General features: G+C 71.5%; 27 protein-coding genes (2 of these 27 cut by a window edge). 12 read left to right on the forward strand and 15 right to left on the reverse strand.

The window, feature by feature from the left end; all coding sequences use genetic code 11:
- Positions 1-1,175, reverse strand: the 5' portion of a protein-coding gene (locus tag LV75_RS05950) for a nucleotide sugar dehydrogenase (RefSeq protein WP_253885635.1). Its footprint begins 70 nt before the window's first position; only the first 1,175 of its 1,245 coding nucleotides appear in the window; the start codon lies at positions 1,173-1,175; its stop codon lies off the left edge, out of view.
- Positions 1,176-1,209: 34 nt separating this feature from the next.
- Positions 1,210-1,536 (reverse strand): hypothetical protein, encoded by a 327-nt coding sequence (locus tag LV75_RS05955; RefSeq protein WP_253885636.1) that lies wholly within the window; start codon positions 1,534-1,536, stop codon positions 1,210-1,212.
- A 173-nt stretch (positions 1,537-1,709) separates the two neighbouring features.
- Here LV75_RS05955 and LV75_RS05960 point away from each other — a divergent pair, with 173 nt between their 5' ends.
- Both LV75_RS05960 and LV75_RS05965 read left to right on the forward strand, forming a co-directional pair.
- Positions 1,710-2,501: a DUF3050 domain-containing protein gene (locus LV75_RS05960; protein ID WP_253885637.1), complete on the forward strand. Its 792-nt coding sequence runs from the start codon at positions 1,710-1,712 to the stop codon at positions 2,499-2,501.
- 205 nt (positions 2,502-2,706) lie between these two features.
- On the forward strand, positions 2,707-3,249 hold the full coding sequence (locus LV75_RS05965; RefSeq protein ID WP_253885638.1) for an EF-hand domain-containing protein: 543 nt from the start codon (positions 2,707-2,709) through the stop codon (positions 3,247-3,249).
- Between the two features lie 146 nt (positions 3,250-3,395).
- On the opposite strand, the gene LV75_RS05970 is transcribed toward LV75_RS05965, so the two are convergent.
- Both LV75_RS05970 and LV75_RS05975 read right to left on the reverse strand, forming a co-directional pair.
- Positions 3,396-4,844: an AlkA N-terminal domain-containing protein gene (locus LV75_RS05970; protein ID WP_253885639.1), complete on the reverse strand. Its 1,449-nt coding sequence runs from the start codon at positions 4,842-4,844 to the stop codon at positions 3,396-3,398.
- Positions 4,845-5,140: 296 nt separating this feature from the next.
- Entirely contained in the window at positions 5,141-5,734 is a 594-nt protein-coding gene (locus LV75_RS05975) for a TetR/AcrR family transcriptional regulator (RefSeq protein ID WP_253885640.1), read from the reverse strand.
- 103 nt (positions 5,735-5,837) lie between these two features.
- Between LV75_RS05975 and LV75_RS05980 the strand changes: the two genes are divergently transcribed.
- Positions 5,838-6,041, forward strand: coding sequence for an antitoxin (locus LV75_RS05980; protein ID WP_253885641.1), 204 nt, complete (start codon positions 5,838-5,840; stop codon positions 6,039-6,041).
- 39 nt (positions 6,042-6,080) lie between these two features.
- Here LV75_RS05980 and LV75_RS05985 read toward each other — a convergent pair whose 3' ends face one another.
- From LV75_RS05985 to LV75_RS05995, 3 genes are all read right to left on the reverse strand, one after another.
- Entirely contained in the window at positions 6,081-7,712 is a 1,632-nt protein-coding gene (locus LV75_RS05985; RefSeq protein WP_253885642.1) for an ABC-F family ATP-binding cassette domain-containing protein, read from the reverse strand.
- Between the two features lie 79 nt (positions 7,713-7,791).
- Positions 7,792-8,682 (reverse strand): alpha/beta hydrolase, encoded by an 891-nt coding sequence (locus LV75_RS05990; protein WP_253885643.1) that lies wholly within the window; start codon positions 8,680-8,682, stop codon positions 7,792-7,794.
- A gap of 25 nt (positions 8,683-8,707) precedes the next feature.
- Complete coding sequence (locus LV75_RS05995; RefSeq protein ID WP_253885644.1) at positions 8,708-8,935, reverse strand: hypothetical protein; 228 nt, start codon at positions 8,933-8,935, stop codon at positions 8,708-8,710.
- Between the two features lie 320 nt (positions 8,936-9,255).
- On the opposite strand from LV75_RS05995, the gene LV75_RS06000 reads away from it, so the two are divergent.
- The gene (locus tag LV75_RS06000; protein WP_253885645.1) at positions 9,256-10,389 is read left to right on the forward strand and encodes a S1 family peptidase; all 1,134 of its coding nucleotides are present in this window, start codon (positions 9,256-9,258) and stop codon (positions 10,387-10,389) included.
- Positions 10,390-10,455: 66 nt separating this feature from the next.
- Here the strand turns inward: LV75_RS06000 and LV75_RS06005 are convergent, their stop codons facing one another.
- Positions 10,456-11,658 (reverse strand): cysteine desulfurase-like protein, encoded by a 1,203-nt coding sequence (locus LV75_RS06005; RefSeq protein WP_253885646.1) that lies wholly within the window; start codon positions 11,656-11,658, stop codon positions 10,456-10,458.
- A gap of 124 nt (positions 11,659-11,782) precedes the next feature.
- On the opposite strand from LV75_RS06005, the gene LV75_RS06010 reads away from it, so the two are divergent.
- Together LV75_RS06010 and LV75_RS06015 are read left to right on the forward strand one after the other, a co-directional pair.
- A complete protein-coding gene (locus LV75_RS06010; RefSeq protein ID WP_253885647.1) occupies positions 11,783-12,343 on the forward strand; it encodes a YceI family protein in 561 nt (186 codons plus the stop codon).
- Between the two features lie 21 nt (positions 12,344-12,364).
- Positions 12,365-12,769 carry a DUF1707 SHOCT-like domain-containing protein gene (locus tag LV75_RS06015; protein ID WP_253885648.1) on the forward strand — a complete coding sequence of 135 codons (405 nt, stop codon included), beginning with the start codon at positions 12,365-12,367 and terminating at the stop codon, positions 12,767-12,769.
- A 1,460-nt stretch (positions 12,770-14,229) separates the two neighbouring features.
- Here the strand turns inward: LV75_RS06015 and LV75_RS06020 are convergent.
- The 5 genes from LV75_RS06020 to LV75_RS06040 form a co-directional block, all read right to left on the reverse strand.
- On the reverse strand, positions 14,230-17,052 hold the full coding sequence (locus LV75_RS06020; RefSeq protein WP_253885649.1) for a helix-turn-helix transcriptional regulator: 2,823 nt from the start codon (positions 17,050-17,052) through the stop codon (positions 14,230-14,232).
- A gap of 550 nt (positions 17,053-17,602) precedes the next feature.
- Positions 17,603-18,007 (reverse strand): hypothetical protein, encoded by a 405-nt coding sequence (locus LV75_RS06025; protein ID WP_253885650.1) that lies wholly within the window; start codon positions 18,005-18,007, stop codon positions 17,603-17,605.
- Complete coding sequence (locus tag LV75_RS06030) at positions 18,000-18,377, reverse strand: hypothetical protein (RefSeq protein ID WP_253885651.1); 378 nt, start codon at positions 18,375-18,377, stop codon at positions 18,000-18,002. The genes LV75_RS06025 and LV75_RS06030 overlap by 8 nt, the downstream gene beginning before the upstream one ends.
- Before the next feature lie 80 nt (positions 18,378-18,457).
- Entirely contained in the window at positions 18,458-19,225 is a 768-nt protein-coding gene (locus tag LV75_RS06035; protein ID WP_253885652.1) for a thioesterase II family protein, read from the reverse strand.
- 27 nt (positions 19,226-19,252) lie between these two features.
- Positions 19,253-20,683 (reverse strand): acyl-CoA carboxylase subunit beta, encoded by a 1,431-nt coding sequence (locus tag LV75_RS06040; RefSeq protein WP_253885653.1) that lies wholly within the window; start codon positions 20,681-20,683, stop codon positions 19,253-19,255.
- Between the two features lie 345 nt (positions 20,684-21,028).
- Here LV75_RS06040 and LV75_RS06045 point away from each other — a divergent pair, with 345 nt between their 5' ends.
- Positions 21,029-23,524 (forward strand): helix-turn-helix transcriptional regulator, encoded by a 2,496-nt coding sequence (locus LV75_RS06045; protein WP_253885654.1) that lies wholly within the window; start codon positions 21,029-21,031, stop codon positions 23,522-23,524.
- A gap of 451 nt (positions 23,525-23,975) precedes the next feature.
- On the opposite strand, the gene LV75_RS06050 is transcribed toward LV75_RS06045, so the two are convergent.
- Complete coding sequence (locus LV75_RS06050) at positions 23,976-24,689, reverse strand: thioesterase II family protein (protein ID WP_253885655.1); 714 nt, start codon at positions 24,687-24,689, stop codon at positions 23,976-23,978.
- 255 nt (positions 24,690-24,944) lie between these two features.
- Here LV75_RS06050 and LV75_RS06055 point away from each other — a divergent pair, with 255 nt between their 5' ends.
- The 4 genes from LV75_RS06055 (at position 24,945) to LV75_RS06070 (ending at position 55,866) form a co-directional block, all read left to right on the forward strand.
- Positions 24,945-26,186 (forward strand): cytochrome P450, encoded by a 1,242-nt coding sequence (locus LV75_RS06055; RefSeq protein WP_253885656.1) that lies wholly within the window; start codon positions 24,945-24,947, stop codon positions 26,184-26,186.
- Positions 26,187-26,316: 130 nt separating this feature from the next.
- Positions 26,317-41,460 carry a type I polyketide synthase gene (locus LV75_RS06060; RefSeq protein ID WP_253885657.1) on the forward strand — a complete coding sequence of 5,048 codons (15,144 nt, stop codon included), beginning with the start codon at positions 26,317-26,319 and terminating at the stop codon, positions 41,458-41,460.
- 10 nt (positions 41,461-41,470) lie between these two features.
- Complete coding sequence (locus LV75_RS06065; protein ID WP_253885658.1) at positions 41,471-45,694, forward strand: type I polyketide synthase; 4,224 nt, start codon at positions 41,471-41,473, stop codon at positions 45,692-45,694.
- Positions 45,695-45,696: 2 nt separating this feature from the next.
- Positions 45,697-55,866, forward strand: a complete 10,170-nt coding sequence (locus LV75_RS06070) for a type I polyketide synthase (protein ID WP_253885659.1) — start codon at positions 45,697-45,699, stop codon at positions 55,864-55,866.
- On the opposite strand, the gene LV75_RS06075 is transcribed toward LV75_RS06070, so the two are convergent.
- Positions 55,855-57,030, reverse strand: a complete 1,176-nt coding sequence (locus LV75_RS06075; RefSeq protein ID WP_253885660.1) for an MFS transporter — start codon at positions 57,028-57,030, stop codon at positions 55,855-55,857. The two genes, LV75_RS06070 and LV75_RS06075, sit on opposite strands and share 12 nt — an antisense overlap.
- Positions 57,031-57,126: 96 nt before the next feature.
- On the opposite strand from LV75_RS06075, the gene LV75_RS06080 reads away from it, so the two are divergent.
- Positions 57,127-57,671: the start of an acyl-CoA carboxylase subunit beta gene (locus LV75_RS06080; protein ID WP_253885661.1), read on the forward strand. 1,021 nt of this gene lie beyond the right edge of the window; only the first 545 of its 1,566 coding nucleotides appear in the window; it begins with the start codon at positions 57,127-57,129; its stop codon lies beyond the right edge, outside the window.

A 57,671-nucleotide genomic window follows, 5' to 3' on the forward strand; every position in this document is an offset into this window, starting at 1 on the left:
ATGTGGGCGAGGTCGTAGTCGCGGTGGGCCTGGAGGAGGACGACCAGGTCGGTGCCGGGGTCCACACCGGACGACGCGGGGACCGGGTCGCCGTCGACGGTGAAGGTGGGGGCGTGCGGGTCGTGGTAGCTGACCTCGGCGCCGAGGGCGCGCAGTTGGCGGACGACCCCGGTGGCCGGGGACTGGCGCAGGTCGGCGACGTCGGCCTTGTAGGTGACGCCGAGCAGCAGGACGCGGGCGCCGAAGACGCGGCCGCCGTCGCGGGCGAGGATGTCGCGGGCGCGGCGCACGACGTAGCCGGGCATGCCGGTGTTGACCTCGTGCGCGGTGGTGACCACCGAGCAGGGCAGGCCCTCGGCGCGCGCCCGGTTGGCCAGGTACCTCGGGTCGACCGGGATGCAGTGCCCGCCGACGCCGGGGCCGGGGGAGAAGGGCTGGAAGCCGAAGGGTTTGGTGGCCGAGCAGCGCAGCACGTCCCACACGTCGATGCCGAGCCGGTCGCAGAACACCGCGAGTTCGTTGACCAGGGCGATGTTCACCAGGCGGTAGCTGTTCTCCAGCAGCTTCGAGGTCTCCGCCTCGCGCAGCCCGGCCGCCACCACCACCGAGTCCACCAGCAGCTCGTAGAACGCCGCGCACCGCTTGGCGCACACCGGGGTCAGCCCGGCCACGACCTTGGGCGTGTTCTCCAGCACGTACTCGCCGTTGCCCGGGTCGATCCGCTCGGGCGAGTAGCCCAGGTTGAAGTCCACCCCGGCCACCAGGCCGCCGGATTCCAGCAGCGGCAGCAGGACCTCCTCGGTGGTGCCCGGGTAGCTGGTCGACTCCAGCACCACCAGGCTCCCCGGCCGCAGCCGCGCCCCCACCGCGCGCCCGGCCGCGAGCACCGCGCGCAGGTCCGGTTCGCCGTCGACCAGCCCGGTCGGCACGCAGATCACCACGGTGTCCGCTGTGGACACCGCGGCGAAGTCCGCGGTCGCGGTGAACCCGGCGGCGAGCATCCCGGCGATGGCCGCGGCGCCGATGTCCTGCACGTGCGAGCGCCCCGCGGCCAACCCGGCGACCACCTCGGCGTCGGTGTCGACACCGACCACCGCGAGTCCCGCCGCCGCGGCCCGCCTGGCCAGCGGCAGTCCGACGTAGCCGAGTCCGACCACCACGAGATCCGCAGACACGGGATCGGTGTTCCTTCCTCCGGGGGCCGGTCGCTCAGACGCTGAAGCTGCCGACCGGGCTGACGTGCGTGCCGTTGCCCGGGGCGAGCTCGTGCACCGGGAAGATCGGGAAGACGCACAGCGGGTCGTGGTAGATGGTCACCACCCGGTCGGTCTGGTTGATCATCACGTGCGAGGCGAGCGGCAGCGTGTAGCACCCGCTCGGCGCGCGGAAGACGGTGACCGGCTTGAACTCGAACTGGAACACCACGATCTGGTTCGGCTGGGGCGGCGGCTCGGCCGCGGCGGCGGTGGGCGCGAGCGCGAGTGCGGCCAGCGCCGCGCAGGACAGGGTGGCCAGAGCCGAGCGGGCGAACCGCATCGCGGGGTCCTTCCTCGGTGATCGGGTGCGTGCTGCCCATGCTGGTCATTTCCCCACCCACCCGCAGTCGCCGATTCGGGTACGGGTTTTCACCTCATTGATAAGTGGCGCGTGACGGCCGGTGTCCTTAGCGTCCGCTAGAACAGGCTGGACCGGCGAAGGGCAAGGTGGAGATGACCCGCTACGACTGGGTGCGGTCACACCCCGGTGTCGACTGCGTCGTGGCGGGCGCCGAACCCGTGCTCGCCGAGGCCGCCGCGCACCCGCTCTACCGGCGGATCAGCACCCCGGCCGAGGTCGCGGTGTTCATGTCGCACCACGTGTTCGCGGTGTGGGACCACATGTCCCTGCTCAAGAGCCTGCAGAACGAGCTGACCTGCGTGCGCGTCCCGTGGGTGCCGACCGGGGCGCCGCTGTGCCGCAGGCTCGTCAACGACATCGTGCTGGTCGAGGAGAGCGACCAGTTCGGCGAGGGGTTCGTCAGCCACTACGAGCTGTACCGGCACGCGATGACCGAGGCGGGCGCGGACACCCTCGCCATCGACACCTTCCTCGACCTGCTGCGCGCCGGGTCACCGGTCTCCGACGCGCTCGTCGACGCCGCGGTGCCCGGCCCGGCCGCGGACTACTTGCGGTCCACTTGGGAACTGGTGGGCGGAGCGCCGGTGCACTGCCGGGCCGCCGCGTACGCGTTCGGCCGCGACGACCTGCTGCCGGGGATGTTCCACCGGGTGCCGCGCGAGCACGAGCCGCTGCCCCTGTTGCGCGCCTACATGCGCAGGCACCTGGAGATCGACGCGCAGCAGCACCTCCCGATGCCGATGCAGATGGTGGCCGACCTCTGTGGACCGAACGAGGCGAAGTGGGCCGAGTGCGTCAGCACCGTGGTGGGGGTGCTGCGCGCGCGGATCCGGTTGTGGGACGGCATCACCGCGGCGATGGACCGGGAACTGGCGACGACGTGACCGGGTGGCGGGACCCGGCGTGATCGGTAATGGCATGGCGGCCATGACTACCGGTGTCCCGATCGGAGGATGCCGAATACGCCCGATTTGGGGACGCTTGAACCGGGCCCAGTCCTGCCAGCGTTGCTAGTGTCGCTGTCGTGGGGCCCGGGAAGTCCACTGTGGCTTGGCCCCGCGTTCAGACAGCCTAGGCACACGAAGGAGCATGGTCGTGACCGCTAGCGTCCAGGACAGCAGGCTGAAGCGTCGTTTCGAACTCTGGGACAGCAACGGGGACGGGACGATCGACAGGTCCGACTACGAGAGCGAGGCGCGTCGGATCCTGCAGGGCTTCGGCGAGCAGGAGAACTCCCCCAAGGGGCGGGCGCTGCTCTCGGCGTACACCTCGATGTGGGAGACGCTGGCCGACAAGGCAGGCTCGAGCCCGCAGGGCGAGGTCACGCTGCAGCAGTTCATCCAGATCACCGAGCGCGAGATCGTGCAGGCGGGTGACGCGGGCTTCGACCGCAACCTGCGCCCCTCGATCGAGGCCATCGTGGACATCGCCGACACCGACGGCGACGGCGAGGTCAGCTCGGCGGAGTTCAAGCGCTGGATGCGCGCCGCTGGCGTCGACGAGCGCCAGGCCGAGCAGTCCTTCCAGCAGCTCGACACCAACCACAGCGGCACGTTGTCGGTCGAGGAACTCGTCGACGCGGTCCGCGACTACCACCAGGGCAAGCACGACATCAACCTGCTCGGCAAGTAGTGGCGTAGCACGCACCCCGCATCGCCCCGGAACCCACGAGGTCTTCCGGGGCGATGTCGCGTCCAGGGACGCCGAAGTCCTCTGTGGAGTGCCGTGCGCGGCGCGGGGTGCGCGGTCCGAGCCGAGTCGACCTCCACAGTGGACTCCTAGAGGCGCTGCTCGCCCAGGGCCCACAGGTACTGCACGGCGTAGGCGCGCCACGGCCGCCACGCCGAGGCGTGCGCGGTCAGCGCGGTCGGGGTGTGCGGTAAGCCGAGCGACCGGGCGGCCGCGCGGACGGTCAGGTCACCGGGCAGGAACGCGTCCGGGTCGCCGAGGGCGCGCATCGCGATGGTCTCCACCGTCCACGGCCCGAAGCCGGGCAGGGTGCCCAGCCGCGCCCGCGCCCGCTCCCGGTCCGCCCCGACCCCGAGGTCCAGCGCGCCGTTGGCCAGCGCGGTCACCAGGGCCACGATGGTGTCGCGGCGGGCGCGGGGCAGCGCGAAGCGCTCCGGGTCGAGCTCGGCGAGCGTCGCGGGCGTCGGGAACAGGTGGGTCAGCCCGCCGCCCGGGTCGTGCACGGGGTCGCCGTGGTCCTGTACCAGGCGCGCCAGGTGCGCCTTGGCCGCGGCCATGGACACCTGCTGCCCGAGCACGGCGCGCACGGCCAGTTCCGCCCCGTCGACGGTGCGCGGCACCCGGCGGCCGGGGTCGCGGCGGACCATGGGGGTCAGCACCGGGTCGGCGGCGAGCAGGTCGTCCACCGCGATCGGGTCGGCGTCGAGGTCGAGCAGCCTGCGGCAGCGGCTGATCGCCCGCGCCAGGTCGCGCAGGTCGGTCAGCGCGAGCTGGCAGGCGATGTGGTCGACGGTCGGGCGCAGCGTGGCGATCCCGGTGCCGTGCGGCAACCGCAGGGTGCGCCGGTAGGCCCCGTCGCGCAGCTCCTCGACACCGGGGATGGCGGTGGCGGCGAGGAAGCCGAACAGGTTGTCCGGGCACAGCGGCTGGCGGAACGGCAGGCGCAGTGAGATCACCCCGGGGCTGGCGACCTGTCGGCCCGCGCGCAGCCGCAGCTCCGTCGGCGGCAGCGCGAACACCTCGCGCACGGTGTCGTTGAACGTGCGGATGCTGCCGAACCCGGCCGCCGCGGCGACCTCGCTCATCGGCAGCGCCGTCGTCTCGATCAGCAACCGGGCGGTCTGCGCGCGCTGCGCCCTGGCCAGCGCGAGCGGTCCGGCGCCGAACTCGGCGAGCAGCTGGCGCTCGACCTGGCGGACGCTGTAGCCGAGCCGGGCGGCCAGGCCGGGCACCCCGGCGCGGTCGACCACCCCGTCGGCGATCAGCCGCATGGCCCGGGCGGCCAGATCGGCCCGCTCGTTCCACTGCGGCGATCCGGGGCTCGCGTCCGGGCGGCAGCGTTTGCACGCCCGGTACCCCGCTTGCTGCGCCGCGGCGGCACTGGGAAAGAAAGTCATGTTCTCGGCTTTGGGCGGCATCCCGGGACAGCTTGGCCTGCAGTAGATGCGGGTGGTCCTGACGGCGGTGTAGAACCACCCGTCGAAGCGCGCGTCCCTGGACCGCACCGCACGTACGCAGCGGTCGAAATCCTCATGCACCCGGACAGGATGATGGTCGGCCGTACAGCGTCATTGGCGGTAAAACGACTTGACAGTCCAGAAAGCAGTGGCGTCGGATTTCGGCCAGCCGCCGTGCGCGCCCGGCCCGCCCGCTCGCCCGCCGACTTCCCAACAGGACCGAGCGCCCGCCCGCGCCGCCGCGCACACCGGTGGCGCGCCGTTGTTGCAGGCCAACGCCCGGCACGCGGTAGGCGCCCGGGGCGTCAGTGGCATCGGGGATCTCGGCTCCGATGACCACTCGCGCGGCCGGAGTGGCCCGACCGGGGTGGTCGGGATCAGCCCGGGACCGGCGTGACGCCGTCGAGGAGGCAGGCGAGGCCGTAGGTGTAGATGTCGACCGCGGCCGCCGCGCTGTCCGAATCGGACCCTCCGGGGTCCTGGTCGAGCTTGGCCCGGTCGTCCTCGGTGGCGATGCACTGCCAGGCGTGGGTGACCAGCAGGGTGTAGACCACCGCGGCGCGCTCGCCGAAGCCCGCGCGCTCCAGCACCGCGCGGCCGGTGTCGATCACGCCGTGCAGCGCGGGCACCCGCTCGCCGCGCACGGCCAGTCTGCGCGCGACACCGGGGTAGCGGCGCAGCACCGGGCGGGCGTCGGTCAGCAGTCGCTCGAACCACCCGCGCCAGGGCAGCTCGTCCGGCGGCAGGGGTAACTCGGCCACGACCCGCTCGAGCACGGCGGCGACGACGGCCTCGCGGTCGCCGACGTGGTGGTAGATGACCGCCGGGTAGGCGCCGATCTCACCCGCGAGCTGCCGCAGCGTCCAGTCCTCCAGGCCGTGCCGCGCGGTCAGGCCCAACGCCGCGGCCACGACCCGCGCCGGGGTGACGGCGCCCTGCCGCTTGCCGCTGACTGATGCATACGTGGCCATACGTGCACAGTAATGGGTCGGTCATCACGCGTGGTCAGGAACCAATCGGGGTACTTGACCCGTTGAGACGGGTAAGGCACCTGGAGATGGGAAGGAGCCCGAGATGCCACTGCTGAAGAAGCTCACGGCGTTGGCGGGGGCCGCCGCGGCGGCGACCAAGTACGCCAAGAAGAACCCCGAGAAGGTCAACCGGATGGCCGCCAAGGCGGGCCATTTCGTGAACCAGAAGACCAAGGGCAAGTACAGTCGCCAGATCGATGGCGCGGTCCGCCGCGTGCACACGGCGACCGGCAAGCCGCCCCGCTGAGCCAAGGCTGGGCCGCCCGCCACGGGCGGCCCAGCGCGCTCAGTCCTCGGTCACCTTGCCCGCCTCGACGCGCAGCCGCCGGGTCGTGGCCACCGCGTCGAGCATGCGGCGGTCGTGGGTGACCAGCAGCAGGGTGCCCGGGTACTCGGCGATCGCCGACTCCAACTGCTCGATCGCGGGCAGGTCGAGGTGGTTCGTCGGCTCATCGAGCACGAGCAGGTTGACCCCGCGGGCCTGGAGCAGGGCCAGGGCCGCGCGGGTCCGCTCGCCGGGCGAGAGCGTCACCGCGGGCCGCATGACGTGCGCGGCGCGCAGGCCGAACTTGGCCAGCAGGGTGCGCACCTCGGCGGTCGGCAGGTCCGGGACCTGGCGGCCGAAGGCGTCGAACAGCTCCTCCTCGCCCAGGAACAGGCCGCGCGCCTGGTCGACCTCGCCGACGACCACGCCGGGACCCAGGTACGCGGTGCCCGAGGTCAGCTCGGCGCGACCGAGCAGGGCCGCCAGCAGGGTCGACTTGCCCGCCCCGTTCGCGCCGGTGATGGCGACCTTGTCGGCCCAGCCGATCTCCAGGCTGACCGGGCCGAGGACGAACTCGCCCCGGCTGAGCACGGCGTCGGTCAGCGCGGCGACGACCGCGCCACCGCGCGGGGCGGCGGCGATCTCCATCCGCAGCTCCCACTCCTTGCGCGGCTCCTCGACCACCTCCAGCCGCTCGATCATCCGCTCGGTCTGCCGCGCCTTGGCCGCCTGCTTCTCGGTCGACTCCGCGCGCAGCTTGCGGCCGATCTTGTCGTTGTCGGTCGACTTGCGCCGGGCGTTGCGCACGCCCTTCTCCATCCAGTTGCGCTGCAACCGGGCCCTGGCCTCCAGCGACGCCTTGGTGTCGGCGAAGTCCTCGAACGCCTCGCGGGCGTGCCTGCGGGCGAGCTCGCGCTCCTCCAGGTAGGCGTCGTACCCGCCGCCGTACTCGTGGATCTGCTGCTGGTGCAGGTCGAGCTCCAGCACGCTGGTGACGGTCCTGGTGAGGAACTCGCGGTCGTGGCTGACCACGACCGCGCCGGTGCGCAGGCCGGACACGAACTCCTCCAACCTGGCCAACCCGTCGAGGTCCAGGTCGTTGGTCGGCTCGTCGAGCAGGAACACGTCGTAGCGGCTCAGCAGCAGCGAGGTGAGCCCGGCGCGCGCGGCCTGGCCACCGGAGAGCGACACCATCTCCTGGTCGAGCCGCACCCCGAGACCGATGTCGGCGGCCGCGATCACCGCGCGCTCGTCGAAGTCGGCACCGCCGAGGGCGAGCCAGCGCTCCAGGGCGACGGTGTACTCGTCGCCGTCGCCGCCCGTCGCCAACTCCTCCGCGGCGGCGTCCATGACCCGCTGCGCCTCGGCGACACCGGTGCGGCGGGCCAGGAACTGCACCACCGTCTCACCCGGACGCCGCTCCGGCTCCTGCGGCAGGTAGCCGACCGTCGCGGTCGGCGGGTTGAGCCGGACCTCGCCCTGCTCGGCGGGCAGCAGCCCGGCCAGCGTGCGCAGCAGGGTCGACTTGCCCGCGCCGTTGACGCCGACCAGCCCGATCACGTCACCGGGGGCGACGACCAGTTCCAGCTCGGCGAACAGCACCCGGTCACCGTGCCCGGCGGCCAGTCCTTTGGCGACGAGTGTGGCGCTCATGCGGGTTCCGCCCAGGGGTCGGCCGCGAACCGGGTGCCTGCTCCGCGGGTGGTTGGCAGGTGGTGTTCGGCGGGCGCGCTCATGACAGCTCCGCCCGCAGGTTCGCCGCGACCTGGGCGACCGCTTGGCGCGCGGCGTCGAACCGGGCCAGGCGGCGGAAGAAGCCGTGGATCATGCCCTGGTAGCAGACGCTGACGGCCGGGACGCCCGCCTCGGCCAGCGCCAGCGCGTAGGACTCGCCGGACCCGCGCAGGATGTCGTACTCGGCGGTGACCACCAGCGTCGGCGGCATGCCGGTGAGGTCGGCGGCCGTGGGCGCGAGGTCGGGCTGGTCGCGGTCCACCCCGGCGGGGGCGTAGGCGTCCCAGCAGAAGGCCAGGCCCTGCTCGAGCAGCCCCGGGCTGTCCACATCGGACAGCTCGGCGGTGTGGTCGGTGATCGGGCAGATCAGCACCTGCGCGGCGAAGGGCTGCCCCCGGTCGCGCCAGCGGCGCGCGGCGACGGTCGCCAGGTGCGCGCCCGCGGAGTCGCCCGCGATCGCGATCCGGGTCGTGTCGAGCCCGAGCGCCTCGCCCTCGCGGCGGATCCACGCGATGGCGGTGTCGACGTCGTCGCTCGCGGCCGGGAAGGGGTGCTCGGGCGCCAGGCGGTAGTCGACGGCGACCACGGCGGCGCCGGAGAGCGCGGCCAGGTAGCGGCACAGCGGGTCGTGGGTGTCCAGGTCGCCCATGGCCCAGCCGCCGCCGTGCAGGTAGAACACGACCGGCGCGCCGGGGGCGGGCCGGTAGATCCGCACCGGCACCCCGTAGGCGTCCACATCGGACACCTCGCCCAGCGGCGTGCCGGGGCCCGCCTCGGCGAGCGTGGTCGCCACGAGCGCGGCCCGCGCCGCGGGCAGGGTTTCCGCGGTCAGCGGTGGCGGGACGCCACCGGCCTTGGCGACGGCGCGCACCTGGGGGTGCAGCGGCACGGCACACCTCCGAACTCCGACACGGTCACCACCCCGGCGGCGGCACCGCGTCAATGATGTCCGACAGCGCCACCCAATCGGGGACTGGCCTGTGCTCGGGCCCGAGCGGGCGGACCGGCAGCCGGTACTGGTTGAGGTGCGGGTGCGGCTCGGGGTGGCCGTCGACGATGCCGATGCCGATGAACCTGGCCCGGCCGCGCTGCAGGTCGAACATGCCGAAGGTGATCACCCAGCCCGGCGGTGGCCAGTCCATCGCGGCCTCCCCGAGGTCCCCCGAAATCGTCACAACCCCCGCATCGTCCTTCACTCGTTTGATGTAACCAGATGAGACGTTCGGGCTTGTCGATTTCGCTCACGGTTGGTAACCGATTTGCCGCTCAATGGGTGAAGAGTTCACTGAACCGACTTTCGTAGGGTGCACGACCTGCGGTTGAGCGAACTAGCGTCGCTCCATCGCCCCGGCGGGCTCGTCCCGATCGGCGGTCACTGATCCGGGTGAGGTCGGGGCGGTCGACCCGGGACCTGTCAACCCTGACCCCGGCAACCCTGCGAGCAAGGAAGAGGACCATCCCCATGCGCAGCAGCACCACCAGCAGCAGAAAACGGGCCCTCGTCGCGCTGGGCGCCATCGGACTGGCCGCGGGCGCGGCCGTGGCGCTCACCCCGGCGGCCACCGCGGCACCGGCCGCCCTCGTCCCGGCGTTGCAGCGCGACCTCGGCCTCAGCGCCGAGCAGGTGCACCAGCGGGTCGCGGCGGAGAACGACGCGCGGGCGTTACTGCCCACCGCCCGCGACGCGGCGGGTGCCGCGTTCGGCGGCTCGTGGCTCGACGGGGGCGCGCTCGTGGTCGGCGTGGCCGACCCGGGCAAAGCGGACGCGGTCCGCGCCACCGGGGCGCGCCCGGCCGTCGTGGCGCGCACCGCGGCGGACCTGGACGCCACCAAGACCGCCATCGACCGGCAGGCCGCTGGCGGCGCGCCCACCGCGGTCACCGGGTGGTACGTCGACGCGCCGTCCAACTCGGTGGTGCTCACCGTCACCCGCGGCGCGACCGGCGCCGACGTCACGTCCTTCGTGGACCGGGCCAAGAGCGCGGGGGCGGTCCGAGTCGCCGAGACCACCGAGGCGCCCCAGCTGTTCGCCGGGTCGATCGTGGGCGGGAACGCCTACTACATCAACGGTTCCAGCCGCTGCTCGGTCGGGTTCTCGGTCGAGGGCGGGTTCGTCACCGCGGGCCACTGCGGCACCACCGGCTCCAGCGCGACCGGCGCCGACCAGAGCGCGCTCGGCACGTTCCGCGGTTCGTCCTTCCCCGGCAACGACTACGCCTGGGTCGCGTCGAACTCGTCGTGGACGCCCTCGCCCACGGTGAACGGCTACGGCAACGGGAACGTGACCGTCGGCGGTTCGTCCGAGGCGGGCGTGGGCCAGAGCGTGTGCCGCTCCGGGTCGACCACCGGCTGGCACTGCGGCACCATCCAGGCCACCAACGCCTCGGTGAACTACCCGCAGGGCACCGTGTCCGGGCTGACCAAGACCAACGCCTGCGCCGAGCCGGGTGACTCGGGCGGCTCGTGGGTCAGCGGCGACCAGGCCCAGGGCGTGACCTCCGGCGGGTCGGGCAACTGCTCCTCCGGTGGCACCACGTACTTCCAGCCGGTCAACGAGATCCTCTCCGTGTACGGGCTCACGCTCGCCACGGGCTGACCGCGGGGTGGTGGAACAGAGGCCCTACCCGGGGTGCGCCGGGTAGGGCCTCGCCCTGTCCCGCCGCTACGCGGTGAGGTCGACCACGGCGGTGAGCAATCGGTCCACATCGGACTCGTTGGTGTACGGCGCGATCCCCGCGCGGACCGCTCCCGCGTCACCGAGTCCCAGGTGCCTGGCGCACTCGATGGCGTAGAAGTGGCTGGCGGGCGCGTTGACCCCGGCGAGTCCTAGGCGCTCGTAGACGTCTTTAGGTTCAATTCCGTCCACTGTGAACAGGACGGTGGACGTCCTCGCGCGCTCGGGATCTCCGTAGACGGTGACGCCGGGGAGTCCGCGCAGGCCGGTTTCGAGTCGTCGCAAGAGGACGGTCTCGTGCTCGTGCAGCGCGGTCAGCGAGTTCGTCAAGCGTTCGCGGCGGGTTCCCTCACCGGGGACCAAGTTCGCCAGGAACTCGACCGCCGCGGTGCTGCCCGCCAGGGACTCGTACGGCAGGGTCCCGAGCTCGAACCGCTCGGGCACCGCGTCGGAGGACGGCAGCAGCTTGTCCGGCCGCAGGGTCTCCAGCAGCTCCGGGTCCGCGACGACCGTGCCCAGGTGCGGGCCGAGGAACTTGTACTGGGAGCAGGCGTAGAAGTCCGCGCCGAACGCCTTGACGTCGACCAGCGCGTGCGCGGTGTGGTGCACGCCGTCGACGTAGGCGAGCGCGCCGACCGCGTGCGCCGCCGCCGTGATGGCGGGGATGTCGGGCTGGGTGCCGAGCAGGTTGGACGCGGCGGTCACGGCGACCAGCCTGGTCTGCGGGGTGAGCAGGTCGGTGATGGCCGAGGTGGCCAGCACCCCGGTCGCCGGGTCGAAGTCGGCCCAGCGCACCGTCGCGCCCACCGCGGCCGCGGCCTGCACCCAGGGCCGGATGTTCGCGTCGTGGTCGAGCCGGGTCACCACGACCTCGTCGCCGGGGCCCCAGCCCTTGGCCAGCGCCCGGGACAGGTCGTAGGTGAGCTGGGTCATGCTGCGGCCGAACACCACCCCGCGCGGATCGGCGCCGAGCAGGTCGGCCATGGCCCGTCTGGCCTCGGTCACGACCAGGTCGGCCCGCCGCTCCGCCGCCGTCACCCGCCCCCGGTTGGCCACCGCGGCGAGCATCACCGCGGTCACCGCCTCGGCGACCTCCACCGGCACCTGCGAGCCACCCGGCCCGTCGAAGTGCGCGGCACCCTCGGCGAGCGCGGGGAACCTGGCCCGCACCGCCGCCACGTCGTATGTCATCCCAGGAGTGAGCACACCCCGAGCCTAGGTGGTCCGACGTCCCGGTACGCGGGAGTCTTTGACGCGGATTGTCACGGGTGCCACCTTGTGCGTGTCAGCAGATTGAGGACAAGGGAGCACGCCCGTGACCACCGCCATCCGGATCCCCGGCTACCTCGCCGGGACCTGGGACATCGACCCCATCCACTCGGACGTGTCCTTCGTGGTGCGCCACCTGGGCCTGACCCGCTACCGGCGCAGCTTCGAGCGCTTCTCCGGCGTCATCGTCACCGCCGAGGACCCGTACAACTCGACCGTCACCGCCGAGATCGACACGTCCTCCTTCGACACCGGCCTGGACGTCTTCACCAAACACCTCCTCGGCGCCGACTTCTTCAACGTCGAGGTCCACCCCACCGCCACCCTGACCTCGACCGGCCTGCGCCCCAACGGCGACAACTACCTGCTCGACGCCGAGCTGACCCTGCTCGGCACCACCCGCTCCCTCACCCTCGACGTCGAGGCCCTCGGCTTCGGCGTGGGCATCGACGGTGGGCAGAAGACCGCGTTCTCGGCCTCCACCACCCTCAGCCGCGCCGACTTCGGCCTCACCTACCAGTCGACCCTCACCAACGGCAACCTCGTCATCAGCGACGACGTGCGGGTACTGGTCGAGATCGAAGCTGTACTGCGCAAGGACGCCTGACCCGGGCGTAAAGTGGGGCCCATGGGGACGGGTCGCGAGGCCAACATCAGGGTGGGTACCGCCGAGCGCGAAGAGGCCATCTCCGCCCTCGCCGACCACCTGGCCAACGGCCGGATCGACGTGGCCGAGTACGAACAGCGCGTAACCCAGGCAACAGCGGCCCGAACCCGCGCCGACCTGACCACCCTGTTCGACGACCTCCCCACCCCCCACCCGTCGTTCGACCCACCGCAGGTCGAGACAAAGGTGGTAATCCCCCAAGCCCCCCTCTGGGAACGACCAGCCCCCCGCCGCAACAACCGGGGGCTGGTCGCCTTCCTAGGCGTCGCCGCCCTAAGCACCGTGGCCGTCGTGGCAATCACCTCAACCTGGTGGGCCCTAGCCCCCCTCGCCATCCTGGCCATAATCCTGGTCTTCGCCTCTTAGCCCTCCTTCTTGCGGCGAATTGTTGATCTTGAGGCCGCCTCCGCACCCTCGCGCGCGAGCCCCTCTCCGCCCTCCCAGCCCCGCCAACCCGGCCCTGCCACTTGGCCCCTGGACTCTCGGGCGTCACTGGTGCCATCTCAGCCTCCGTCAGGCCTGCCCCAACCCACCTGCTCAGCGCCTGGACACTCGGACCCTGCGGTGCCGTCCCGCCTGCCGTCAGGTCCGCCCCAGCCCACCTGCTCAGCGCCTGGACACTCGGACCCTGCGGTGCCGTCCCGCCTGCCGTCAGGTCTGCCCCAGCCCACCTGCTCAGCGCCTGGACACTCGGACCCTGCGGTGCCGTCCCGCCTGCCGTCAGGTCTGCCCCAGCCCACCTGCTCAGCGCCTGGACACTCGGACCCTGCGGTGCCGTCCCGCCTGCCGTCAGGTCCGCCTCAACCCACCTGCTCAGCCCTGGACACTCGGAACGGCCGGTGTCATCCCAGCCCGCCCTCGTCAGCCCTGCCAACCCAGCGCCTGGACAGTCGGACCTGTCGGTGCCATCCCAGCTGCCGTCAGGTCCGCCCCAGCCCACTTTCCCAGCGCCTGGACAGTCGGACTCGCTGGTGCCAAGTGCTCGATGGGGTGGACCTGTTTTGTGTGGGGGGACGGCACCCGTAGCGTCGCCTCGCGGCAGGGCCAGTCTTTTCGGCCCCTGCTTTGCGGTCCTGCCACGGGTGTCGTAGGGGCCCCGCGCAAAACAGGTCCACCGCATCGAGCAAAGCTCGGAAATCGCGGATCGGGCCCGATGTTGCCGCCAGGCAACGAGGCGTCCGATCCCGGGTCGCGATGCCGAAGGCGAGCCGACCCGAAGCCGCCGAACCCCTTGCCCCGCATCCCCAGCCCGGGCATGCGTCAAGATCAACCTGATCGAAAGCCCCCAAATACACAGCTTACCGCGCAGCACCGACAAACCAGGAGCAGCGACCGGAGTCCTGTGGACAACCGCAGCCATTGTGGACAACCCAGCACCCACACAAGATCATCCACCACAAGACCCCCCAATACACAGCCTACCGAGGAGGCCCGACAAAGCCGCAGCAGCAACCAACGCCTGTGGACAACAGAAGCCGTTGTGGACAACTCACGCCCACAACCCAGCTCCCGCAAGATCATCCGCCACGAGAGCCCCCGATATACAGCCTACCAACGGGACCCGACAGAACGAGAGCAGCAACCGGCGCCTGTGGACAGACAACCAGCTTGTGGACACCCCCCCAGCGCAGCCATCACCCACTCAGCAAGTACCCACCTAAGCCAGCACCCGCAAAGCCCGGCAACCTGGCCAAGCACCTACCAGGCACAGCCAAGCCCACTAAGCACGACAAGCGCCCCTAAGCAGCAAGCACCCTTAAGCACAGCAAGCGGCGCCAAGCAGCAAGCGCCCCTAAGCGCAGCAAGCCCGGCAAGCGCAGCAAGCGCTACCGCTCCTCCACCGCCCCCAACAACTGTCGAGGCAGCCCCGCAGGCAGGTCCGTCCGCCGACTCACGTTCAGCTTCCGGTAGACCCGCGTCAGATGCTGCTCCACCGTACTAACCGTGATGTACAGCTTCCCGCCGATTTCCCGATTCGTATGCCCTAACGCCGCCAGCACGGCCACTCGCCGCTCGGCCTCGCTCAACGCGTCCATTCCCGTGGGCTCCCGATGACGGCCAGTCTGCTCCGGTACCTCAGGCTCTCGCCCGGGCAACAACTCCCGGCTCAACGGCTCCGCGTGGCATCCCTTGGCCATCTGCAATGCCCGCCGTGCAACAGTTCGGGCCTTTTCGCACTCCCCGGCGGCGCTGTGCGCATGGCTCAGGTCGAGCAACGCTCGGGCTAGCTCGAACCGATCCCCGCCCGTGTGCAACAACTCCACGGCCTCGGTCAGCAACGCTACCCGTCGATCAGCGGTCGATGCCGTGGCCAAGATTCGCAGCGTCGTGCCCCGCGTGCGGGCACCCTCGCAGCCGGGCCGGGTCAACTGGTCCGCCATCAAAGCGCGAGCGGTCTCCCGGTTCCCCAGTGCCAACTGCGCTTGGGCCGCGCCTGCTCGCCAGGGGACGAGGGCCGGAAGGTCTACGTCCCAACCGGACATCAGTTCGCCGCAGCGCTGGAAGTCGGCGAGTGCCGCATGTGGACGGTCGGTCGCCAGGTAGTGCGAACCGCGGGCGTACAGGTACTGCAGGCCGAACTGCGTCTGGTACATCGCTTCGGGAACCGGGACCCGCAGCAGGGCGGCGGCCTCTTCGTGCTTGCCCATCGCGGTCGCGGCGGCTACTCCGGTGGAGAGCGGTACCCCGATCGCGACGCCCCATCCCTGGGGGGAGAGCTTGTCGAAGGCCGCGGTGGCGAACTCGGCCGCGGCGGGTAGGTCTCCTTGTCGCAGCGCCACTTCCGCGCGCATGGCGCCGATCACGGCCTGCCAGGTCAGCGCGCCGCGGGCGGTCGCGTCGGCCAGCAGGGCGTCGCACCAGTGCGCGGCGCGGTCGTTGCGGTCGGCGTGGACCAGGGCCGCCAGGGCGGAGAGCTGGGAGCCGAGGGTCTGCTCGCCGAGCCTGCAGCTCTGCAGGATGTGTTCGGCGGCGACCACGATCTCCTCGCGGGGACCGCCGAAGCGCACCCGGTCGAGCATCGCCGACGCCCGGGTCCACGGGTTGGCGAGCAGGGCGGGGGCCGGGCCGCTCTCCGGGGCGGGCACACCTGCGACGACCGGGGGATAGAGGAAGGCGAGCCAGTGGAACACCAGGCTCAGCTGCCCGGCCATCGGCGCGTCCCGGTTGGCCGCGGCGGCGGCCAGGTCGGACAGCGTGCCCGAGAGCTCGTCGGTGTGGCCGTACCAGAGCAAGAACTTGGCCAGGTGCACGGCGTTGCGGTCCGACAGCTTGCCCTGGGCCCGCGCCGCGCGCAGCGACGGCAGGTGCCGGGCGGCCGCGCTCGGGTTGCGGCGCCACTCGACCCGCAGCAGCTGGGTGGTGATGTCGGCGCGCTCGTCGGCGTCCTGGCTGGTGCGCGCGGCCAGTTCCAGCCTGCGCACGGCGAGGTCCATCCGGTCGGCGACCAGGTCCTCCTGCGCCGCGTGCCGCAGCACCTCGACCGCCCACGCCGCGTCGGCGGGGTCGTCGGCGTGCTCGGCCGCGGTCAGGTGCCGGGCGACCTCGTCGGCGGGGGCGCCGTCGCGGTAGAGCAGGCGGGCGGCCCTGGCGTGCAGCGCGTGGCGGTCCGCGGGGGCGATGCTGTCGAGCACGGCGGCCTTGGCGACGGGGTGCCGGAACCGGCCGCCGTCGAGCAGGCCCGCCAGCTCCAGGACGTCGAGCACCTGGGCGGCCGCGTCGGAGGTGATGTCGAGCAGGGCGCCGAGCAGCACCGGCGAACCGGCGGCGCCGAGCAGCGCGAGCCCGCGCGCGACCTGCAGCATCGCGGGTTCCCAGCGGTGCAGGCAGGCGAGCACCGCGGTGCCGAACTCCTGGCCGACCACGACCGCGCCGTCGCCGGGGCGCTGGCCTGCGCGGGCCGCCGCGTTGTGGTCGTTGACCAGCGCGGTGACCAGCAGCGGGTTGCCGCCGCTGACCGCGTGGTGCACCGGGGCGAGCACCTGCGCGGTGGCCGGGTCGAGCCTGCCCGCGAGCAGCTCGGCGACCCCGGCGCGGCTGAGCGGGGCCAGCCGCAGGTGGGTGGTGTTGGGCTGGCGGGTGACCTCGGCGCGGAACACCGCCTGGGTCGGCCGGGGCAGCGCCCACTCGGTCAGCAGCACCAGCACCCGGGCGAACCGCATCCTGCGGCGCAGGTAGAGCAGCGCCTGCAGCGACTCGGCGTCGGCGAACTGGACGTCGTCGACGGTGATCACGACGGTCCGGTCGCGGGCCAGCTCCAGCAGCGCCGCGCACACCTCGTCGAGCACCCGCGCGCCCGCCCGGCCGATCGCGGTCGGATCGCTCAGGTCGGCGGGGTTGGCCCGTTCGGCCGCGGCACCGGTCCCGCCGAGCAGGTCGGTGAGGCAGGTCGCCACGGCCCCGGGTAACGCGGGTCCGGCGAACAGCTGCCGCAGCACCCCGAAGGGCAGCGTCCGCTCGGCGCGCGCCCCCGTCGCGGTGAGCAGGGCCGCGCCGTCGGCGGCGACCCGGTCGGCGAAGGCGTGCAGCAGTTCGGTCTTGCCGCTGGCGACGCCGCCGCTGATCAACGCGACCTGACCCCGGCCGCGCCCGCTCTCGGCGTACAGCCGCCCGAGAGCGGCCAGTTCCTCTCCTCGTTCGACCAGCGCCATGTGCCGCCCCTTCCCCTACTGGCCCCTCGGCTCCGGTCCGGCCCCACCCCGCCCGAAGTCACGCTCGGTGATCAGTGATTTCCCCGTGGCCCCATGCTTCGAGGTGAATCTAACGGCAATGACCGCCGTTGTGGAAGGTTTGCCAATTGCTCTGGTGAACAATGCGTGATGTTGATGCGTTTTCGCTTTTCCGGTGGACCGATTGGAGCATCCGGTTGCGGCGCCAGCCGTACCGCGGTCCGATTGGTTTGGCTCGCATTCAACAACTTACCGCGTCGACAAACCTGTGACCGGCGGTCACGGCGAATACGGTGGGTGAGTCGGGAATGGTGTGTTAATCGCCAACAACTACCTCAAGAGCCCCTTAAATTGCCGCAGGTTAGGGGTGTGTCAGGGGTTGCGGGATCAGTCGTCAGGGGTGGTGCCGAGGGTGGCGGGCGACAGTCGGGACACCGGATGACCCTACTTCGTCAACTACGAAGGGTGACAGGGGTGGTCCTCGAATGGCCTAGTCCGATGCGCGGGGCGTCCGATTGGGCCGAAATCGCGTTTACCGCGCGGTATGGCGGATCCAGAGCAATCCGAGAACCGGGAGCGCGACCGGGATGAAACCGTATCCCATACCGAATGCCGACCACACGGTCGCGTCCGGAAATGCACTCGGCGCGACCAGGCTCGATGTTCCGATCGCGAGTACGCCGACGAGTTCCACGACGCAGGAGACGACCGCGATCCGGCGCGACGCGCGGGTGCCCGCGGCCAGGCACGCGGTCGCCACGACGTAGACCGCGGCGGCGAACGCGGACAGCAGGTAGGCCAGCGGCGCCCGGTCGAAGTGGGTCGCGATCTGGCTGGCCGAGCGGGCGCACGCGGCCAGCGCGAAGATCGCGTAGACGGCGATCAGCAGCCGCCCGGGGCCGGAGCGGGTGGGGTTGTCGGTCCTCGGCTCAGCCACGGGTCCACACCTGGTCGAGTCGCACGATCATCACCGGGATCACCAACGCGCCGATGACCAGCACCGCCGTGCCCCACCTGGTCCGCTCCGCGAGCGACCAGAACACCGCGACCGGCAGGATCAACAGCGAGCCCAGCAGGTAGCCGCCGTAGGACAGCGCGGGCACGTCATGGTCGGCGTTGGCGAGCTTGATGAACCCGAGGACGGCCTGCGCCAGCAAGCCGAGCTCGATTAGCGCCAACAGCCCCAGGTAGGCCCTACTGTCGACGCGCTCCAGGGACAGCGGTCGGTTGATGAGCACAAGCACCAGTGCCCACACCGCCGCCCCGACCGCGACCCAGGTCAGGGTGGGGGACAACCCGTCGATCATCGGTACCGCTCCCAGGCTCCGTTGTGGACCTGGTGAGCCTCGCACGCCCGGGCAACCGACCTACCCGGGGGCCTGAGCCGCTAAGCCGGGGACGACGCCGGGCGGGGGCTGGAGGAGTCACGCACGTGCGCGCGGATCCGGTCGAGCACCGCGGGCACGTGGTTGTTGAGGTAGAAGTGCCCACCCGAGTAGACCTCGCGCTCGTACCCGCCGTCGGTGTGGTCGGCCCACTGGTCCACCTCGGCCAGAGTTGCCTTGGGGTCGCTGTCGCCGGTCAGTGCCAGCACCCGCGTCCGCAGGCGAGGCCCCTCGGTGCGCCTATAGGTCTCCGCAGCCTTGTAGTCAGCGCGGATCGACGGCAGGACCATGCGCAGGATCTCGGTGTCGTCGAGCAGTTGGGTCTCAGTGCCGTCGAGCCGCTTGATCTCGGTGATCAGGCCGTTGTCGTCGAGCTCGTGCACCCGCTCGTCGCGCAGCGCGGATGGGGCTCGGCGACCGGAGACGACCAAGCCGTGGACAACCGTGCCGCGCTCTTGCAGCCGCAGCGCCAGTTCGAAGCCCACCGAGGCTCCCATGCTGTGCCCGAAGATGGTCAGCGGCTTGTCGAGGTAAGAGGGCAGCACGTCGGCGATCCGGTCGGCAAGCTCGCCGACGGTCTCTAGGCAAGGCTCCTGCCGCCGGTCTTGGCGCCCCGGGTACTGCACGGCCACGACCTCGATTGCCGGGCTCAGCGCGCGCGACACCGGGAAGAAGTAGCTGGCAGACCCACCCGCGTGCGGTAGGCACAACAGCCGAGTGGCCGCTTCCGGTGCCGGGTGGAACCGGCGCAGCCACAAGTCCGTGCTCATCCCTAGATCCCCTCTCCCCTGCGAGTCCTACAGGGGGATGTTGCCATGGTGGCCGCGCCCCGCGGGGGCCTCGGCGAACGCTTGGGCGAGCCGGACACGGGTCTGGGTGGGCTCGATCACCTCGTCGACCACGCCTAGCGCCAGCGCCCGGTCGACACCGCCCGCGGTCCGTTGCTGCTCAAGCACCAGGGTGGCCCGCAGCGCCTCGCGCTCCGGCTCCTCGACCGCGGCGAGCTTCTTGCGGTGCAGGATCCCGACCGCCGCCTCAGCGCCCATCACGGCGACCTCGGCGCCCGGCCAGGCGAACACCTTCGTCGCGCCGAGCGAACGGGAGTTCATCGCGATGTAGGCGCCGCCGTAAGCCTTGCGGGTGATCAGGGTGACCCGGGGGACGGCGGCCTCGGCGAAGGCGTGCAGCAGCTTCGCGCCGCGGCGCACCACCCCGCCCCACTCCTGCCCGACACCGGGCAGGTACCCCGGCACGTCGACCAGGACCAGCAGCGGGATGCCGAAGCTGTCGCACATCCGCACGAACCGCGACGCCTTCTCCGCCGAGAGCGAGTCCAGGCAGCCGCCCTTGCGCAGCGGGTTGTTCGCGATCACGCCGATCGCGCGGCCCGCGAGCCTGCCGAGGCCGACCACGATGTTGGGCGCCCACTTGGCCTGCAGCTCCTCGAACCCGCCGTCGTCGAGCACGGCGCGGACCAGGGGGCGCACGTCGTAGGCGCGCTTGGCGGACTCCGGCAGCAGGTCGCGCAGATCGCTCGGCGCGCCGACCGAACGGACGTCGAGCAGGCCGGGGCGGGTGAACAGGGTGGTGATCGCGCGGGCCCTGGCGTAGGCCGCGTCCTCGGAGTCGACCGTCACGTGCACCACCCCGGAGCGGCGGCCGTGCGCGTCGACCCCGCCGAGGCCCTCCATGTCGACCTGCTCGCCGGTCACGCTGCGCACCACCTCCGGGCCGGTCACGAACACCCGGCCGCCGGTGGACATGATCACCAGGTCGGTCAGCGCGGGCCCGTAGGCAGCCGCTCCCGCCGCCGGGCCGAGCACGACCGAGAGCTGCGGCACCCGACCGGACGCGCGGGTCATCGCCGCGAACATCCGCCCGACCCCGTCCATGGACTCCACGCCGTCGGCGAGCTTGGCGCCGCCGGAGTGCCAGAGGCCGATGACCGGCACCCGGAGCCGCACGGCCAGGTCGATGGCGACGATGATGCGATCGGCTTCGGCAGCGCCAAGAGAGCCGCCGCGGTTGGTGGCGTCGGTGCAGTAAGCGACAACCGCGGCGCCGTTGATCCTGCCGCGCACGGCTGTCACCGCGGTCGTCTCGGGGCCGGTGTCCGATAGCTCGATGGCGCTGCCCTCGTCGAGCAGCCGCGCGAGCCGTTCCCGCGGTTCGCGCGGGTCAGGCGTGTGCGTGCTATCCCCACGGGAATGTCCGGCGACAACTGTCATGGCTGTTTCCCCCCACCCGGCTCCGGGATTTCCGACGATCCCAGGGGCACCCCGAAGTCGACAACCCCCTATCCGGCCCCTAAGCGCACCGGCTCGTCCCGTGTTCCCCACTTCGACCAAACCGCCGGTCCTGACCTGCGGGTAGATCCAGTGGCGGGCCCCACTGTCCACCCCTGGACACCCCTATCCGACCCTATAATGACGAAAGTCGGCGGGCCGCGTGGCGTTAACGGGAAAATATCTGTCCGGCAATGATCCGGCCCGCTTAGTCACTTCTCCGACAGCAGCCAGCGGGAGTAGATTCCCAGGTCGGACGCCGCTCGCCGGGTGTGGAGGGAAGACCGGATGACACTGGTCGAACGCCAGTTGGTCCAACGGCGGCTTGTCGAACGCGACAGCGCGGTCGAGGCGTTGGTGGGGCACCTCGCCGAGTGCGCGCTGGGTGGGGCGCGGGTCGTCGCGGTCGTCGGCGGGCCAGCCAGCGGCAAATCGAGCCTGCTCGACCTCTTCGCCGATCGTCTAGTCGCCTCAGGGACGCTGCTGCTATCCGCGTCCGGCTCACGCGAAGAGCGGGAAATCCCACTCGGCGCGGTACGGCAGTTGGAGTCAGGCCTGCCTGGCGACGGTGAGTTCACCGACCGGGTGTTGGCCGCAGCGCGCAAGCGGTCGTTGGTGCTCGCCATAGACGACGTCCAGCACGTGGACGCGGCGTCGCTGCGGCTGCTGGCGCAGGTGCGCGAGCGCGCGGCGGGGCTGCCGGTGCTGGTCGTGGTGACCGACTGGGAGCCGCTGTCCGGGGAGTTGACCACGCGCGCCGACCACCGGCTGCGGCTCGGCCTGCTCACCGAGTACGGGGTCGCGGAGTTCCTGCGCGCCCAGGTCGGCACCGACGGCGCCGCCGCGGCGTACCACCGGGCGACCGGCGGGAACCCGCTGCTGCTGCACGCCATGATCGCCGACAACAAGCACGACCCGGCGGCCGCCGAACCCGGGTTCGCCTTCCGCCAGGCCGTGGTCGCCTGCCTGCACCGCGGTGAGCCCCGGCTGCTCGCCGTCGCCAGGGCGTTGGCGGTGCTGGGGTCGTGGTCCTCGCCCGCGGCGATCGCGGAGCTGACCGAGCAGACCGAGGTGGTCGCCGCGCGGCTCACCGGGGTGCTCACCTCCGCTGGCGTGCTGGTCGGCTGGCGGTTGCGCCACGACGCGGTCCGCTCGGCGGTGCTCGACGGCCTGCCGCCCGCCGAGGCGGCGCGATTACACCTGCGCGCGGCCCGGGTCCTGCACCAGCGCCGCGCGCGACCGATCGAGGTGGCCCGACTGGTGGTCGCCGCTGGCCCCGAGCTGCCCGACTGGGTGGTCCCGGTGCTGCGGGCGGCCGCGCTGGACGCGATCGCGACCGACCGGGGCGAGTTCGCGGTCCGCTGCCTGCGCCAGGCGTTGCCGATGACCACCGGGCGCGTCCGCGAGCAGACCGCGGCCGACCTCGCGGGTGCGGTGTGGCGGTACAACCCGGGTGACTTCGCCCCGTTGTCCGAAGTGGACCCCGCGGCCGCGCTCCGGTTCACGCTGTGGCACAACGACCCCGGCAAGGTCCACGACGACGTCGGGTTGGCGCTGGCCAACGAGTGGATCCGCGGCACCGCGCCGTCGGTGCGGGTGGCGCACACGTGGGAGCGCGCCGCCGCCGCACTGGTCCCGGGGCTCATCGGGGGAGCGGTGACCGATGTCGTCGCCGACGCCGAGCGCGTGCTGCACGGGTGCCCGCTGGCGGACCGGACCCTGGAGGTCCTGGCCGCCGCGGTGACCGCGCTGCTGATGGCCGACCGGGTCGACCTGGCCGAGCGCTGGTGCGCCGACCTGATCGGGGAGGCCGAGCGGCGCCGGGCGACGACCTGGTTGGCGTTGCTCGGCTCGATCCGAGCCGAGGTCGAGCTGCGCCAAGGCGCGGTGCGCACGGCCTGGACGACGGCACAACGGAGTCTGGCCCTGTTGCCCGCCCGGTCGTGGGGTGTGCTGATCGGTCTACCGCTGTCGACGATGATCGCCGCGGACACGGCCATGGGCAACACCGAGAGCGCCGCCCTGCGCGAGGTCGTCCCCGATGGCATGGCCGACACGGTGATCGGCGCGCGGTACCTGCGGGCACGCGGACACCACTACCTCGCCTCGGACCGGGTGCTCGCGGCCATCGCGGACTTCCAGGCGTGCGGCCGGGTCCTGGCCGCCGCGGGGATGGACCTGCCCGCACTGGCGCCGTGGCGGACCGACCTCGCCGAGGCGCACCTGCGGTTGGGGCGCGGCCGTGCGGCGGCGCACTTGGCCCGCGTGCAAGCCGAATTGCCCGCCTCGGCCGCGAGGCACACCCGAGCCAGGTCGATGCGCGTCCTGGCCTTGGCGGGGCACCACCCGGTCCGCCTGCTGCACGAGGTCGCCGAGTCGTTCCGGGCCACCGGTGATCGCTATGCCGCCGCTGTGGCGCTGGCTGAGCTGTCCGCCGCGATCGCGACTCGTGGTGATGCGGCTCGCGCGCGTCGGATAGCCAAGACGGCTGCGGATGAGGCTGCGGCTTGCGGGGTTCGTGGTCTTCTTGATCGTGTTCCTGCGCGTCGGCCGGACCGGGCTGATCAAGGCGCTTCGGCGCTGAGTGATGCTGAGCACCGGGTGGCGACGTTGGCGGCGCTGGGGCATACGAACCGGGAGATCGCGCACAAGTTGTACATCACGATCAGTACGGTGGAGCAGCACCTGACGAAGATTTATCGGAAGTTGGGTGTGCGTAAGCGGTCTGATCTGCCAGCGGGGTTGGCTGTCCACACGGGACGATCAGTTGAGTTGACTCGCTGAGCGCACCCGTGGCTGGGGTGCGTGTGGCTCGATGAGGCCTGGTTGTGTGTGGGGTTCCTGTGGCGTCTGCGTGGGCTGCGAAGCCGTGTGGCCGTGCTGGGGCTTGTGGTGCGGTGGGCTCGGTGTCCCGTGTGTCTGCGGTGGTTGCTAGTGCGGTCGGCTCCGTGGGGCGGGTGTCCCGTGTGTCTGCGGGGGTTGGGAGTGCGGTGGGCTCGATGGGGCGAACTTGTTTTGCGTGGGGCCCCTACAACACACGTGGCAGGTCCGCACAGCAGGGGCCGAAAAGACTGGCCCTGCCGCGAGGCGACGCTACGGGTGTTGTCCCCCCACGCAAAACAAGTCCGCCCCAGCGAGCAGGAACAGGGGTGGGGTTGGTAGGGGGCGGCGGGGGGTGAGGGTGAGGAGGGAGTGAGGACGAAGGTGAGGGCGAGGGAAGTGGGGCGGGTGGGGGCTAGGGATGGGGGTCCGAGCGGGAAGTTGTGCACAGAGCGGTGATGCGCTCGGAGACGGTGTTGGCCACTGTGGACACGAAGGTGGTCAGGTAGCCGTGGTCGCCGGAGAAGAGTTGGAGTTCGAACCAGCCGGTGGTGACTTCGCTCCAGGCGTCGGCGTGGGGGGCGGCTGGGTCGGTGTCGCCGATCATGGCGAGGATGTGGCAGGAGACCCGGTCTTGTGGGCGCCAGCGGTAGGACTCGGTGGCGCGTTGGTCGTCGTGCAGGGTGGTCAGCGGGGTGGGGGCTGGGAACCGCAGGGGTTCGGTGAACTCGCCGGTGTCGACGTACGACGCGGTGCCCAGGCGGGAGGGGCTGGGGGCGCCGGAGGCGAACAGGGCCATCGGGCGCCTGCCCGCCCGTTCGGCGCGGACCGCGGTCTCGAAGGCGACCGCCGCGCCCAGGCCGTGGCCGAGGAAGGCGATCGGCAGGTCGGCGCGGCAGTTCAGCTCCGAGCTGACTCCGTCGGCGAGGCCGGGCACCGAGGTGATCGACGGCTCGTGGCGGCGGTCGCGGCGGCCGGGGTACTGCACCCCGAGCACCTCGACCGGCCGGGCGATGGATTGGGCCAGCTGCAGGAAGAACGTCGCCGAGGCGCCTTCCGGGGGGAAGCACACCAGTCGGCACCGCGGTCGCGGCGCGGAGCGCAGCCGGTACACCCACGAGTCACCCACGGGCACCCTCCGCGCGACCGAGCGTCGAGCTACCGAGCCCGCCCATGGCCTCCGGCTTCCTCTCCGCGCGCGGGCGTTGGGAACTTTCCGGCGCCTGACGGCCAAGGTGCCGGCAGCCGGTGACGCCGGGCAACCCCTAGCAGCGCCGCGGCGCGCTGTCCACGGTGTCCGAGAAGGGATGGACCGGAACGGCGCAAGGGCCCTAGGGGTTGAGCTTAGGGGGGACGCCCGGTCTAGCGTGGCGCGGGAGGGAACATGACCGACCTCGCGGATCGACAGGCGCGGGCGCAGATGGCGTTGTGGCAGGACCACTTGCGCGCCGTCAGCGATCGCGGCGACCCGTACGCGCGGCTGCTGCGCGCGCCCGAGGACCCGTACCCGCTCTACGAGCAGGTGCGCGCGCGGGGGCCGCTGCACCGCAGCGGGCTCGGCGTGTGGGTGACCGCGAGCCACCGGCTGGCCAACAAGGTGTTGCGGGACAAGCGCTTCGGCGTGCGCCGCGCCGACGGCACCAAGGCGCCGGAGTTCATGCCCTTCGACAACTCGATGCTCGGCCTCGACCCGCCGGAGCACACCCGGCTGCGCAAGCTGTCGGTGCCCTCGCTCAACCCGCGCAGGCTGGAGAAGTGGCGGCCGACCGCCGAGCGGGTGTGCGACGAGCTGATCGACCGGATCCTGGCCGGGCGCGCCGAGGTCAACTTCATGAGCGCCTTCGCCCAGCAGTTGCCGCTGCGGGTGATCGGCGACCTCGTCGGCATCCCCGAGCGGCACCGGCGGCTGTTCTTCCAGCTGAGCAGGCGGATGGCCTACCTGCTCGACGGGGTCGCCTCGGTGGAGGTCGCCAGGGACGTGCGGGCCGCGATCGCGGAGATGACGGTGATGTTCACCGACATCATCGCGCTGCGCCGGGTCGAACCGGGCGAGGACCTGATCAGCGACCTGCTGCCCGCGGTCGACGACGGTCGGCTGGCGATGGACGAGCTGGTGCCGCTGTGCATGTTCCTGCCGTTGGCGGGCACCGAGACCACGGTCAACCTCATCGGCAACGCCGTGCGCGCGCTGCTGGGCAACCCCGAGCAGTGGGCCCGCTTCAAGGCCGACCCGGGGCTCGCGCCCGCCGTCGTGCAGGAGACGTTGCGCTACGACACGCCCGTGCAGCAGTACCGGCGGATCGCGCACACCGACGTCGAGCTCGACGGCCACGTCGTGCCCGAGGGCGCGGAACTGGCGATCTGCGCGGGCGCGGCGAACCGGGACCCGGAGGTCTATTCGCGGCCGGACAGTTTTGACATCGGCCGGGAATCCGGTCCGGACACGTTGTCCTTTTCCGCCGGAATCCATTTCTGCCTCGGCGCGGCACTGGCCCGGCTCGAGGCCGAGATCGCGCTGGTCGCGGTCGCCGCGCGGCTGCCGCTGCTGCGTCCGGTCGGACAGGTCCGACGCCGGGATTCCTTTATTATCAGGGGGATGCTGCAGTTCCCGGTAGCGGTCGAGTAGGGGCCAGCTAGGGGTTGTCCAGTGCGGACCGCCGTCTTTAGGGTTGTCGCGCGGAGATGTGGAAATACACGTGGGGACTGGTTCCCGCGTGCCCGCAGCCGGTCGTGCGCCGCCCGAGAGGTCCTGGAAGATGGCAGACAAAGAGACCCTCCGCGATTACCTGAAACTGGTGACGGCGGACCTGCGGCAGACCAAGGCCCGGCTGCGCGAGGTCGAGGAGGGCGCGCGCGAACCGATCGCGGTCGTCGGCATGGCGTGCCACTACCCCGGCGGCGTCGCCTCGCCGGAAGACCTGTGGCGCTTGGTGTCCGAGGGGCGCGACGGCATCGGCCCGTTCCCGCACGACCGCGGCTGGGATGTCCGCTTCGCCGACGACCCGGACGCGCCCGGCACCAGCTACGTCAGCGAGGGCGGGTTCGTCGCGGACGCGGCCGAGTTCGACCCGGCGTTCTTCGGCATCTCCCCGCGCGAGGCGCTGGCCATGGACCCGCAGCAGCGGTTGTTGCTGCGCGCGGCGTGGGAGGCGCTCGAGCGGGCGGGCATCGACCCGGAGTCGTTGCGCGGCAGCCGGACCGGGGTGTTCGCGGGCACGAACGACCAGAGCTACCTGTCGCTGCTGGTGGGGGACCCGCAGGGCACCGAGGGCTACCTGCTCACCGGCGGCGCCACCGCGGTGACCTCGGGCCGGGTCGCGTACGCGCTGGGGCTGGAGGGGCCCGCGGTCACGATCGACACGGCGTGTTCGTCGTCGCTGGTGGCGATGCACCTGGCCGCCCAGTCGTTGCGCACGGGGGAGAGCACGCTGGCGCTGGCCGGTGGCGTGACGGTCATGGCCACGGCCGGGGTGTTCACCGAGTTCAGCCGCCAGCGCGGGCTCGCCGCCGACGGCCGGTGCAAGTCGTTCGCCGACGCCGCCGACGGCACGGGCTGGGCCGAGGGCGTCGGCGTGCTGGTGCTGGAACGGCTCTCGGACGCGCGCCGCAACGGACACCGGGTACTGGCCGTGCTGCGTGGGTCGGCGGTGAACTCCGACGGCGCGTCGAACGGGCTGACCGCGCCGAACGGCCCCTCCCAGCAGCGGGTGATCCTGTCCGCGTTGGCCTCCGCCGGTCTTGGTCCGTCCGATGTGGACGCCGTTGAGGGCCACGGCACGGGAACCGTCCTCGGTGACCCGATCGAGGCGCAGGCGTTGCTGGCGACCTATGGGCAGGGGCGCGCTGAGCCGCTGTGGTTGGGGTCGGTGAAGTCCAACATCGGGCACACCCAGGCCGCCGCCGGGGTGGCGGGCGTGATCAAGGTGGTCCAGGCGCTGTCGGCGGGGGTGTTGCCCGCGACGCTGTTCGTGGACGAGCCGTCCCGGCAGGTCGACTGGTCGGCCGGTGCGGTGTCGCTGTTGACCGCCGCTCGACCGTGGCCGCGCGGGGAACGGGTTCGCCGCGCCGGAGTGTCGTCGTTCGGCGTGAGCGGCACCAACGCGCACGTGATCATCGAGGAGGCGCCGGTCGAGGCGGAGCCAGCGGTCCAGCCCACCGACCTCCCGGCGGTGCCGTTGGTCCTGTCTGCTCGGTCGACGGCCGCGGTGCGCGAACTGGCTGGGCGGGTGCTGGCGGTGGAGGCCGCGCCTGCTGATCTTGCGTGGTCCTTGGCGACGACGCGGGCGGCGCTCGAGCACCGCGCGGTCGCCTTCGGGGGTGACGGGCTCCGGGCGTTGGCCGATGGGACCGATGCCGCGGTCATCCAGGGTCAGGTGATCCCCGGGAAGCTCGCTTTCCTGTTCACCGGTCAGGGGTCCCAGCGGCTGGGGATGGGCGCTGACCTGCGCGTGTTCCCGGTCTTCGCGACCGCTCACGACGAGGTCATCCAGCGCCTGCCCGGCTTCGACCTCGACTCCGCCGAAGCGCTGAACCAGACCGCGAACGCCCAGGTCGGCCTGTTCGCCCTCGAAGTCGCCCTGTTCCGCCTCCTGGAGTCCTGGGGTATCCGCCCCGACGCGCTCGTGGGCCACTCCATCGGCGAGGTGGCCGCTGCTCACGTCGCCGGGATCCTGTCCCTCGACGATGCCTGCACCCTGGTCTCCGCCCGAGCTCGCCTCATGGGTGCCCTGCCAGAGGGCGGGGCCATGCTCGCCGTCGAAGCGACCGAGGCTGAAGTCGATCTCCCGGAGGGTCTCGACCTCGCCGCGGTCAACGGGGATCGTTCACTTGTAGTATCCGGGGATCGTAGGATTGTTGAACAGTTCCAACGTGGGATTGTTGAACAAGACCGGCGCGTCAAGCGGCTGACTGTCTCGCACGCGTTCCACTCGCGGCTCATGGATCCGATGCTGGATGAGTTCCGGCGAGTGGTGGCCGGGCTTGCGTTCAACAATCCGACAATCCCCCTGTCGACCACGTCAACAGGTGACCCGGCCACGGCCGAGTACTGGGTGCGGCAGGTCAGGGAGACGGTCCGGTTCAGCGCGGCGGTCGACCGCGCCGGGGCCACCCACCACCTCGAGCTGGGTCCGGACGGCGTGCTGTCGGCCCTGGTGTCCGGGGTCGCGGCGCTGCGCGCGGGCCGCGCCGAGCCGGAGACCCTGCTGCGCGCGGTAGCCGCCCTGCACGTCGTCGGCGTCCCGGTCGACTGGCGCGCCGTGCTGGGGGGCGGCCGCGTGGTCGACCTGCCGACCTACCCCTTCGCCCGCGAGCGCTACTGGCCGCGGACCGGTGTCTCAGCCGCGTTCGGCGCCACCGGTCACCCGCTGCTCACCGGTGCCGTCGAGGTCCCCGAGGGGCACCTGTTCACCGCGCACCTCGACGTCGCCGCCCGACCCTGGCTCGCCGACCACGTCGTCCACGGCCAGGTCGTCCTCCCCGGCACCGCCTTTGTGGAGATGGCTCTCTTCGCGGGCGCCCGGATCGGCGCTCCCGCGCTGGCCGAGCTGGTTCTCGAGAACCCGTTGGTGCTCCCCGAGTCCGGCGCCGTCGAGGTCCTGTTGTCAACGGTCGACCACACGCTGACAGTCCATTCGCGACTTGAAGGCCAGGACTGGACCCGCCACGCCACCGGCGTTCTCGCCCCTGCCCCCGAGACCGACCAGCACGACTTCACGCAGTGGCCGCCCCTGGGCGCTGACGCCGTCGACCCCGACCTCGTCTACGACCGCCTCGCCGCCGCCGGACTGGCGTACGGCCCGGTGTTCCAAGCGATCCGCGCGGTGTGGGTGCGCGGCGAGGACGCCTTCGTCGAGCTGACCACCGACGAACGCGGCTACCTCGTGCACCCGGCCCTGCTCGACGGAGCCCTCCAAGCCGTCGCCGCCCGTGGCGGGAACGGCGAGGCCGGTGTCCCGTTCACCTGGTCCGGAATCACCCTTGGCGCCACCGGCGCGAACGAGCTGCGTGCCCGTGTCTCGCCCGCGCCCGGCGGCGGGATCTCCGTCGTCGCGGTCGACGCGTCCGGTCAGGTGGCCGTCGCCGTCGAGCGCGTGACCACCCGACCCGCCCGGCGCCTGGCCGAGATCACCGACCTCTACAGCGTCAACTGGATCCCGGTCGTCGCCGACAAGCCCGTACCGGCGGACCACGTCGTGCTCGGAGCGTCCGATGTGGATGCTCTGCTGCCCGCTCTGCAGGCTGGGCTCGCGGGCCGGGACCTCCTGGTGGTCCGCACCACCAACGCCGTCCGCGCCGCGCCCGGTGACGACGTCGACCCGGCCGCGGCCGCCGTCTGGGGCCTGGTGCGCTCCGCCCAGTCCGAGCACCCCGGCCGGATCGTCCTCATCGACGGCGCTCCAGCCGAAGATGTCGACAGAGCCCTCGCCACGGGGGAATCGCAGGTCGCGGTGCGCGGGGACGCCACCTTCGCACCACGGTTGTCGCCTGTGGACACCGGGCTCGACGTTCCGGAAAGCCCCTGGCGGCTGGACATCACCGAACGCGGGACCGTCGACAACCTCGTCCTCGCCCCCGTCGAGCCGCGCGACCTGGGTGCGCGCGAAGTCCGGGTAGCCGTCAGCGCCGCCGGGCTGAACTTCCGGGACGTCTTGAACGCCTTGGGCATGTACCCGGGCCAGGTCGACCTCGGTGGTGAAGTCGCGGGTGTGGTCACCGAGACCGGTCCAGCAGTGACCGGTCACAAGGTCGGCGACCGTGTCCTAGGTCTGGTCACCGGTGCCATCGGGCCCGAGGCGATCACCGACGAGCGGCTCCTGGCGCCAATCCCCGCCGGTTGGTCGTTCGTCACCGCCGCAGCCATCCCGGTCGTCTACACCACCGCCTTCTACGGCCTGGTCGACCTCGCGAACCTGCAAGAAGGCGAATCAGTCCTGGTCCACGCCGCCGCCGGTGGTGTCGGCACGGCCGCGGTACAACTCGCCCGTCATCTCAAAGCCGAGATCTTCGGCACCGCGAGCCCAGCGAAATGGCCGGCCACAGGTCTTGATGACGGCCACCTCTCGTCTTCCCGGGACCTCGACTTCGCCACCAAGTTCCCGCAGGTCGACGTGGTCCTCAATGCCCTGGCGGGCGAGTTCGTCGACGCCTCGCTCGGGCTGCTGCGCCCCGGCGGCCGGTTCATCGAGATGGGCAAGACCGACCTCCGCGACGGCGTCCCCGGCTACCGCGCGTTCGACCTGGGCGAGGCGGGACCGGACCGGATCGGCGAGATCCTCCACCAGGTCATGGCCCTGTTCGCCGCGGGCGCGCTCACCCCGCCACCGATTCGGACCTGGGACGTGCGCCGCGCGGCCGAGGCGTTCCGGTTCGTCGGCCAAGGCGGTCACACCGGCAAGGTCGTCCTCACCCTGCCGCGCGCCATCGACCCCGACGGCACCATCCTGATCACCGGCGGCACCGGCGCTCTCGGACAGGCCCTCGCCCAGCACCTCATCGACTCCGGTGCCCGCGACATCGTCCTCGTCAACCGCTCGGGGCGCGGTTCGGTCGACGGTGCACGCGTTGTGGCGTGCGACATCACCGATCGGGACGCGCTGAAGGCACTCGTAGCGGACCTGCCCCGACTCACAGCCGTGTTCCACCTGGCCGGAGTGCTCGACGACGGCCTGCTCGAATCGTTGACCCCAGAACGCCTGCATGCTGTCCTGGGGCCGAAAGCGCTTGCGGCGCGACACCTCCACGAGCTGACCGACCCGGACGCTTTCGTCCTGTTCTCCTCGATCTCCGGCACCTTCGGCAGCCCGGGCCAGGCCAACTACGCCGCCGCCAACGCCTTCCTCGACGGTCTCGCCACCGCCCGCCACTCCGCCGGACTCCCCGGGCTCTCGCTCGCCTGGGGCGCGTGGGCGACTGAGGGCGGCATGCTCGGTTCGCTCGGTGACGCCGAGATCGCCCGCATCGCCCGCTCCGGCTACCCGCCGCTGACCACCCACCACGGTCTGTCGCTACTGGACAGTGCGCTGAGCCTGCCCGGTCCGGTTGTCGTCCCCGTCGCACTGGACCGCCAAACCCTCGCGGGCAAGGCGATCCCGCCGTTGCTGACCTCCTTGATCCGCCCGGCGACCAGCGCCAAGGTCGACACCTCCCGCCTGGTGGACCTGGTGTGCGCGCAGACCGCGGCCGTCCTCGGGTTCCCGTCCGCCGCGTCGATCGACCCCACTCGGCCGTTCAAGGACCTCGGGTTCGACTCGCTCACCGCCGTCGAACTGCGCAACACCCTCGCGCTCAAGATCGGCAAGCCGCTGCAGGCGAGCCTGGTCTTCGACCACCCCACACCCGCCGCCGTGGCCGACCACCTGCGGGAACTCCTCGGCACGCCCGCTGAGGAGCGCGTCCGGTCGCGGCGCGTGGTCAGCACCGACGACCCGATCGCGATCGTCGGCATGGCCTGCCGCTTCCCCGGCGGCGCCAACACGCCCGAGGCGCTCTGGCAGTTGGTCCTCGACGAGGTCGACGCCATCGGGGCCGTGCCCGCCGACCGCGGTTGGACCGATCACGGTTTCGTCGGCGGCTTCTTGCACGACGCCCCCGACTTCGACGCCGCGTTCTTCTCGATCTCCCCGCGCGAAGCCCTGGCGATGGACCCGCAGCAGCGTCTCCTTTTGGAGACGTCCTGGGAGGCTGCCGAGCGCGCGGGGATCGATCCGACCCAGCTCAAGGGCAGTCGGACCGGTGTGTTCATCGGTACCGCGACCTCTGGCTACGGCATCGGTCACTTCGACATCCCCGAGGGATCCCGCCCGCACGTGCTCACGGGCACCGCGACCAGCGTGATCTCCGGCAGGCTCGCTTACGCACTGGGCCTGGAGGGCCCAGCCGTCACCGTCGACACCGCCTGCTCCAGCAGCCTCGTGGCCCTTCACCTTGCTATCCAAGCGATGCGCAACGGCGAGTGCGACATGGCCTTGGCCGGTGGCGTCACTGTCATGACCACCCCCGGCATGTTCATCGACGCTGCTCAGGGCGGTGCACTCGCCTCCGACGGGCGGTGCAAGGTCTTCGCGAAGTCCGCCGACGGTACCGGCTGGGGCGAGGGCGTCGGCATGCTCCTCGTCGAGCGGCTCTCCGAAGCCGTCAAGCACGGCCACCCCGTGTTGGCGCTGGTCAAGGGATCCGCTGTCAACTCGGACGGCGCATCTAACGGTCTCACCGCCCCCAACGGCCCGGCACAGCGGAAGGTGATCGAGCAGGCACTCGCCGGAGCGGGTCTCGAACCATCCGAAGTGGACGCGCTGGAAGCGCATGGCACCGGAACCGAACTGGGCGACCCGATCGAGGCCCAAGCCGTCATCGCCACCTACGGCGGAGACCGCGCGCACCCGCTGCTACTGGGCTCGGTGAAGACCAACATCGGCCACACCCAGTCCGCCGCCGGTGTCGCCGGTGTCATCAAGATGGTGCTGGCCCTGCGGCACGGCACGCTGCCCCGGTCGCTGCACATCGACGAGCCGACCCTGCACGTACCGTGGGACCAGGGTGTCCAGCTGCTCACCGAACGCGTCGAGTGGCCCGACACCGGCCGTCCCCGCCGTGCCGCCGTGTCGTCCTTCGGCATGAGCGGTACCAACGCCCACACGATCCTCGAACAAGCGCCCGAGCCCGCGCCGCGCGAGGTCCACCGCACGCCTGGACCATGGCTGGTGTCCGCTCGCACCGCTGCCGCTCTGCGCACCCGCGCGGCCCAACTCGAGGGCATCGAAGGCGACCCGGCCGACATCGGCCACTCCCTGGCCAAGCGGTCCCGGTTCGAGCACCGCGCCGTGCTCCTCGGGCCCGACCACGCCGCCCAGCTCGCCGCGCTCGCCGCCGACCTGCCTGCACCCGGTCTCGTCCGGGGCGTCGCCAGCCGCACCGGCCGGACCGTGTTCGTCTTTCCCGGGCAAGGCTCGCAGTGGTCCGGGATGACCGATTCGCTGGTGCGGGACTCCGCGGTGTTCCGGGATTCCGTGCGCGAGTGCGCGGTCGCGTTGGAACGACACGTGGACTTCTCCGTCGAGGACGCGCTGCGCGACCCCCAGACCTGGGACCGGCTCGACGTCGTGCAACCCGTGCTGTTCGCGGTGATGGTGTCGCTCGCCAGGCTGTGGCAGAACAGCGGCATCGAGCCGGACGCGGTCGTCGGCCACTCCCAGGGCGAGATCGCCGCCGCGCACGTGGCGGGCGCACTGTCCCTTGAGGACGCTGCACTGGTCGTCGCCGAGCGCAGCAAGCTGTTGCTGCGCTTCGTCGGGCAAGGCGCGATGGCCGCGGTGTCGTTGCCGCCGGACGAGGTCACGGCCCGGTTGGCGCGTTTCGGCGGTGAGCTGACAATCGCCGCGGTCAACGGCGCCCGCTCGGCCGCCGTCGCCGGACCGCACGCCGCGCTGGACGAGCTCGTCGCCGAACTGGAGGCCGAGCAGGTGCGGGTCCGCAAGGTCCGCATCAACGGCGCTGGGCACTCCCCGATCGTCGACACCGTGCGCGCCGAGGCTCTCGCGGTGCTCGCCCCGGTGTCCCCGCGCGCGTCCGCCGTGCCGTTCTACTCAACCGTCACCGGTGGCAGGCTCGACACCACCGGACTCGACGCGCACTACTGGTTCACCAACATGCGCCGCCCGGTCCAGTTCGCCGCGGCCACCCGCGCGCTGCTCGACGACGGCCACGGCACCTTCATCGAGTGCGGCCCGCACCCCGTGCTGGCGGGCGGCATCGGTGAGACAGCGGACGACGCGGGCGTCGCCGACCCGATCGTGCTCGCGACGTTGCGCCGAGACGAGGGGGACCGGTTCACCACCTCGCTCGCTGAGGCGCACGTGCGCGGCATCGAACCGGTCTGGGCGCACAGCGGCCACGACGTCGACCTGCCCACGTACCCGTTCCAGCGGTCCCGGTACTGGCTGGAACCGGTCGAGGGCGCCGAGTCGACCGCCGAGGACGCCAAGTTCTGGGCCGCCGTGGACCGTGGCGACGCCGACACCATCGGTGTCGACCCGATCGCCCTGCCCGCGTTGGCCGCGTGGCGCGCGAAGTCCCGCGAAGAGTCCACAGTGGCCGGGTGGAGCTACGAGATCGCGTGGCGCCCGCTGACCGTGTCGAAGACCGTTGAGCTCACCGGCACCTGGGCGATCGTCGCCGATGCCCAGACCGGGTTGGCCGACCGGTTCGCCGCCCAGATCGCCGCGGCCGGTGCCGAACCGCTGATCGTCCCGGCGCTCCCGGCCGGGACCACGTTCACCGGCGTGGTGTCCCTGCTGGGCTTGGACGCCACGCCGGACCAAGTGTTGGACCTGGTCAAGTCCGACGGTCCACTGTGGTTGGTGACCAGCGGGGCGGTGTCGGTCGGCCGAACCGACCCGCCGCGCCACCCGCGCCAGGCCCAGATGTGGGGCCTGGGCCTGGTCGCGACCCTGGAACGACCCGGCCAGGTCGCCGGTCTGATCGACCTCCCCGCCGAGGTCGACGACCGGGCCATCGCCAGGGCGCTCGCCGTCCTCGGTGGCGACGAGGACCAGGTCGCGGTCCGGTCGTGGGGTGTGTTCGGCCGCCGCATGGTCCGGGCCGACCTCCCGACCGGTACGCCGTGGCGTCCACAAGGGACTGTTCTCGTCACCGGCGGCACCGGGGCGCTTGGCGCCCGGGTCGCGCGCTGGCTCGTCGGCAACGGGGCCGACAAGGTCGTGCTGACCAGCCGTCGGGGCCTCGACGCGCCCGGCGCGCGGGACCTGGTCGACGAGCTGGGGGTCGTGGTCGCCGCCTGCGACGTCGCCGACCGGGCCGCCGTGGCGGCGTTGCTGGCCGAGCACCCGGTCAACGCGGTCGTGCACGCCGCAGGCGTCGCCCAGTCCACCCCGATCGCCGACATCACCGCCGGTGAACTGGCCGAGGTCACCGCTGCCAAGGTCGCGGGCGCCGCGCACCTCGACGAACTGGCGGGCGACCTCGACGCGTTCATCCTGTTCTCCTCCGGCGCCGCGACCTGGGGCGGTGCCGGTCAAGCCGCCTACGCCGCGGGCAACGCCTACCTCGACGCGCTCGCCCAGCACCGCCGCGCCCACGGCCGTCCCGCGACTTCGATCGCCTGGGGCGGTTGGGCCGACGGGGGCATGGCCGATGCCGCCGCCGTCGCCGCGCTCGGCCGCCGCGGCCTGCGGCCGATGGACCCGGACGTGGCCATCGCCGCACTCCAGCGGGCACTCGACGCCGACATCACCTGCCTCACCGTCGCCGACATCGACTGGGCGCTGTTCGCCCCCGGCTACACCGCCGCCCGCCCGCGTCCGCTGATCTCCGAGATCGCCGAGGCCCGGGTCGAGGAGGTCGCCGTCGAGAGCGACGACCTCCGGGACCGGGTGCTGGCCCTGCCGGAGGTCGACCGCGCGGGCTACCTGCTCGACCTGGTCCGCGCCCAAGCCGCTGCCGCGCTCGGCTACGCCGACCCGACCGCCGTCGAGGCCGACCGCGCGTTCCGCGACCTCGGGTTCGACTCGCTCACCGCGGTCGACGTGCGCAACCGGCTGGTGGCCGCGACCGGCAAGCGCTTGCCCGCGACCCTCGTGTTCGACTACCCGACGCCCCGTGCGCTCTCCAGCCACCTGCTCGCGGACGTGCTCGGTCTGGCCGTGGACACGCGGGTCACGACGACGGCGTCGGACGAGCCGATCGCGATCATCGGCATGAGCTGCCGCTACCCCGGCGGCGTCGACTCGCCGGAAGACCTGTGGCGGTTGGTCATGGCGGGCACCGACGCGATCACCCCGTTCCCCGACGACCGCGGTTGGGACCTCGAAGCGCTTTACCACCCCGATCCCGACAACCCCGGCACGTCTTACGTGCGGGAGGGCGGGTTCGTCCACGACGCCGGGCACTTCGACGCCGAGTTCTTCGGCATCAGCCCGCGTGAGGCGACCGCGACAGACCCGCAGCAGCGCATGTTGCTGGAAGCCACCTGGGAGGCGTTCGAACGCGCGGGCATCGACCCGGCCACCCGACGCGGCAGCCGGGCCGGGGTCTTCGTCGGTACTTCCTTTGTCGGGTACGGCATCGGCGCGCTGGCGCCGGGGAGTGACGCCGAGGGGTTCTTCCTGTCCGGCACCGGGACCGCCGCGGCGTCGGGGCGGGTGTCGTACACCTTCGGGCTCGAGGGTCCTGCGGTCACTGTGGACACCGCGTGCTCGTCGTCGCTGGTGGCGATTCACCTTGCTGTGCAGGCGTTGCGGCGGGGTGAATGTGACCTGGCGGTGGCGGGCGGCGTGGCGGTGTTGCCCTCACCGACGTCGTTCACCGAGTTCAGCAGGCAGCGCGGGTTGGCGGCCGACGGCCGGTGCAAGCCGTTCGCGTCTGCCGCTGATGGCACCGGCTGGGGTGAGGGCGTCGGTGTGCTCCTCGTGCAACGGCTGTCCGAGGCTGTGCGCGATGGTCACCGGGTCCTCGCTGTGATCAAGGGCAGCGCGATCAACCAGGACGGCGCCTCCAACGGCCTGACCGCGCCGAACGGGCCGTCGCAGCAGCGCGTGATCCGGGCGGCGCTGGCCGACGCCGGGTTGACAACGTCTGATGTGGACGTTGTGGAGGCGCACGGGACCGGCACCACGCTGGGCGACCCGATCGAAGCGCAGGCGGTGATCGCGACCTACGGGCAAGGTCGGGAAGTGCCGTTGTTGCTCGGCTCGGTGAAGTCCAACATCGGCCACACGCAGTCCGCCTCCGGTGTCGCCGGGGTCATCAAGACGGTGCTCGCGTTGCGCCACGGCGTGGTCCCCAAGACCCTGCACATCGACGAGCCGACGCCCCACGTCGACTGGACTGCTGGCGCCGTCGAACTGGCGGCCCAGACGGTCCCATGGCCCACTGTGGACAGAGTGCGCCGCGCCGCGGTGTCGTCCTTCGGCGGTAGCGGGACCAACGCGCACCTGGTGCTGGAGCAATACGTCGCGGACGAGCCCGAGCCGAGTGCCGCCGCCGCGCCGCTGCCGTGGGTGCTGTCCGGGCGAACTCCGGCCGCGTTGCGCGAACAAGCGGTCAAGTTGCGAGAGCATCTCTTCGCGGAACGGCCGTCTGCGGCCGACATCGCTCATGCGCTTGTCACGACCAGAGCCCGGTTCGACCACCGAGCCGGATTCGTGGCCGCCGACCTGGACACAGCCTTGTCCGCTCTGTCGGACCTCGCCCTCGTCGGCGAGGCCCGCGAAGGCAAAGTGGCATTCGTCTTCCCCGGGCAGGGTTCGCAGTGGGTCGGGATGGCGACCGAGCTGCTCACCACGAGCGAGGTGTTCGCCGCCGAACTGCACGCCTGCGCGGAGGCCATTGCCCCACACGTCGACTGGAACCTGCTCGACGTCTTGACCAGTGGCGACGGCCTTGACCGGGTGGATGTCGTGCAGCCGGTGCTGTTCGCGGTGATGGTGTCGCTGGCGGCGCTGTGGCGGGCGCACGGGGTCGAGCCGGATGCGGTCGTCGGTCACTCCCAAGGGGAGATCGCGGCGGCCTACGTGGCGGGCGCGCTGAGCCTCGCTGACGCCGCTCTGGTAGTGACCAGGCGCAGCCAGGCGATCGTGGCGCTGGCGGGCCAGGGCGGCATGGTGTCGGTGTCCCTGCCCGCGGCTGAGGTTCGCGACCGGCTCGTTCGCTACGACGGACGCGTGTCGGTGGCCGCGATCAACGGACCGGGCACGGTCGTGGTCGCGGGGGAGGTCGACCAGTTCTTGGCCGACTGCGTGGCCGATGGCATACGGGCCAAGCAGATCCCCGTCGACTACGCCTCGCACTCGGCGCAGGTGGAGTTGATCGCCGATGAGTTGCGGCGCGTGCTCGCCGGGATCAGCCCGGGGCCATCGCGGATCCCGTTCCGGTCGACGGTGACCGGCGACTGGCTGGACACGACCGCGCTGGACGCCGAGTACTGGTACCGGAACCTGCGCCACACCGTCGAATTCGAGTCCGCCACCCGTGAGCTGGCCGAGTCCGGGTACCGGTTCTTCGTCGAGGTCAGTCCGCACCCGGTGCTGATCCCCGCGATCAGTGAGACAGTGGACGACGCCGTCGCCGTCGGGACCTTGCGCCGGGACGAAGGCGGATTGCCGCGGTTCCTGCTCTCGGCCACCGAGTTGCACATCCACGGTGGATCAGTGGACCTGGCCGTGGCGTTCGAAGACGTGCCGGTGCGGTCGGTCGAACTGCCCACGTACGCCTTCCAGCGGCAGCGGTACTGGCTGGAACTGCTCTCAGCAGGCCCTGGCGACGTTGCTGCCGCCGGGTTGACCGCAGCAGACCACCCGTTGCTCGGAGCTGCTGTGCCACTGGCAGGCGGGGACGGGTTGCTGCTCACTGGACGCATCTCGCCGCGTACTCACCCGTGGTTGGCTGAGCACACGGTGCTGGGGACGATCCTCCTGCCCGGCACGGCTTTCGTCGAACTCGCCGTGCACGCGGGCAGCCAGGTCGACACGCCGGACGTGCTGGAGTTGACCCTGGGCGCGCCGCTGGTGCTCGGTACCCAGGACGCGGTGTCGTTGCAGGTCGCGGTGGGTGCGCTGGATGCGGACGCGCGCCGCGAGGTGTCCATTCACTCCAGTGTGGACGGCGTGGAGTGGATCAAACACGCCACCGGCCTGCTCGGCGCTGCCAGTCAGCTCGATTTCGACTGGTCGAGCACCCGCGAACCAGTTGATCTCAACGGCTTCTACGAGACGATCGCCGACCTCGGCTATGGCTATGGCCCGGCCTTCCAAGGGCTCACCGCCGCGTGGCGTGCCGAGAATGAACTGTTCGCGCAGGTCACGTTGCCGCAGGACCTGTCGTCGAACGGGTTCGCCGTGCACCCCGCTCTCCTGGACGCCGCGTTGCACGGCATCGGTCTGCTGCGTGAAGGCGGTGACCGGCCCGCGGAGCTGCCGTTCTCCTGGACCGGGGTGACGGTGCGGCCAACGGGGGCCCGGACGCTGCTCGTCCGACTCGCCGAGAGCGCCGACGGGATCGAACTGCAGGCGACCGACGAGCACGGCAACCCGGTGGCCCACGTGCGCTCCCTCGTTGCCCGCCCGATCGGCGCTGAGCTCTCGGCCACCAGGCGCGCGATCTCGGATTCCCTCTTCCGGCTCGACTGGTCCACCCCGATCACGCCTGCCGACCCCGGCACCTCCCGCTGGGCGCTGCTCGGCGCCGACGAACTGAAGTTGGGTGCGGCGCTGGTCGAGGCGGGCAACGCGGTCACCGCCCACGCCGACCTCGACCACCTGCTGGAGGACCTGGCCGCGGATGTGGTGGTGGCCCAGTTCGTCGGTGGTGGCGGGCCGATCGCCGACGCGGCCGAGCACGCCGCGGTCCGGGCGCTGGAGTTGGTGCGGGCGTGGATCTCCGACGAGCGGGTGGCCGCCGTCCCGCTGGTCATCGCCACCCGTGGTGCGATCGACGGGCAGGACCTAGTCGGGTCTCCCGTGTGGGGACTGCTGCGTTCGGCCCAATCGGAACACCCAGACCGGTTCCTGCTGGTCGATGTGGACAGTCCCGAGCTGCTCGCGGCCGCTGTGTCCTCCGGTGAGCCTCAGGTCTCGGTGCGTGGTGGCCGGGTCTTCGTGCCACGCCTGGTGCGCCAACCGATCCCCGACGGCGACACCGGTCTCACCGGGACGGTGCTGGTCACCGGGGCCACGGGCACGCTAGGTGCGGCTCTGGCTCGGCACCTCGTCGTCGAGCACGGCGTACGCGATCTGCTGCTGACCAGCCGATCCGGTCCGCGAGCCGAAGGGGCAGGCGCGCTGTTCGCCGAACTGACCGATCTCGGCGCTCGGGTCACCTTGGCGGCCTGCGACGTGGCCGATCGCGAAGCCCTCGCCGCACTGCTGGCAGAACACCGGGTGGACGCGGTCGTGCACACAGCAGCTGTCCTTGACGACGGCGTGCTGACCGCGATGACCCCCGAGCGGGTCGCGGCCGTGCTGGCCCCGAAGGTGCGCGGCGCGATCAACCTGCACGAACTGACCACCGACCTGTCCGCGTTCGTGTTGTTCTCCTCAGCCGCCGGTGTGTTCGGCGGCGCGGGACAGGCCAACTACGCCGCCGCCAACGTGTTCCTCGACGCGCTTGCCCAGCACCGGCGTTCGCTCGGCCTGCCGGGTGTGTCGCTGGCTTGGGGACCGTGGGCGCAACGGACCGGTTTGACGGGGGAGCTGACCGAGGCCGACGTGCGCCGGGTCATGCGGTCCGGGCTGGGCCAGCTGTCCACAGAGGATGGCATGGCGCTGTTCTCCGCAGTGGCCGGTGGTGACGCCGCGGCTGTTGTGCCGATGGTGTTCAGCCCCGCGGCGTTGCGGGGCCGCGGATCCGTGCCGCCGGTGCTGCGCTCCCTGGTGCGCGTGGAGACGAAGGCCGTGGCCGATGTGCGGGCCCGGCTCGACGCGGCGGGTGATGGCGAGCGTGGACGGATCCTGCTCGACCTCGTGCGCGGTCAAGTCGCCGCGGTGCTCGGCTATCCGGACGCGGCGGCGGTGGCCCCGGACCGGGGCTTCCTCGACCTGGGGCTTGACTCGCTCACCGGAGTCGAACTGCGCAACCGGCTCGCCGCGGCGACCGCGCTGCGACTGCCCGCGACGCTGGTGTTCGACCACCCGTCGGCAGGTGCGGTCGCGGGGTTCTTGCGTGATCAACTCGCCCCGGCATCGGCCACCGACGAGGTCCTCGCGGACCTGACCCGGATCGAACTCACCCTGGGCGGGGTGAGCACCGACGCCGACCGGGAGCGGGTCGCGGCCCGGCTGCGAGCGCTGGCGGCCAGGTGGGACACCCGCGCCGCAGCCGACGACCTGGCGGCCGCGTCGGCCGAGGAGATCTTCGACCTGCTCGACAGCGAGTTCGAGAAGTCCTGAGAGGACGGTCATGGCGCAGGCCGACGAGGAGAAGCTGCTCGCCTACCTCAAGCGGGCGACCGAGGAGCTGCGGGCGGCGCGCGAGCAGGTGCGCGAGCTGCGGGAGCGGGCGGCCGAGCCGATCGCGATCGTCGGCATGGCCTGCCGCTACCCGGGCGGGGTCTCCTCGCCGGAAGACCTGTGGGAGCTGGTCTCGGGCGGCGTTGACGCACTGGGGCCGCTGCCGACGGACCGCGGCTGGGACCTCGCCGCGCTGCCCGGGTCAGCGGAGGGCGGCTTCCTCGCCGACGCGGGTGGCTTCGACGCCGGGTTCTTCGGGATCTCCCCGCGTGAGGCCCTGGCGATGGACCCGCAGCAGCGGCTCCTGCTGCACGCCTGCTGGGAAGCCGTGGAACGCGCCGGGATCGACGCGTTGTCGTTGCGCGGCAGCCGAACCGGGGTGTACGCGGGCGTGATGTACAACGACTACGCGACCTCCGTGCCCGCTGAGGTGCTTGACGGGTACCTCGGCACCAGCAACGCCAACAGCGTGCTGTCCGGTCGGGTCGCTTACAGCCTCGGCTTGCAGGGGCCCGCGGTCACTGTGGACACAGCGTGCTCGTCGTCGTTGGTGGCCCTCCACCTGGCCGCTCAGGCATTGCGATCCGGGGAGTGTTCGTTTGCCTTGGCGGGCGGGGTCACGGTGATGGCCGGGCCGATGATGTTCGCGGGCTTTGGGTTCGACGAGGGTACGGCCGCCGATGGCCGCTGCAAGTCCTTCGCCGCGGCCGCCGACGGGACCGGCTGGGGCGAGGGCGTCGGTGTTCTCCTGCTTGAGCGGCTGTCCGATGCCCGCAGCAACGGCCACCCGGTGCTGGCGGTCGTGCGCGGTTCAGCGGTCAACTCCGACGGTGCTTCCAGCGGGCTGACCGCGCCCAACGGCCCGGCGCAGCAGCGCGTGATCGAGCAGGCCCTCACCGCCGCTCAGCTACTTCCGTCCGATGTGGACGTCGTGGAGGCGCACGGCACGGGGACCGTGCTGGGTGACCCGATCGAGGCCCAGGCGTTGCTGGCCGCGTACGGGCCGGGGCGGGTCGAGCCGCTGTGGTTGGGCTCGGTCAAGTCCAACATCGGGCACACCCAGGCCGCCGCCGGGGTGGCCGGCGTGATCAAGATGGTGCACGCGCTCCGCGACGGCACCCTGCCCGCGACGCTGCACGTCGACGCGCCGTCCCCGCACGTGACCTGGGGACCGGTGCGGCTGCTGACCAGCTCCCGCCCCTGGCCCGCGGTCGACCGACCGCGGCGGGCGGCGGTGTCGTCGTTCGGGGTCAGCGGCACGAACGCCCACGTGGTCTTGGAACAGGCGGACCCGCTTCCGGTCCCCGCCGAGGGGACGGCGCCCGGGGTGTTGCCGTTCCTCGTCTCGGGCCGGTCCGCCGCGGCCCTGCGGGCACAGGCCCGCCGGGTGCTGGAGGTCGCGGCGGAGCCGGTGGACCTGGCCCGGTCGTTGGCGGTGACGCGGGCAGCGCTGGAGCACCGGGCCGTGGTGGTCGCGGCAGAGCCTACGGCCGGTCTGCGGGCCTTGGCGGAAGGAGCGGCGTCCAGCGACCTGGTCGTCGGCGCGCCGGGGAGCGGACCGGTCGCGTTCCTGTTCACCGGGCAGGGGGCGCAGCGACCCGGGATGGGGCTGGCACTGCGGGTGTTCCCGGCGTTCGCGCGGGCTTTCGACGAGGTGTGCGCGGGGCTGGGACTGGCCGTCGAGGTGTTCGAGGGGGGACTTGATCACACGGCCGTGGCCCAGCCCGCGCTGTTCGCGCTGGAAGTCGCCCTTTTCCGGTTGCTCGAGTCCTGGGGCATCCGGCCGGACTTCGTCATCGGCCACTCCATCGGCGAGCTCGCCGCCGCCCACGTCGCCGGAGTCCTCTCGCTGGCTGACGCCTGCGCCTTGGTCTCCGCCCGTGCTCGTCTGATGGGCGCCCTCCCGGAAGGCGGGGCGATGCTCGCCATCGAGGCCGCCGAGCACGAGATCGATCTCCCCGACGGCGTGGACCTTGCTGCGGTGAACTCGGATCGCTCGATTGTCGTATCGGGGGATCGTGGGAGTGTTGACCTGTTCGAACGCAGGATTGTTGAACAAAACCGCAGGGTGAAGCGGCTGACCGTCTCGCACGCGTTCCACAGCCACCTGATGGACCCGATGCTCGACGAGTTCGCCGTGGTCGCGAAGGGCTTGCGGTACCAGCGGCCGGAGATCGAGGTGCTGCCGACCGGCGGGGTGGCCGAGGTCAGCGTCCCCGAATACTGGGTCGGCCAGGTCCGCTCGACGGTCCGCTTCGCCGACGCCGTGGCCGCCGCGCGGGAGCAGGGCGCGACCCGGTTCATCGAGCTCGGCCCGGACGGTGTGTTGTCCGCGCTGGTCGACGGCATCCCCACCCAGCGCTCCGGCCGCGACGACGTGACCACCCTCCTGCGCGCCGTCGCCACCGCCCACACCCAGGGCGTCCCGGTCGACTGGTCCGCCGTCTTCACCGGCTGGGGCGGTCGAACCGTCGACCTCCCCACTTACGCCTTCCAAGCCGAGCGCTACTGGCCGATCCGCGAGACCGACACCGCGCTGTGGCGCTACCGGGCGGAGTGGACCCCGGTCGCGGTGTCCCCGTCCCCGGTGCTCGTGGGCACCTGGCTGGTCCTCGGTGCCCCCGATGCCGTCGTCCGCGCGCTGGAGACGCACGGTGCCACCGTCGTCCGCGAGGACACCGGACTCCCGCTCGCCGGGGTCATCACCGCCCAGGACCTCCCCGCGACCCTGCGTACCCTGCAAACGTTTGCGACCCGCCCGACCAGGGTGTGGGCGCTCACCACCGGCGACACCCCGGACACCGCGGCGATCTGGGGCCTCGGCCGCAGCGCCGCCCTGGAGTTCCCCGGCACCTGGGGCGGCCTGGTCCAACTGACCGGTGCCGATGTCGATGGCGATCTCGACCCCGGCTTGCTCGCGGGCGCGCTCACCAGCACCGAGGACCAAGTGCGGATCACATCGAGGGTCGAGGGCCGCCGGTTGCGCCGAGCGCCCGCACCCCGAGCCACATGGCGTCCACACGGGACGGTTCTGGTCACCGGCGGCACCGGCGCTCTGGGGCAGCACGTGGCCAGGTGGGCCGCCGAGTCCGGAGCCGACCGGGTCGTGGTCGTCAGCAGGCGCGCCCCGCGGGTCGACCTGCCCGCCACCGTTGTCGCCTGCGATGTGTCCAATCGGGACGCCGTGGCCGCCCTGGTCGCCGAGTACCGGCCCGATGTCGTCATCCACGCGGCAGGCGTCGGTGGTCTCGGCCGCATCCCCGACCTGGACGCGGACACCCTGACCACCGTGTTCGCGGGAAAGGTCGACGGCGCCCGGCACCTCGCCGACCTCTGCCCCGACGCCGAGCTCGTCCTCTTCTCCTCCGCGGCCGCCACCTGGGGTGGTGCCAACCAAGCTGCCTATGCCGCCGCGAACGCCTACCTGGACGGCCTCGCCGCCACCCGCCCCCGCACCACATCGATCGCCTGGGGCCCTTGGGCGGGCGATGGCATGGCCGCAGGCGCGGACCTCGCCCGGCAGGGCATGCTCCCCCTTGCGCCCGACCAGGCTCTAACCGCCATGGCGGAAGCTGTCGCGGGCGAGGACCGCGTGCTCACCATCGCGGGCGTCGACTGGACCAGGTTCGCGCCGACCTTCACCGCCGCTCGCCCCAGCCCGCTGCTGTCCGAGCTCACCGACACACCCGCCGAACCTGAGAACACCGGCTGGTTCCGCGCGCGCCTCGCCGAGACCCCGGCGCACGAGCGCGCCGACCTGGTGTCCCACCTCGTGTTGGCCGAGGCCGCCACCATCCTCGGCCACAACGACCTGGGCGGGATCGACCCCGGACGTCCCTTCCGGGACCTCGGTTTCGACTCCCTCACCGCCGTTGAGATGCGCAACCGGCTCACCACCGCCACCGGCCTTTCCTTGCTGGCCACCGTGGTCTTCGACTACCCGACCCCGGCCGAGTTGGCGTCCCACTTGCTGACCGAGCTCTCCGGTGGTGAGGACGCCGAAGTGCGCGCGGCGATCGCCGCCATCCCGCTGTCCCGTTTGGCGGAAGCGGGTCTGCTCACGCCCCTGCTCCGCCTGGCGGGCCTGACCGACGAAGCCGACGCCCCCACCGACCTGGACAGCATGGCGGGCGAGGACCTACTGCGGCTGGTCGCCGCGGGAGATGGGGAATAGCGATGGCCGCCTCCGTTGAGCAGTACGTCGAGGCGTTGCGGACCTCGCTGAAGGAGAACGAACGGCTCAAGGCGCGCAACCGGGACCTCACCGACGCCGCGCACGAGCCGATCGCCATCGTGGGCATGTCGTGCCGACTGCCCGGCGGGGTCGACTCGCCGGAAGACCTGTGGGAGTTGCTGGCGCGCGGCGGTGACGGGATCTCCGAGTTCCCCACCGACCGGGGGTGGGACCTCGGTCGGCTCTACGATCCGGAGTCCACTCGGGACGGTACCTCTTACGCGCGTGAAGGCGGGTTCGTCCATTCGGCCGGGTGGTTCGACCCGGCATTCTTCGGGATCTCCCCGCGCGAGGCCGCGGCCATGGACCCCCAGCAGCGGTTGTTGCTGGAGACGTCGTGGGAGGTGTTCGAACACGCCGGGATCGACCCCACGTCAGTGCGGGGCAGTCGAACCGGCGTGTTCGTCGGCGCGACGACCTCGGGCTACGGGTACGCGGTCCCGGACGAGGGCTACGGGCTGACCGGATCGGCGACCAGCGTCCTCAGTGGACGAGTCGCCTACCTGTTCGGGCTTGAGGGCCCTGCTGTCACCGTCGACACCGCGTGTTCTAGCGGGTTGGTGGCGCTGCACTTGGCCGTGCGGGCACTGCGGGCGGGCGAGTGCGACCTGGCTATTGCCGGTGGGGCCACGGTGATGGTGAACCCGTCGGCGTTCGTGGAGTTCAGTCGGCAACGCGGGTTGGCGGCCGATGGTCGGTGCAAGTCGTTCGCCGCCGGTGCGGACGGGACGGGGTGGTCAGAGGGCGTCGCCGTCCTGTTGGTCCAGCGGTTGGCTGACGCCGTCCGGGCGGGCAATCGGGTCCTCGCGGTGGTCCGCGGTTCGGCGGTCAACTCCGACGGCGCGTCCAACGGGCTCACCGCCCCCAACGGCCGCGCGCAGCAGCGGGTCATCCACGATGCCCTCGCCGACGCCCGGCTCGCCGCCGCCGAGGTCGACCTGGTGGAGGCGCACGGGACCGGCACGGTTCTCGGCGACCCGATCGAGGCGTCCGCGGTGCTGGCGACCTACGGTCAGCGCGAGGGGGTCCCAGTTTTTCTGGGGTCCATCAAGTCCAACATCGGGCACAGCCAGTCCGCCGCGGGCATCGCGGGCGTCATCAAGGTTGTGCAGGCAATGCGCAACAAGCTCATGCCCGCCACCCTGCACCTGGACGCCCCGTCGCCGCACGTCGATTGGACCTCCGGGGCGGTTCGACTGCTGGTCGAGCCGCGCGAATGGTCCGAAGTGGAGCATCCGAGGTCGGCAGCCGTGTCGGCGTTCGGTGTGAGCGGAACCAATGCGCACACGATCGTCGAGCAGGCACCCGAAGTGGCGCTCGTCCCGCCCAACAACGACGACCTGCCGTGGCTGATCTCCGCGCGCGACCCGCAAGCCCTTCGCGCGCAAGCATCTCGGCTCACCGCTGTGGCAGCCGCTCCTGGCGATGTCGCGTTCTCCCTGGCCACGACGCGTGCGGCCATGGACCACCGCGCGGTCGTCCTGCCCGGCTCTGACCGGGTCGCCGCGCTCACCGCGTTGGCGGGCGGGTCGCCAGATCTGTCCACAGTGGTCGGTGAGGTCGTCTCCGGCAAGACCGCGTTCCTGTTCACCGGCCAAGGCTCCCAGTGCCGCGGCATGGGTGTTGACCTGCGCCGGTTCCCGGCCTTCGCCGAGGTCTTCGACTCCCTGTGCGCGCGCCTCGCCGTCGATCCCGCTGTCGACCTCGACCGCACCGAACTCGCCCAGCCCGCCTTGTTCGCCCTTGAGGTGGCCCTCTACCGGTTGGTCGAATCCTGGGGCATCCGACCCGACTACCTGGTCGGACACTCCATCGGCGAAGTGGCCGCGGCCCACATCTCCGGCATCCTGACCCTCGACGACGCCTGCACCCTCGTCTCCGCCCGGGCCCGCCTCATGGGTGCCCTGCCCGAGGGCGGGGCCATGCTCGCCATCGAGGCCGCCGAGCACGAGATCGACCTCCCGGACGGCGTGGACCTGGCCGCGGTGAACTCGGATCGTTCACTTGTCGTATCGGGGGATCGTAGGGTTGTTGAGCAGGTCAAACGCCAGAGTGGTGACCAAGGCCGCCGGGTCAAGCCGCTGACCGTCTCGCACGCGTTCCACAGCCGCCTGATGGACCCGATGCTCGACGAGTTCCGGCAGGTCGTGGCCGGACTATCGTTCAACGATCCCGCAATCGCCCTGGTGGCCACGTCGACGGGCGACCCGACGACGGCCGAGTACTGGGTGCGGCAGGTCCGCGAGACGGTGCGGTTCGCCGACGCGGTCAAGGGGCTGGCGGCGAAGGGCGTGACCCGGTTCGTCGAGCTCGGGCCGGACGGCGTGCTCTCGGCGGCTGTTCGCGATCAGCTGCCGGACGTGGTCGCCATCCCGCTGCAGCGCGCCGACCAGGACGGCGTCCACGCGTGGTGGCGTGGCCTGGCGCAGGTGTTCGTGGCTGGAATCCCCCTCACCTGGGCAGAGCCCGGCTGCCGTGTCGACCTCCCCACCTACGCCTTCCAGCGAACCCACTTCTGGCCTGTCTCCACGACAAACCTGCGCTACCGGGTGACCTGGAAGCCCGTCGCCGCCGAGCAGGCCCAGCTCGCCGGCACCTGGCACGTCCTCACCGACGATCCCGACTCCGCCATCGCGACTTGGTGCACCACCGCACTGCGCGCCCACGGCGCCACGATCACCAACCACCCCGACCAGGCCGACGCCGTGCTCTCGCTGCTCACCGGCACCGACGCGCACCCGGATCACCCTGTTGTCACCCAGGGCGTCGCCGACACCCTCGACCTGCTCCGCGCTGACGGTCCACCGATCTGGCTCGCCACGCAGGGTGCCGTCGCCGTTGCCGAGCCGTTGGCCAACCCGCTCGCCGCGCCCCTGTGGGCGCTCGGCCGGGTCGCCGCTCTGGAGCACCCGCGCCGGTGGGGCGGTTTGGTCGACCTGCCAGCGGAGTTGGACGACGCGGCCGCTGCTCGTCTGGCCGCCGCGATCGCCAGTGGCGAGGACCAACTCGCGGTCCGGTCAACGGGGTTGTTCGCCCGCCGCCTGGCTTCCGCACCTGCCGAGGCCGCGGCGCAGTGGCGTCCACAAGGGACAGTGCTCGTCACCGGTGGCACCGGCGCGCTCGGCAGGCACGTGGCCAGGTGGCTGGTTGATCGTGGCGCCGAACACCTCGTGCTGGCCAGCCGTCGTGCCCCGGATGCCGTGGACTTGGCTCAGGAATTGCAATCCCGAGGCGTGAAGGTCACCCTAGCCGCGTGTGATGTGTCAGACCCCGCTGCGCTACAACAACTCCTCGTCGAACACCCACCCACCTCGGCTTTCCACGCGGCGGGCAGCGGCGACTACGCGCCCATCGCCGAGGCGGATCTCACGCACTTCGCCGCGACGCTCAACGCCAAGGTTACGGGCGCGCGGGTCTTGGCCGCCCACCCCGGCCTCGACCGGCTGGTGCTGTTCTCCTCGGTGTCGGCGACCTGGGGGAGCGGCTCACAATCCGCGTACTCGGTCGCCAACGCGACCCTCGACGCCCTCGCCGAGGCCACCGGGGCCACGGCCATCGCCTGGGGCCCCTGGGCGGGGGCGGGCATGGCCGGTGCTGACAGCACCGCTGACTACCTGCGCAAACGCGGTCTTACCCCGCTCGATCCCGCAGTGGCGATCGCCGCGATGGCCCGAGCGGTCGATCAGCGCGACACCTGTGTGACCGTCGCCGACGTCGACTGGGCCCGGTTCGTGCCCTCTTTCACCACCGCCCGGCCGCAACACCTCTTCGATGACCTTATCGACCTCCCCGCGCCCGCGCTTGAGGCCCCCGCCGCACCGGATCACTCCTCTCTGTCCGAAGAGGACCACCGGCGCACTCTGCTCGACCTGGTGCGCACCAATGCCGCGGCCATCCTCGGGCACACCGATCCGGCCGCTGTCAAATCGGGGCAGGCGTTCACCGAGCTCGGCTTCGACTCGCTGACCGCCGTCGAACTCCGCGACCGCCTCACCACGGCGACGGGTCTCAAGCTCGCCACCACCATCGTGTTCGACCACCCCACGCCCGCCGCGCTCGCCAACCACCTCCTCGCACTGGCCCGCCCCAAGGCCAAGGCCGCCCACCAGGCCATCGCGGCCGCCGACGGCGAACCGATCGCGATCATCGGCATGGCGTGCCGCTACCCCGGTGGCGTGCGGTCCCCGGAAGACCTGTGGCGCTTGGTGTCCGACGGCCGCGACGGCATCGGCGACTTCCCGGACGACCGCGGCTGGGACCTCGCCCGCGTCTACGACCCGGACGGCGGCGACGGCACCTCCTACGTCCGTGAAGGCGCCTTCCTCGACGGCGTCGCCGAGTTCGACCCCGTCTTCTTCGGCATCTCACCGCGCGAAGCGCTGGCCATGGACCCGCAGCAGCGGCTGCTGCTCCAGGCATCCTGGGAGGCGTTCGAGCGCGCGGGGATCGACCCGGAGTCGTTGCGGGGAAGTCGAACCGGTGTGTTCGCGGGAACCAGTGGGCAGGACTACCCGGCGTTGCTCGTGGGTGCGCGCGAGGTCAGTGAAGGCCACCAAGGGACGGGCAACGCGGCCGCGGTGCTGTCCGGCCGCGTTGCTTACACATTCGGGCTTGAAGGCCCCACGTTGACCGTGGACACGGCCTGCTCCAGCAGCCTCGTCGCCCTCCACCTGGCTGTCCGCGCGCTGCGGCAAGGAGACTGCGAACTGGCCCTGGCGGGCGGCGTCACCGTCATGTCCACACCGTCGGCTTTCGTGGAGTTCAGCCGCCAACTCGGGCTCGCCGCCGACGGCCGCTGCAAGTCGTTCGCCGCCGCCGCGGACGGCACCGGCTGGGGTGAGGGCGTCGGGGTGCTGCTGGTTGAGCGCTTGTCCGACGCACTCCGAAATGGACACAACGTGTTGGCCGTGGTGCGCGGATCCGCGGTCAACTCCGACGGCGCGTCCAACGGTCTCACCGCCCCCAACGGGCCATCGCAACAACGGGTCATCCACCAGGCGCTCGCCGACGCGGGCCTTGAGGCGTCTGAAGTGGACGCAGTCGAGGCGCACGGGACCGGTACCCGGCTCGGCGATCCGATCGAGGCCGAGGCCCTGCTGGCCACCTATGGGCAGGACCGCGTCGAACCGCTGTGGCTGGGTTCGGTGAAGTCCAACATCGGCCACACCCAGGCCGCGTCCGGCGTCGCGGGCGTGATCAAGATGGTTGGCGCGCTACGGGCGGGTGTCCTGCCCGCCAGCCTGCACGTCGACGAGCCATCGCCCAATGTGGACTGGTCGGCGGGCGCGGTCGAGTTGCTGACCGCTGCCCGGCCGTGGCCCGCGGTCGACCGGGCGCGGCGGGTCGGCGTGTCGTCGTTCGGGATGAGCGGCACCAACGCGCACGTCGTGCTGGAGTCCGCCCCGGCTCGGCCGGAGGTGGTGCCGGTCGGGTCGCCGCCCGCGGTGGTCGTGCTGCCGGTGTCCGCGCGGACCGAGCACGGGCTGGTCGCGCAGGTGGAGGCGTTGCGCGACAGCGGGCACGACTTGGTGGACCTCGCGTGGTCGTTGGCGACGACCCGCGGCGTGCTGGAGAACCGCGCCGTGCTGTTCGGCGGTGTCAGCCTCGATGACGCGGTCATCGGGCAGGCGGATGAAGGGCGCACCGGCTTCCTGTTCACCGGCCAGGGCTCGCAGCGGCCCGGCATGGGCGCGGCCCTGTATGCGGCGTTCCCCGTGTTCGCTACGGCGTTCGATGAGGTGTGCGACCGGATCCCCCTTTCGGTCAAGGACGTCGTCTTCGGCGGTGGCCTGGAGTTAGACCAGACCTCGTACACCCAGACCGCCTTGTTCGCCCTGCAGGTAGCCCTCTTCCGCTTGCTCGAGTCCTGGGGCGTCCGCCCGGACGTCCTGATCGGCCACTCCATCGGCGAGGTCGCGGCCGCCCACGTCGCCGGGATCCTCTCCCTCGACGACGCCTGCACCCTGGTCTCCGCTCGCGCTCGACTCATGCAGGCTTTGCCCACGGGTGGGGCCATGCTCGCGATCGAGGCCGCCGAGCACGAACTCGATCTCCCCGAGGGCGTCGACCTCGCCGCCGTGAACTCGGATCGTTCGATTGTCGTATCCGGGGACCGTAGGACTGTCGAACAGTTCAAACGTCAGAGTGTCGAACAAGGCCGTCGGGTCAAGGACCTGGTCGTCTCGCACGCGTTCCACAGCCACCTGATGGACCCGATGCTGGACGAGTTCCGGCAGGTGGTGTTGGGGCTGTCGTTCAAGAATCCGACAATCCCCCTGGTGAACACCTCACCAGGTGATCCGGCGACGCCTGAGTACTGGGCGCGGCAGGTCCGGGAGCCGGTGCGGTTCGCGGCAGCGGTGGCGCGCGCCGAGGACGTCACCCGCTACCTGGAGTTGGGCCCGGACGGGGTGCTCAGCGCCGCTGTCGGTGGGGGCGCCTTCCCGGCGCTGCGGTCCGGGCGCGACGAGGTCGAAACAGTCCTGCGCGCCGTTGCCGAGGTCCACGTCCGGGGCGCCTTCGTCGACTGGCCCGCCCTGACCCGCGACTGGGGCGGCCGACGGGTCGACCTGCCCACGTATGCCTTCGCCCGCGAGCACTACTGGCCCACTCCAACCCCCTGGGCCGGAGATGTCGCCGCCGCAGGCCTAGGCGTGACCGACCACCCCCTCCTCGGCGCTGGGGTAGGCACCGCGGGAGCCAACGACCTGCTGTTCACCGCACGCGTATCGACCCGCACCCACCCCTGGCTGGCCGACCACCGCGTCCACGGCCAAACCCTCCTCCCTGGAACCGCTTTCGTCGAACTGGCCCTACACGCCGGAGAAGCGCGCGGCCTGCCCGTCCTCGAGGAGTTGGTGCTGCACGCACCACTCGTCCTCCCCGCCCGCGCCGCCACCCAACTCCAGTTCGCTGTAACCGAAACCGGCGCTGTCACCATCCACAGCAGACCAGCCGACGACACCGGCTGGTCCAATCACCCCTGGACTCTCCACGCCACCGGCACCCTCACCGGCACTCTCGATGCCTCCGCTGAGAACGGGGCTAACCGAGAGTCCACAGAGGAACTCCCGTGGCCGCCGCCCGGGGACCCTCTGGACATCAAGGACATCTACGCCGACCTGGACGCAGCGGGTCTCTCCTACGGCCCCGCGTTCCAAGGTCTGCGCGCGGTCTGGCGCACAGACGACGCCATCTTCGCCGAGGTCACGCTCCAGGACACCGCTGGATTCGGTCTGCACCCGGCACTTCTCGACTCCGCGCTGCACGCACTCGCGGTCGGCGCGAACGGGACGGGAGCGGCAGGCGTCCCGTTCGCCTGGTCCGGTGTCCGCTTGTCCGCCACCGGCGCCTCCACGCTCCGCGTCCGGCTCACCAGCGGCCCCGACGGCGTCACCCTCGTCGCGGTCGACCCCGCCGGAACGCCGGTCATCACCGTCGACAAGGTCACCCTCCGCGCAGCCGCCACCACTGCGATCACCGCACCCCCACTGCACCGCCTCGCCTGGCGCAGTACCCCGCTGCTCGCCGACACCGAACCGGTAGGCACCTGGTCCGTCCTCGGCGACGACACCTTCGGCGCGGCGGCCGGTCTGGCCGAAGCGGGCGCCACGCTCGTCGACACCGATCCCGACCACGTGGTCCTCTGCTCCAGCGGTCCAGACCTGCTCGATCGCCTCACCGCCGTCCTGGGCGAGGCCAAGGTGACCGTCCTGACCAGGGGAGCTGTCGCCGCCGAACCCGGTGACGACGTCCCGGACCTGCCCGGCGCCGCCGTCTGGGGCCTCCTGCGGGTCGCGCAGGGCGAGGACCCCGGCCGGGTCCGCCTGGTCGACATCGACGGCGACCCGTGGGCGGCGCTGCTGCACAGCCCGGACGAACCCCAGCTCGCCATCCGGTCCGGGGTCGCCCTGGTACCCCGCGTCGTCCCCGACCCCGGCACCGACCTGCCCGCCCCCGACGGCCCCTGGCGGCTGGACACCACCGGTCGCGGCACGCTCGAGAACCTGGTCCTCGCCCCCGTCGCCCACCCCGACCTGGCCCCCGGTGAGGTCCGCGTCGCCGTCCGCGCGGCCGGGCTGAACTTCCGGGACGTCCTCAACGCGCTCGGCATGTACCCCGGCGAGGTCGCGATCGGCGGTGAGGCGGCGGGTGTCGTCACCGAGGTCGGATCAGCCGTGACCGGCCACAAGGTCGGCGACCGCGTCCTCGGCCTGTTCTCCGCGGCCTTCGCCCCCTCAGCTGTTACCGACCAGCGGCTCTTGGTTCCCCTGCCGGACGACTGGACCTTCGTCGAGGGCGCGTGCGTGCCGATCGTTTACGCCACCGCCTACTACGGCTTGGTTGACCTCGCGAACCTGCGAGAAGGCGAATCCGTTCTGGTCCACGCCGCAGCCGGTGGTGTCGGAATGGCCGCTGTGCAGCTCGCCAGGCACCTCAAAGCCGAGGTCTACGGCACCGCCAGCCCGGCGAAATGGTCAGCCACGGGCCTTCCCGAAGACCGTCTTTCGTCCTCGCGCGATCTCGACTTCGCCACCACGTTCCCCCAGGTCGACGTGGTCCTCAACGCTTTGGCGGGCGAGTTCGTCGACGCCTCCCTCGGGCTGTTGCGGCCGGGTGGGCGATTCCTGGAGATGGGCAAGACCGACATCCGCGCTGAAGTGTCCGGTGTGGACTACCGGGCCTATGACCTGGCCGAGGCGGGACCGGATCGGATCGGGGAGATCCTCGGCCAGGTCATGGCCCTGTTCGCGGGCGGCGCGCTCACCCTGCCGCCGCGGCGCGTGTGGGACGTCCGCCAGGCCCGCGCCGCGTTCCGGTACATGAGCCAGGCCAGGCACGTCGGCAAGGTCGTGCTGACCGTCCCCGCCGCGCCCGACCCCGCCGACCCGGTCCTGATCACCGGCGGCACCGGGGCGCTCGGCGGTCTCGTCGCCCGGCACCTCGCCGCCGCGGGCCGCCGCGACCTGGTGCTGCTCAGCCGGGGTGGGAAGGCGCCGGACGAGGTGGTGTCCGCCGTCGAGGCCCTGGGCGCCAGGGTGCGGGTGGTCGCGGGCGACGCGGCCGACCGGGACCTCGTGGCCGGGCTCGGCGTCCGGTCGGTGTTCCACGCCGCCGGGGTGCTCGACGACGGTGTGCTCGCCGGGTTGACCCGCGACCGGCTGGCCCGCGTGCTGCACGCGAAGGCCGCGGCGGCGCTGGCCCTGCAGGACGCCGTGCCGGACGCGGTCGAGTTCGTCCTGTTCTCCTCCGTCGCCGCCACCATCGGCACCCCCGGCCAGGGCGCCTACGCCGCCGCAAACGCTTTCCTCGACGGTCTCGCGCACCACCGGCACGTCCGCGGCCTGCCTGCCCGGGCCCTCGCCTGGGGTCCGTGGGACCTCGACGGCGGCATGCTCGGCGAGCTGTCCGACGCCGACCGCGACCGGCTGACCCGCACCGGCTTCCCGCCACTGACCCCCGACACCGGGCTTCCCCTGCTCGACCGGGCACTCACCGAGCCCACCCCGGCCGTCGTCGCCGCGATCATCAATTCGCGCGTGCTAGATGACCCGCCCGCCGTGCTAAGCGCCCTTGCTCGGCCAACACGCCGGGCTGCGGGAGCTGCCGTTCCGGTCGACCTGGGTGCCAGGCTTCTTGCGCTACCTGCCGCCGAGCGGGTTCGCGTGCTGGTTGAAGAGGTCCGCAGCAATGCCGCGACGGTCTTGGGCTTCCCCTCCACTGAGGCTGTCGACCCGGCGCGGGCGTTCTCGGACCTGGGCTTCGACTCGCTGACCGCTGTCGAGTTGCGCAACCGCCTCGCTACCACCACCGGCGTCCGCTTACCCGCGACCCTGGTGTTCGATCACCCCACGCCTATCGCCATGGCTGAGCGGCTCTTGGTCGACCTGGTGCCTGCCCCACCGAGCCCGGCGGCGGTAGCACTGTCTGAACTGGACAGCATCGACGCTGTGCTGCCGTCGCTGTCCGGTCAAGACGCCGACCGGGTCCGAGCCCGCCTAGCCGCGCTGCTCGCGAAGTGGACCCCGATCGACGACGAAGCCGACGAGGACCTCGACGCAGCCACGGAGGACACCATCTTCGCTCTCATCGACAGCGAACTAGACGGCTAGCGAGGCCTCACGGAACGGTGTCGCCAACAACGCGGCTCCTGCGATAGCCATACCTGTGGAGCCGACGACCAACGCCGTCGGTAGTGACAACTGGTCGCCGATGATGCCGCCGACGGGAGCACCGATGGTGATCATCCCCCAGTTGAACGAGCGGATCGTGGCGTTGCAGCGCCCTTGCAGGCGGTCTGGGGTGATCTGCTGGCGATAGGTGAGGTCATGCGGGCCTTCGACTCCGAGCCCAAGGCCCAAGAGGAACTGCCCCGCGAAGACAGCCCAGTCGCCTGCTAGAGCCAAGACAAAGCCGGATGCCGCGAGGAGCCTGCCAAGCACGACCGTGCGTGCTAGTCCGATCCTCTTGTGGACAAGCAGTGAGATCCCACCGCCTGCCACGGTGCCAACACCTGCAGCCGCATAGGCGAATCCGAGACCGGCAGGACCGATCGCGTCCACCGCGTATGGCACGAAGGCCGTGCTCGCCATCGCCGTGAAAAGGAACCTGGCATGCGAGCTGAGCGACAACGGGGCGAGCATGCGGTGTCGGTAGACCCACCGCAGACCTTCACGCATCTCAGTCAGGAGATGCCTCTCGACAGGTTCTGGCTTGGTCTCTTTCACCCGGAGAGTCGCCACCAAGATGCCAGACACGACATACGACACAGCGTCGACTAGGACGGCCAACGGCGCCCCGAGCAGCTTCAAGAGCCCACTGCCCAGCAAGGGCCCGCCGGTCTGCGCAACGGAGTTGGTCTGCTCCAGCCGCACGTTCGCCCACGCAAGCCTGTCAGGTTCAACAATGCGCGGTAGGAATGACTGGAAGGCGGCATCACCTAGCAGTGACAGCACACCCACGCCGAACACGACCGCGATCAAGACAGGCAGGGACAACAGGTCCGTGGCTGCTAAGAGGGGAATCAACCCTAGAAGGGCTGCCCGGCCCAGGTCGGTGCCGATCATCATCGGGCGCCGCCTACACCGGTCGACGATCACGCCCGCGATGAGCCCGAACAGCAGATAGGGCATCCACCGGGCGGCATTGAGGAGCCCGACCTCGGTCGCCGACGCCGAGAGCGTCACCACAGCGATCACTTGGACGGCCACCGTCGTGACATACGTCCCGAACATTGAGATGGCGTCAGCCAGCCAGAACCTGCCAAATGCCCCCATACCCGCAGCTTAGCGTCGTGCAGGGGGCGTTAGGGGTACTGCCCCGGCCGGTCGCGGCCCTACCTTGGGCGCCTGAGCCGTGAGGAGGACCGAGCCATGTCGACCACCGCGGATCGGATTTCCGACCTTGCCGCTCGCCACGTCCAGGCCGTCGAGATCGCGGAGAAGCGCGCGGTCGACCGCCAGCACGCCAAAGGCAAGCTCACCGCACGCGAGCGCATCGAGCTGCTCTTAGACCCCGGCTCGTTCGTGGAACTGGACGAGTTCGCCCGCCATAGATGCACCGACTTCGGCATGGAGCACAACCGTCCCTACGGCGACGGTGTTGTCACCGGGCACGGCACGGTAGACGGTCGTCAGGTATGTGTGTTCTCGCAAGACTTCACCACCCTCGGCGGCAGCATGGGGGAGGCGTTCGGCAACAAGGTACTTAAGGTGATGGACCTTGCCTTGAGCATCGGCTGCCCGGTCATTGGCATCAACGACTCCGGCGGCGCGCGGATCCAGGAAGGCGTTGTCTCCCTGGCTCACTACGCCGAACTCGGCATGCGGAACGTGCGGGCCTCGGGCGTTGTCCCGCAGATCTCGCTGTTGATGGGCCCGTGCGCTGGCGGGGCTGTGTACTCGCCCGCGATCACCGA

The organism is Actinokineospora diospyrosa (assembly GCF_024171925.1).
Classification (GTDB): domain Bacteria; phylum Actinomycetota; class Actinomycetes; order Mycobacteriales; family Pseudonocardiaceae; genus Actinokineospora; species Actinokineospora diospyrosa.

Bases quoted from the DNA above. Each gene is read 5' to 3' on its own strand.
- LV75_RS05955 (WP_253885636.1), bottom strand. From the start codon at position 1,536: ATGCGGTTCGCCCGCTCGGCTCTGGCCACCCTGTCCTGCGCGGCGCTG.
- LV75_RS05960 (WP_253885637.1), top strand. From the start codon at position 1,710: ATGACCCGCTACGACTGGGTGCGGTCACACCCCGGTGTCGACTGCGTC.
- LV75_RS05965 (WP_253885638.1), top strand. From the start codon at position 2,707: ATGGTCGTGACCGCTAGCGTCCAGGACAGCAGGCTGAAGCGTCGTTTC.
- LV75_RS05975 (WP_253885640.1), bottom strand. From the start codon at position 5,734: ATGGCCACGTATGCATCAGTCAGCGGCAAGCGGCAGGGCGCCGTCACC.
- LV75_RS05980 (WP_253885641.1), top strand. From the start codon at position 5,838: ATGCCACTGCTGAAGAAGCTCACGGCGTTGGCGGGGGCCGCCGCGGCG.
- LV75_RS05985 (WP_253885642.1), bottom strand. From the start codon at position 7,712: ATGAGCGCCACACTCGTCGCCAAAGGACTGGCCGCCGGGCACGGTGAC.
- LV75_RS05995 (WP_253885644.1), bottom strand. From the start codon at position 8,935: ATGGACTGGCCACCGCCGGGCTGGGTGATCACCTTCGGCATGTTCGAC.
- LV75_RS06000 (WP_253885645.1), top strand. From the start codon at position 9,256: ATGCGCAGCAGCACCACCAGCAGCAGAAAACGGGCCCTCGTCGCGCTG.
- LV75_RS06005 (WP_253885646.1), bottom strand. From the start codon at position 11,658: ATGACATACGACGTGGCGGCGGTGCGGGCCAGGTTCCCCGCGCTCGCC.
- LV75_RS06015 (WP_253885648.1), top strand. From the start codon at position 12,365: ATGGGGACGGGTCGCGAGGCCAACATCAGGGTGGGTACCGCCGAGCGC.
- LV75_RS06020 (WP_253885649.1), bottom strand. From the start codon at position 17,052: ATGGCGCTGGTCGAACGAGGAGAGGAACTGGCCGCTCTCGGGCGGCTG.
- LV75_RS06030 (WP_253885651.1), bottom strand. From the start codon at position 18,377: ATGATCGACGGGTTGTCCCCCACCCTGACCTGGGTCGCGGTCGGGGCG.
- LV75_RS06035 (WP_253885652.1), bottom strand. From the start codon at position 19,225: ATGAGCACGGACTTGTGGCTGCGCCGGTTCCACCCGGCACCGGAAGCG.
- LV75_RS06040 (WP_253885653.1), bottom strand. From the start codon at position 20,683: ATGACAGTTGTCGCCGGACATTCCCGTGGGGATAGCACGCACACGCCT.
- LV75_RS06045 (WP_253885654.1), top strand. From the start codon at position 21,029: ATGACACTGGTCGAACGCCAGTTGGTCCAACGGCGGCTTGTCGAACGC.
- LV75_RS06055 (WP_253885656.1), top strand. From the start codon at position 24,945: ATGACCGACCTCGCGGATCGACAGGCGCGGGCGCAGATGGCGTTGTGG.
- LV75_RS06060 (WP_253885657.1), top strand. From the start codon at position 26,317: ATGGCAGACAAAGAGACCCTCCGCGATTACCTGAAACTGGTGACGGCG.
- LV75_RS06065 (WP_253885658.1), top strand. From the start codon at position 41,471: ATGGCGCAGGCCGACGAGGAGAAGCTGCTCGCCTACCTCAAGCGGGCG.
- LV75_RS06070 (WP_253885659.1), top strand. From the start codon at position 45,697: ATGGCCGCCTCCGTTGAGCAGTACGTCGAGGCGTTGCGGACCTCGCTG.
- LV75_RS06075 (WP_253885660.1), bottom strand. From the start codon at position 57,030: ATGGGGGCATTTGGCAGGTTCTGGCTGGCTGACGCCATCTCAATGTTC.